We start from the raw sequence: 57,671 nt of genomic DNA, 5'->3' as shown, positions 1-57,671 counted from the left end.
CTGTACTGGCCCTTGTAGAAGTTGGCTTCCGCGCCGTCGAAGTCACGCTTGGTGATGATGTTCACCACGCCGGCGATGGCGTCGGAGCCGTAGATCGTCGAAGCGCCGTCCTTCAGCACGTCGATACGCTCGACCATGGCCACCGGGATGGTGTTCAGGTCGACGCTGCCGTCCAGGCCGGTGGTCCAGCGGCGGCCGTTGACCAGCACCAGGGTGCGCGAGCTGCCCAGGTTGCGCAGGCTGATGCCGGACGAACCGTCACCGCCGTTGTTGAAGGTACGGTTCAGTGCGGCGCCGTTGGCGGCGACGCGCTGCAGGATGTCGGCAACCGAGGTCACGCCCTGCTTTTCGATGTCTGCGCGGGTGAGGCTCAGAACCGGCTGGGAGGTCTCAACGTCGGTGCTCTTGATGCGCGAACCGGTGACCGAGATACGGTCCAGGTTGGTGGTGCCCGAGGCTTCCTGCGCGATGGCAGTACCCGTGCCGGCAGCGCTGGTGATCAGCGCCAGGACGACGGCGTCACGCAGTGTGTTGCTGTTGCGGTTCATTGGACTCTCTCTCCAAGTGGTCTTGGTAACTACGTGGTGTGGCCCGCGAAGGAGGCGAAAGGCGCTTCCAAGTTTCGCTGGGCTGGTCCCGATACTACTTCCGTCTTTTGCAAAATTAAAGCTTTGTTAATGATTCGCGTGATTTTGGTGAAATTCGGCAAACCCGTTCAGGTCGCGCACAAACGAAAACGCCCCGAAAGTCGGGGCGTTTTCAAAAAAAATGCTTTAATAACAAGGGCTTAAAGGTCCTGTTCGTACCGTACGTACGGAACCGTGCCATCATCGTTGCTCTCATTGCGCGGTGAGAACGGATTCTTGCCCCGGCTGACCACGTTTTCCGCGCCGACCGTCAACTGGCCCGACCACGGGGTCCGCCAGGTCAGTCCAACGCCCAGGCCTTCCCATTTGCCGGGCTGGCCGGGCACGTCGACCACGCGTCCAATGATGTTTCCGCTGAAATTACCGTAGCCGGCGCCGATGCTCAGGCTCTTGCTGTCCCAGCGGTCGACGATCGAAGGCGCGACATCCGCCAACGGAACCAGACGGGCCTTCGCATAGGTACCGCCGATCGAGACGAAGCCCTCGCGGCCGATGTTCTTCTGGCCGAAGACGGTCAGGTCGTTCTGCTCGGCGCGCAGCGACGTCGCCTTGTTCGGTCCTGACAACCAGCCGGGAAGGGTTTCACGTCCACTGCCGACGGTAAGGCCAACGCGCCCGCCCGGTCGGTTGAATGCGGCGGTGCCACTGAAGCGCCGTGACAAGGTGTCTTCGTCGTCGCCAAGGCTGGCCAGCATGCAATGGCTGGCCAATCCGCTGATGTTCGTGCCACGGCTGCTGTTGCACAGCAGGCCGAGGGAGTCACCGGAGGACAGACCGAAGGCCGCATCCAGCGAGCTGCGACCAAAATGCCAGCGTGCACCGGCTACCTGCTCACCGGTCGGCTCCAGATAGAGCAGGGCCTCTACTTTGCCGCTGCCCTTGTTCCACACCGGAATGACGGTGCGGGTGTCCTTGGCCTGCGCGTGCACGCCGGAGGCCGCCCCGAGGGCGATCAGCAGTGCAAGCGATTGGCGCAGGAATGTAGTCATGAGTCCAGTCAGACAGTCAGATGCATGGCAAGTTCCCGCCGGAGCGGGATCTGGAGCGTAGGCTGTTTATGATTCTTTAACAAGTCGTTGTCCTCCCCAGAACACGAGCTCGCCAGCGTCTGGCCTGCTTTACTGAAGTCGCTCAGGTGCCGGGATGGAAATACCGCCACCGTGGAACAGTATCCCGAATTCCGTCAAAGGAAAGTGATACTCCTTCCCGCAGAATTCGCAACGGACCTCCACCGCACCGGTGGGCTCGGCGGCGGCCCGGGCTTCGTCCTCACCCAGGGACTGCAGCATGCCCGCCACGCGTTCGCGCGAGCAGGTGCATTCGAAGCGCAGCGGCTTGTCGCCCATGTGCTCCGGCTGCTCCTCATGGAACAGCCGGTAGACCAGGTCCTCCGCCGAGGTGGCCAGCAGTTCGGCCTTGCCCAGCGTCTCGAACAGGGCGCTGATGCGGGTCCAGCTGTCCAGGTCGCCCTCTTCGCCAGGCAGCTTCTGGATAAGCAGGCCGGCTGCACGTTCGCCGTCGGTCGCCAGCAGCAGGCGCGTCGGCAACTGCTCGGACTGGCGGAAGTAGTCCTCGAATGCCTCGTCCAGGTTCGGCGCGCTGAGCGCGACCAGGCTCTGATAGCGCTGCGGTTCGCGCGGATCCAAGCCGGGGTTCTCGATGGTGATGGCCAGCACCGCGTCATCGCCCAGTCCATCCAGGCTGGCCGGCGCGTCCTCGCCTTCTTCCAGCTTGGCGATGCCGCGCAGCGTACCGGCGGCGGTGCATTCGGCGAAGAGGGTGCGCAGGGAGCTGCTGCTGCGCAACTGGATCGAAAGGCGGCCGTCCACCTTGGTATGGCCGGTGAACAGGGCGGCCGCCACGGTGGCGTCGCCCAGCATGCCGGCCGCGCGGGCGGGGTAGTCCGCATGCGACAGGATCTGTTTCCACGTCTCGTGCAGGCGTACATGTACACCGCGCACGCCGGCATCGGGAAGCAGGAAGCGGAACAGGGAGTCGTTCTGATCGGTCATGGTTGGGGCCGCACGTATATAAGAAGGTGAGGTTGCCGGATAATGCGCCGACAACCGATGAAGAAATGAGTGAGCCATCAATGGGGTCAGGGGACGACAACCTCAAGGCAGTGCAGGCCGCCGGCACCTCCCGCTGGCGCTGGCGGCGCCTGCTGTGGCTGCCGGTCGTGCTGGCCGCGTTCAGCGTGCTGCAGGTGCTGGTGCTGCGCTTCGTGGACCCTCCTGTGTCCACGGTGATGCTGTGGCGGTATGGCGAGGCGCTGGGGCAGGGCGATCGTGCTTACCGCCTGCACTATGAATGGCGCGATCTGCAGAAGATGGCACCCAGCCTGCCGATCTCGCTGGTCGCTGCGGAGGATCAGCGCTTTCCGCAGCACAATGGGTTTGATCTGCAGGCCATCGAGAAAGCCCGCGATCACAATGCGCGGGGTGGACGCGTGCGCGGTGCAAGCACGATCAGCCAGCAGGTGGCCAAGAACCTGTTCCTGTGGCAGGGCCGCAGCTGGCTGCGGAAAGGGCTGGAGGTCTGGTACACGCTGCTGATAGAGACCTTCTGGTCCAAGCAGCGCATCCTGGAGGTGTACGCCAACATCGCCGAGTTCGGTGACGGTATCTATGGTGCCCAGGCCGCGTCACGGCAGTTCTGGAACAAGGATGCGTCGCGTCTGACCCCTGCGGAAAGCGCTCGGTTGGCCGCCGTGCTGCCGGCACCCCGGCGTTACGACGCTGCGCAGCCGGGCCCTTACGTGCAGCGGCGCGCCACGTGGATCCAACGGCAGGCGCGGCAGCTGGGTGGCGGCGCGTACCTGCAGGATGACTGAGTACAATCCGACGATGAACCCAGAACCGTTGACCGTCGTCGTCGCTGCCTTCAATGAAGAGGCCGCGCTGCCGCAGCTGCACGCGCGCGTATCGGCGGTGTTCGCCGACATGCCGGATGTGACCGGCCGCATTCTGTATGTCGACGACGGCAGCAGCGACGCGACTTGGGCGTGCATTGAAACGCTGGCCCGTCAGGACCCCCGCGTGTCGGCATTGCGTCTGTCGCGCAACTTCGGCAAGGAGGCCGCGCTGACCGCCGGGCTGGACCAGGTGTCTGTCGGCGCCGCCATGATCCTGGATGCGGACTGCCAGGACCCGCCCGAATTGATTCCTGCCTTCGTGGCACGTTGGCGCGAAGGCTATGACAACGTGTACGGGACACGCCTGGCGCGCGAGGGCGAGAGCTGGACCAAGCGAGCCACCGCCGGCATGTTCTATCGCGTCATCGGCCGCATGTCGCCGACGCCGATTCCTGCCGACACCGGGGATTTCCGCTTGTTGTCGCCTCGCGCGCTGCAGGCGCTGCGGGAACTGCGCGAGCGCCATCGCTTCATGAAAGGCCTTTTCAGCTGGGTAGGCTACAACCGTATCGCGGTGCCCTATCATCGGCATGCGCGGGTGGCCGGCACCAGCAAGTTCAGCCTCTGGCGCCTGTGGAACTTCGCGCTGGAAGGCATCACCAGTTTCACCACGGTGCCGCTGCGGGCGGCGACCTATCTGGGGATGCTGACCGCGGCCGGTGCCTTCCTGTTCGCTGTGGGCGTGGTGGTGAAAGCGGCGTTGTATGGCGACCGTGTCGCCGGCTGGCCGACGATGATGGCAGTCATCCTGTTTCTTGGCGGGGTCCAGCTGATCGCGCTCGGACTGATCGGGGAATACCTGGGGCGGCTGTACGAAGAGTCCAAGCAGCGGCCGCTGTACCTGCTTGACACCTGCATAGGCCCGTCCGTGGCAGACTCGAACCTGCAACCCACCCTCGGAGGGCAGGCAGATGACCACGGTTCGGCAGGTATTGGACGGCAAGTCTCCTGAAGTGCACGCCGTCGCGCCACAGGCGGCGGTATTCGATGCGATCCAGTTGATGGCGGAAAAGGGCGTAGGCGCGGTCCTGGTGATGGAGGGGCCGCAGCTGGCGGGCATCCTTTCCGAGCGCGATTACGCGCGCAAGATCGTGCTGCGTGACCGCTCCTCGCGGGACACGCGCGTGGCGGACATCATGACCTCGCAGGTGGTGACGGTATCGCCCGATTCGCAGGTCGCGCATTGCCTGCAACTGGTGACCGACCATCGCATCCGCCATCTACCGGTGGTGGAGGAAGGCCGCGTGCTGGGCGTGATCTCCATCGGCGATCTGGTGAAGGCGGTGATTGATGCGCAGGCGCGGGAGCTGGAGCAGTTGCAGCAGTACATCGTCGCCGGCTGAACGACGTCGGGGGGGGCGGCCAGCGGCCGCCGCTACCCGTGTCCCTCAGCGGGCGTATTTCCCGCCGCAGTCACTGTCCTTGCCCGGACCGGGCTCGAACGTGGCCAGCAACGCGGCCGGCGGTGCGATGCTGCCCAGCGCCAGGGCGATCGCGCCGCGCAGGCCCAGTGCCTTGAAATCGGGACGGAATGACGGGTCCTTGAACGTACCGTCGATGCGCAGTGGCGAACGCAGCGCCAGGATGCTGATGTCCTTCGGACGCGGTTTCAGCAGCAGGTCCATCTGCTCGTTCTTCAGGTTGATGCTGCCTTCGCCGACGATCAGCGTATCGGTGGTGTCTACCGCCAGGGCACGGCTGTCCATGCGCCCATCCTTCACGCCGAAGTCGGCGAAGGCACAGCGCAACGGGATCTGTCGGTCGCCGGTGAACAGGAATTTCAACGATTCGGCGACGTCCAGGCCGGCCAGTTCCATGATCAGGTTGCCCACGTGGCCCTTGCCCATGCCGATGGCAACGGTGCCGTCGCTGCTGCCCAGCATGGCGGCGATTGAATTGCCGTTGCCGCTCAGGTCGATCTCACCGCCGATGCCACCCGAGGCCTGCTCGGCCAACTTCGCATCCGGGAACAACTGGCCGAGCTGTACCCGACGTACGCTGGCTTTCAACGACGTGGCGATCTGGGGCCGACGCGCATCCATGCGGATCGTGCTGCGGATGTCGCCGCCTGCCACGCCGAAGTTGAGCGGCTCCAGGCGCAACAGGCCATCGTCGAGCTTCAGGTGGGCATCCATGTCATCCAGCGGCAGGCTGGGGGCATTGATGCGCTGCGCCTTCAGCCGAACGTCGGCATCCATCGCGCGCAGTTTGCCGAGGTCATACGGCGTGTCGGGCAGGATCGTCGGCTTTGCGGCCAAGCGCGCGGCCTCCGCTTTCTGCTCGGCATTCGCGGTTTCGTCGCCACCGGTCTTCGGCGGCGCACCGATGAAGCCGGCGAGGTCATCGAAATCCAGGCGTTTGGAGACCAGGTTTGCGGTCAGTCGCGGGCGCTCGCCGCCAACCTCCACCTTTACATCACCGCCGAGATCACTGTCGCCGACACGGCCGTTGAACTTCTGGTACTGCCAGACCTGGTGGTCGCGCGTCAGCTGCCCCTCCAGGCGATAAGGCGGGGTAGAGGGCAAGGCGATGCCGACCAGCGGATACAGGTCTTCCAGGTCCTGGCCGCTGAGGCGGAACTGCAGGCTGAAGGTCTGGAACTGGAAGGGATTGATCAGCGTGCCGCTGGCCACCGCATGTGTGCCACCGGCTCGCCCGTCCAGATGGATGCGGAAGGGATGGCCGCTGTCGGTCAGCTCGAGCGGTGATTCCGTATTGCCGTTGAGGGTGAAGGCATTGCCCTGCCATGAGCCCTTGCCGCCTACCAGCAACGGCGGTGCGGCATCGGCCTGCTTCGGCTTGCCACTGCGGACCGCCACCTGGATGTCGGTACGGCCCCGCTCATCAAGAAACTGCAATCGGCCGTCATCGATGTACAGCCGTTGCAGTTGCAACGGCTCGCCGCCACTGCTTTCGCCCATGAAATCCCAGTTGCCCGCCTGGTCCGCGCGCGGCGCGGTCTGCAACAACGCGTCCGGACGGGTAAGACGTACTTCCGGCAGCTGTACGCTGCCGCGCAGCAGCGGCCAGACGCGCACGTCGATTTCCACGCGGTCGGCGCTGACCATCTGCGGCCGTTTGGCCCACTCTGCGTTGGCAAAGGTGACGGAATCACCGCGGATGGTGGTCACGCGGCCAAGGTCGACATCCAGGTTGCCGATATGCAGTGCGCGCCCGGTTTTTGCCTGCACGGCACGCTCCACCGGGCCTTTGAACCAGTTCCAGTCCCACAGGGCGATCAGCAGCAGTACGGCGGCGATCAGGAACACCAGCACCGCCAGCCAGCGCTGGCCCCGCTTGCCGGGGCGACGGAAACGCCGGCGAACCGGGCGGCTGGTTTCAGGGGGCAGGGTGGCATTCACAGCCGCATGGTTGCCCGTTCATCGTGCACATAGCGCGAATGGGGCATTCGGATTACGTGCAGGTGCGGGTTGTCGAACGGGTGAGACCCCCTCGCGGAGGGCTCTCAAGCCTGAGCTGAGCTTGGGCCGGGCGGTGGGGCTGCGCGGGGGCCGGCAAGGGCCGCATCCATGCGGGCCTCGTTTCGCGCCATCCATGGCGGGGGTCCACGTCATCGCATTCGCGCTGCCGCTCCCACGCTTTGCTTCGCAAACCGCGGGCCCCGTCTCACCAGCACCCACACCCCGCCGCTTCGCGGCCGCCCCTGACTCAGAGGCTCCCTCCACCCGACGGGCTAACGAGGCCTGCGGTAGCGCCGACCCATGGTCGGCGGAAACCATCAAACCCCATTTCCCCAGAATCCGCCGACCATGGGTCGGCGCTACCGATTCGAGGGCCACCACGGACCTGTCGAAGGTGGGGCGGGGTGGGTTGGCGGGGGTGTTGAGCGCCATGGATGGCGCGAAACAAGGCCCGCAGGATGCGGTCTTTGCCGTCCCCCGCGAACCCACCCCGCCCCGCCAACAAGCAGCCCTGCAGCTTTTGACGTTGGCTCTCGAAGTTGACTTCGCTGTTGCTTCAAAACTGCGCGCAAGCGCAGAAAATCACAGCACCTGCGCGGTGACGGCGACGAAGTGGCAGACGCTGCCGCCGATCACGAACAGATGCCAGATCGCATGCGAGTAGCGGATCGATTCACGATGATAGAAGTACGTACCCAAGGTGTACGACAGGCCGCCCGCCAGCAGCCAGCCCAGCGTCCACATGTCGATCGCCGCCAGCATCGGCTTGATTGCCACGACGATCAGCCAGCCCATCGCAATGTAGATGCCGGTGGACAAGGCCTTGAACCGACCGGTGAAGAACAGCTTGAACACCACCCCGGCGAACGCGAGGATCCAGATCGCCGTGAACATGCCCCAGCCCCACGGACCGCGCAGGCCGATCAGCATGAAGGGCGTATAGGTGCCGGCAATCAGCAGGTAGATCGCGCAGTGGTCGAATACTTTCAACCGCCCTTTCGCCACCGGGTGCTGGATCGCGTGATACAGCGTCGAGGCCGTGTACAGCAGCAACAGCGCCACCCCGAACACGATCGAGCTGAACAACTGCCAGCCGTCGCCATGGATGGCAGCCAGGGTGATCAACACGGCGCTGCCAGCCAACGCCGCTACCGCGCCCAGTCCGTGGGTCAGTGCGCTCGCGATTTCCTCGCGGATTGATTCAACAGAGGTCATGGACAGTGAGAAGGGTCGCAGGGAGGGGGTCCTGCATCCCCCCTATCATCGCCGCGATGGCCGGTGCGTGCACGCCCGGCCAGACGCGGGTTCAGGACGTAGCGGTATACGCCGCTTCGCGGGTAGCAGAGAAGCGAACGTCCGGCGCACGTTCCTGCGCCAACTGCAGGTTGACGCGGGTCGGGGCCAGATACACCAGCTGACCAGCCGCATCCACCGCCAGATTCAGCGCGTTCTTCTCGCGGAACTCTTCCAGCTTCTTTTCGTTGCTGCAGGTAACCCAGCGCGCGGTGACCACACCGACCGGTTCGAAGGCCGCTTCCACGCCGTATTCGTCCTTGAGGCGATAGGCCGCCACGTCGAACTGCAGCACGCCCACCGCACCCAGTATCAGGTCGTTGCTCATCAGCGGACGGAAGAACTGGGTGGCGCCTTCTTCGGACAGCTGCGCCAGGCCCTTCTGCAGCTGCTTGAGCTTCAGCGGATCGCGCAGGCGGGCCCGACGGAACAGCTCCGGAGCGAAGTTGGGGATGCCGGTGAAGGTGATCGCCTCGCCCTCGGTGAACGTGTCGCCGATGGAGATGGTGCCGTGGTTGTGAATGCCGATCACATCGCCCGGCCACGCCTCGGCGGCGATCTCGCGGTCGCTGGCCATGAAGGTCAGCGCGTTGGCCAGCTTCATGTCCTTGCCCGTGCGCACATGCAGGGTCTTCATGCCAGCGGCGAAACGTCCCGAACACACGCGCATGAAGGCCACGCGGTCGCGGTGCTGCGGGTCCATGTTGGCCTGGATCTTGAATACGAAGCCGGTGAGCTTGTTTTCCTGCGGCGCGACGTCCCGGCCGGTGCTGGCGCGCGCCTGCGGCGGCGGCGCGTGTTCGACGAAGAAATCCAGCAGCGGCTGCACGCCGAAGTTGTTCACGCCCGAGCCGAAGAACACCGGCGTCTGTTTGCCGGCGCGGTAAGCATCCAGGTCGAAGGGATGGCTGGCGCCCTGTACGAGTTCCAGTTCATCGCGCAGTTCGGCCAGCATCTGCGCGCCGATCTTCTCGGCCAGTCCCGGTGCGTCGATGGAGGGGAAGATGGTCGAGTCCTGGCGGGTGAAGTTGCGCCCCTGCTCGTAAAGATGCACTTCGCCGCTGATCAGGTGCACGACGCCCTTCAGGCGCTGGCCCATGCCGATCGGCCAGGTCACCGGCGCACACTGGATGCCCAGCACGCTTTCGACCTCGTCCAGCAGGTCGATCGGTTCCTTGCCTTCGCGGTCCAGCTTGTTGATGAAGGTCATGATCGGCGTGTCGCGAAGCCGGCAGACCTCCATCAGCTTGATGGTGCGCTCTTCCACGCCCTTGGCGACGTCGATCACCATCAGCGCCGAATCGACTGCGGTCAGCACGCGATAGGTGTCCTCGCCGAAGTCGGCGTGGCCCGGCGTGTCGAGCAGGTTGACGATCTTGCCTTCGTAGGGGAACTGCATCACCGACGAGGTGACCGAGATACCGCGCTCCTTTTCCAGCGCCATCCAGTCGGACGTCGCATGGCGCGCGGCCTTGCGGCCCTTGACCGAGCCGGCCATCTGGATCGCGCCGCCGAACAGCAGCAGCTTTTCGGTCAGCGTGGTCTTGCCCGCATCGGGGTGGGAAATGATGGCGAAGGTGCGGCGGCGCGCGGCTTCAGTGGCGACATCGGACATGGCAGGGGGCGCCCGCCCGGGGCGCAGATCAATGAAGTAAGCCGATGATTATCGCCGAAAAAGGGGACGGAGGGGATTAAGACGCATCTGGCCATGTCGGAGGCCAGATGCGTCTTAATCCCCTCCGTCCCCTTTTGGGAAGTGGAGTTCGCCGCGGGGGGTGACGATGCGCACCGGGATGGAGTGCAGTTGGGTGCCCTGCTGTACCTGGACGGCAAAGTGAAGGTGCGGAGCGGTGCTGTAGCCGGTGTTGCCGGTCAGGGCGATGCGCTGGCCGGCGTCCACGTACTGACCCTCGCGCACCGTGAAACCGTCCTGCAGCAGGTGGGCGTACACGGCCATGCTGCCGTCGTCGTGGGTGATGCGGACATAGTTCGCCCGTTCGCGGTCGCGCGGTGCCAGTCCGTTGCCGCTGAAGCCTGACTGCACGCGGGTGACGCGTCCGGCGCGGGCAGCAAGCACCGGCGTGCCTTCGGGCAGGGTGAAATCCACGGCGAAGCGGTTCTCCGCATCGCGGTGGCTGAATCGGCCCTCGGGCGCCTGACCGACACTGAAGCGTCGTTCATCGAACGGAAGCTGGTAGGCGACGGGTGCGTCGTGCCCGCCAGCCGTCAGTCCCCAGCCATTGCGCCAGTCAGAGGCAGGGCTGGACAGGGCCAACAATGGCAGCAGGACGGGGCAGAGCAGCAGGCGACGCATGAAGCGGCCGGGAAAGGGGGACGTCGGACTCTAGCAGGCCGCACCTTGCCGTACGGGCCCAGGGTCACGTCGCTTTTAGCCCATCTCTTCATCCGCATGAAAGGATTGACAGGCCGAAAATCTGCTGGCATCGTGGCTCCACCATCGAGACCGGCAGAGGGACAGGCCCTTTGAAGCCGGGGCAGCCCGCAGGCGCGCAAGCGTCGGCGTAGGTGCCAAATCCTGCGGGGACTGTCGTGTCTACCGGAAGATGGTTCGAGCGTGCACCCGTGGGTGCCGCTTGGACGCGAGCCCTGCGAAGGCTCGATGGCCACTCCTCGGGAATGTTTCCCTTATTGGATACCGCCATGAGCTTCGCCCCCGCCACTGCCCCCCGTTCCGAATCCTTTGTCCCCGTCAGCGTGCCGGTCGAAGACCGCGTGCATGCCGTGCGCGGCGAATTCGCCGCGGTGCTGGACATGCGCCACGCGGGACCACGCGCCATCCGCCTGCGCTATGAATGCGTCGGCCCCGCCGATGCGCCCGTCGTGGTGCTGGCCGGCGGCATCTCCGCCAACCGCCATGTCGCGGCCAATGCGCAGTTCAGCGAAAAAGGCTGGGCCGAGGGACTGGTCGGCTCTGGCCGCACCCTGGATCCGCAGGTGCTGCGCATTCTGGCGTTCGACTTCATCGGCGCCGACGGCGCGCAGGACGTACCGATCGATACCGCCGACCAGGCCGACGCGCTGGCGATCCTGCTGGATCACCTGGCCATCGCGCAGCTGCAGGCCTTTGTCGGCTATTCCTACGGCGCATTGGTGGCGCAGCAGTTCGGTGTGCGCCACCGCCAACGCGTGCAGCGTCTGGTCGTGGTCAGCGGCGCGCATCGGGCACATCCCTACGCTGCCGCCTGGCGCGCTCTACAGCGCCGTGCCGTCGCGCTGGGCCAGCTGCAGTGCAGCGACGAGAACGGCCTCGCACTTGCCCGCCAGTTCGCCATGCTGAGCTACCGCACACCGGAAGAGTTCAGTGAACGCTTCGACGCGGCCCCGGAAGTCATCAATGGGCGCGTGCGTGTCGCTGCCGAAGACTATCTGGATGCGGCTGCCGCGCAGTACGTCGCGCGCACACCGGTCATCGCGTGGCTGCGCCTGTCTGAATCCATCGACCTGCATCGCATCGATCCGGCGCAGCTGTTGCTGCCGACCGTAGTCGTCGCCGTGGAAGGTGATCGGCTGGTACCGCTGGCCGATCTTGTCAGCCTGGTTGAAGGCCTGGGTCCGCGCAGCAGTCTGCGCGTGCTGCGCTCGCCTTACGGCCACGATGCCTTCCTCAAAGAAACCGATCGCATCGACGCGATCCTCGCCAACGCCATCCGCATCCCGGGAGAAACCGCATGAGCCGCTCCGATAACGCTGCACTGCCCTGTAGTCGCACCACGGCCGCCGTCCGCGCCGGCATTGACCGCGATACGGCACACGGCGCGGTGACACCGCCGATCGTGCTGTCCTCGAACTTCAGCTTCGATGGCTTCAACAACAAGCGGCAATACGACTACACGCGCAGTGGCAACCCGACCCGCGACCTGCTGGGGGAGGCACTGGCCGAACTCGAAGGCGGTGCGGGTGGCGTGGTGACGGCGACCGGCATGGGCGCGATCAACCTGGTCCTGCAGGCACTGCTGGGACCGGACGACACGCTGGTGGTGCCGCATGACGCGTACGGCGGCAGTTGGCGCCTGTTCAACGCGTTGGCCGGCAAGGGCCAGTTCAAGCTGGTCACTGCCGACCTGACAGACCCGCGCTCGCTGGCACAGGCCCTGGCGACCTCGCCGAAACTCGTGCTGGTGGAAACGCCGTCCAACCCGCTGCTGCGCATCACCGACCTGCGCTTCGTGATCGATGCAGCGCACAAAGCCGGCGCGCGGGTCGTGGTCGACAACACGTTCCTGTCGCCGGCGCTGCAGCAGCCACTGGCGTTTGGCGCTGACCTGGTGCTGCACTCGACCACCAAGTACATCAATGGTCACAGTGATGTCGTCGGTGGAGCGGTCGTGGCGCGTGATCCCGAACTGGCACAGCAGTTGACCTGGTGGGCCAACGCGCTCGGCTTGACCGGCTCGCCATTCGACGCCTTCCTGACCCTGCGCGGGCTGCGCACGCTGGACGCCCGTCTGCGCGTGCACCAGGAGAACACGGCGGCCATCGTGTCACTGCTGGCGGACCATCCGGCCGTGGCGCAGGTGTACTACCCCGGCCTGGCGGACCATCCCGGCCATGCCATCGCGGCGCGGCAGCAGAGTGGATTCGGCGCGATGCTGTCGTTCGAGCTGGTCCAGTGCGAAGGCGACGACCCGCACGCGGCGGTGCGCGCCTTCGTCGACGGCCTGCGCTACTTCACGCTGGCCGAGTCGCTGGGGGGTGTCGAGAGCCTGGTGGCGCATCCGGCCACCATGACGCACGCGGCAATGAGCGTCGAGGCGCGCCAGGCTGCCGGCATCAGCGAGGGGCTGCTGCGCCTGTCGGTCGGCATCGAATCCGAGCGTGATCTGCTGGCCGACCTGACCTTGGCGCTGGCGCGTGCGGCGACGGTGGTCACTGCCGGCGCAGGCCAGAAGCAGGCTGTCGACGCATGAATGCGCTGCTCGCCAGATCCACCCCGCCGCAGACCGCGCGCCTGGCCCTGTTGGGTACGGGCACGGTAGGCGCTGCCTTCGTCACCCGGTATCAGACGCTACGGGCCGGTGGCGCCCACCTGCCTGCGCTGCAATGGCTGGCCAATTCGCGCGCCACGCTGGCCTGCACTGCCGATCCGGCGGAGTCGCTGCAGCAGGTGCGCAGTGCGCCGCAGCGGACCGTCGGCGCATCGCCGTGGTCGCACGCCGACACGCTGCGTGCCGGTGACGTGGTGGTTGATGCCACAGCCAGCGACCTTGTGGCTGCCGAGCACGCCCCGTGGGTGGCGCGGGGGGTGCACGTGGTCACCGCCAACAAGCTGGGGCAGGGCGCGCAGCTGGAGCGCGCGCAGCAGATCCACCGCGGCTGCACCGCCACCGGTGCGGTCTACGGCGACAGTGCCACTGTCGGTGCCGGGCTTCCGTTGCTGAGCAGCCTGCGCGCGCTGGTGGAAGGAGGCGACCGCATCCATCGCATTGAAGGCGTCCTGTCTGGATCGCTGGCGTGGTTGTTCAATCGTTACGATGGCCGTCAGCCGTTCTCCGCCGCCGTGCGTGAGGCGGTGGCAGCGGGCTACACCGAGCCGGATCCCCGTGAAGATCTTTCCGGGGAAGACGTTCGCCGCAAGCTGCTGATCCTGGCGCGCGCCTGCGGCCTGGCCATGGACGCCAGTCAGGTGCAGGTGACATCGCTGGTGCCCGCCGGCTTGGCCGCCCTGTCGTCGGGCGAGGCACTGGCACGGTTGCAGCTGCTGGATGCAGGCATCCACGCGCGCTGGCGGCAGGCCGAAGACGCAGGCCGGCGACTGCGTTTCATCGGCTGCATCGAGCGTGGTACGGCGCAGGTGGGCGTGCAGGCATTGCCTGTCGACCATCCGCTGGCGCTCGGCGCGGGAACCGACAACCGTGTCGCGATCCACAGCGACCGCTATCGTGAACAACCCCTTTTGATCCAAGGACCTGGTGCGGGCGCAGAGGTGACCGCCGCGGCATTGCTGGACGACGTGCTGCGCATCGCGCGGACGTCGATGGGCGGTGGCCGGGGAGACTGATCGCTGGGCTAGGATGCAGTGCGTTGATCTGTTGAAGGGCAGCACGTGCACCTATCTGATTCTTCCGCGTTGCGGCTGATCGTTGTCGAAGATGACGGCCTTCTGCGTGAGCGCATCCTGCTGCCGGGCCTGCGCGAGCATGGCTTCCAGGCCCACGGTGTCGGCACGGCGGCGGCGCTGCAGGAGGCACTGCGCGTGGCGGTTCCGGACCTCATCGTGCTGGATCCGGGTCTGCCAGACGCTGACGGCTTCGAGCTGGCGCCGTCGCTGCGATTACAGCTGCCCGGTGTCGGGATCGTCATGCTGACCGGCCGCCGCGCCTTGGCCGACCAGATGCGTGGTCTGGTCGACGGCGCCGATGCCTATCTGGTCAAGCCGGTGAAGATCGAGTTGCTGGCGGCCACGCTGCACAGCGTCGGTCGGCGCTTGGCCGATAGCCACGCAGGTGCCGCGCAGGCGCACGCGCTGACCGGAGGATGGCAGCTGGATGCGGACGGCTGGCGCCTGCTGGCTCCCTGCGGCCGCACGATGGCGCTCACCCGCAGTGAGCGCCCGCTGTTGCACTGCCTGATCGCACGCAGCGGTGAAGTGGTGGGCCGCGATGCACTGATTGCCCTGCTGACAGGTGATGTACATACGTTTGATCCGCATCGGCTCGACTCGCTGATCCATCGTCTGCGGCGCAAAATATCGACCGCCAGTGGCCATCGCTTTCCCTTGCTCGCCGTGCACGGACAGGGCTACGTGTTCGCGCCCTAGGCCGCAGGCAGCCGCAGTCGCACGTCGGTGCCTTCGCCCAACACGCTGTGCACGCTGATCGTGCCGCCGTATGCGGTCACGCGCTCCTGCACCAGCATCAGCCCAAGCCCGTGGCCGCGAGCAGTCGTCCGGCCGGTGTAAAGGGGATCGAACAGCCGTTGCCGTTGCAGCGCGTGCATGCCGCGACCGCTGTCGCGGACCGAGATTTCCACCTGATCGCCGTGCCGGTCCAGCTCGATGCGCACATGGTCGGCCGAAGCGGGTCGCAGCGCATCACGTGCATTGATTACCAGGTTCAGGATCATCAGCGCGAACTCGCTGCGGTCCATGTACAGGCTTGCCTTAGTGCTGATTTCCGGCGGACGCAGTTGGCTGCGGTTGATGAAAAGCGGCTCCAGCAGCGGCCGCAGCTGCAGCAGCGCGCAGCCTGCGTCAAACCGCTCGGGGCGCGTGTCATCCAGGCGACTGACGCGCAGCAACGCACCACTCAGATGTTCGCCGAGCTGCACCGCATGGGTCATTCCCTGCAGGGCATTGTCCAGTTCCTCGTCCGGCGGCAGCTGTCTCGACCGGCGCTGCGCCTGGTCGCGGAAGCCCTGCAAAAGCGCCAGGACGTGATTGAAATCGTGGGCGATTCCGCAGTTCAAGTTGCCCATTACCGCCAGCTTTTCGGCGCGATGCAGGCGTGCTCGCAGATCCGTACAACGTGCCACTTCCTGCTGCAGCCGCGCGGCGTCGTGGCGCCGGCGTGCCTGCTCTACGGTGCGCATCCGTAGCGCGCCATCGATGCCCAGCGTCAGCAGGGTGTATCCCGCCGCCCACCACAGCGGCGTGGTTTCTCTGTTCAGTGCCAGCAGGCAGAGCAGGGCGCACCAGACGGACCAGAGCGCGGCCCTTCCTGCCGCAAGGCCCGCCAGCAGCGGCAGAAGAAGCAAGGTGACGGGATGCAGCACAGCGGTCGCAAAGCCCATCCAATGCGCGGTCGGCGGGCTGCTGACAAGGCTGACGACCACCAGCGTGCCCACGCCCGAGCGCACGCGTCCAGCCGCAACCCACGTCGCGCACAGCACGGCATTGGTCGTGGCGAGCAAGGCCATCAACAGAATCGACATCCAGTGCGGGGGCAACGGGCTCATGGACAGCATCGATCCCCCATCCAGCAGCTGCACGCCTGCATGCAGCAACAGCAGCAGATGCAACTGCACGACCAGCGTGCCGGAGCATGCGCTGGACAGCGCCGCCCAAGGGCGCTTCGTTGTCTCGGCTGGGGAAAGGTAGCGCGATGCGTACTGACTCGTCATGGCATGCGTCGTCGCGGTGACGGTGAGAAATGGCGAGTATTTGGTGAGGTTGCGTGCGTGACAACGATTGTGGCTGAACAGTACGTTCATCCGCGCCGTTGCAGCGCGCTTTCAGTTTTCGCGCATTCAAGTTGCTGGGACGTGCACACCTTCTGCTTCTGGACCTGCGATCCAGTGCAGCGCCTTGCGCTGCCTGCCTGCGGGACGGGAGTGCCTTGCCCTTCAACTCATCAGGTGATGAATGAACAGGATTTTCAGCCGTGTGTGGAGTCGCTCGCTACAGCAACTGGTCGTGGCCTCGGAGCTGGCCTCGCCGGGCCGCGGGACAGGTCAGAGACGACGCGTGGTGCGTTGCCTGGTAGCCGGTGCGTTGTTGGTGCCGGCGTGGGCGTCGATGGCATCGGACGCCTCAACACTGCCCACCACATCCACTGCTTCGGGTTATGTGGATGTCGATGGCAAGGACGATGGGAGCGACGATGCGAGCGCAAGCGGTGACGGTGCGTTGGCAGTGGGTGTGATGGCCCAGGCACAGGCGACCAATGCGATCGCGCTGGGTACCGGGGCAGCCGCTTCGGCGCAGTCAGCCATCGCGGTCGGCGATGGCAGCGCGGCATCCGGTGCCGGTGCGGTCGCGGTGGGCTCGCAGTCGTCATCCAGCGGGTATGCCAGCGTGGCCGCCGGTGGGCTGGCCAACGCCGAGGGCAACAGCTCGGTGGCGCTGGGTACGCAGTCGCACGCGAAAGGCGCCGCAGGCATTGCCGTGGGATTGCAGTCCGCGGCAGAGGGGGATTTCTCCACCGCCATCGGCATGGACAGCCAGGCCGCCGGCGACGGGGCAGTCGCGCTGGGTACCAGCGCCAGCGCATCGGGTTTCCGTGGCGTCGCCACGGGGTACCTGGCCACCGCCAGCGGCGATGGCGCGATCGCCATCGGCGGTCAGTACGTGTGTGATCTGTGCGTGGCGGAAAACACCCAAGCGAGCGGCAGCAACAGCATGGCCGTAGGCCAGTCTGCGCGCGCGTTGGGCAGCGATGCGGTTGCCCTGGGGGCGCTGAGCGCCGCCTTCGGCGACCGTGCGGTAGGCATCGGTGCGGACAGCAGGGCCCAAGGCAACAACAGCACGGCCATCGGCCAGCAGGCCGTCACCACGGGGGCCAACAGCATCGCGCTGGGCAGCAACGCGCGTGCGATGGGTACGGAGAATCCCGCGACGTTGAGCAACAACATCGCCATCGGTGCCGACAGCCTGGCCGATTATGCCAATGCCACGGCGCTGGGGCCCCAGGCACGGGCCACCGGCCTGTCATCGATGGCGCTGGGCTCGAGGGCACAGGCGTCGGAATGGAGCGCGCTGGCGGTCGGTACTGGCGCGGCGGCGGGCGGGGCGTTTGGCGTGGCCCTGGGTGACAGCAGCCAGGCCGGAGCGTTCCAGGCCGTCGCGCTGGGTGCCGGCGCCAAAGCCACTGGCAGCGCGGCACTGGCAGTGGGCGGCTCCAGCGTGTCCGATGGCCTGGGCAGTGTGGCCGTGGGCAAGCTGTCTTACACGCATGGGGAGTACGCGACCGGAATAGGCACCATGGCGATTGCGTATGCAGATCGCAGTGTCGCCATCGGCAACGCCTGGACCCAGGAGCAGGCCACCGGCAGCGTGGCCCTCGGCTACGGATCGCTGGCAACGCGCCCCAATGCGGTATCGGTGGGCGCATCGCAGGAGTGGTTCGACATCCTGGGCGACGCCCACGGAGTGATGCAGCGGCAGATCACCGATGTAGCGGCCGGTATGGAAGATTACGATGCAGTGAACGTGGCCCAGCTGAAGGCGGTCGAAGCAAAGGCGGGAACCACGCGATTCCTGGCGGTGGATTCGGCAGTTGATGGCAGTGAGGATCCGCTGGCCAGCGGTGACGGTGCTACTGCGGTGGGGCCGCAGGCTGTCGCGGACGGGCAAGGTGCGGTCGCAGTGGGTCAGCAGAGCAACGCTCTGGGAACCGGTGCGCTGTCCATGGGATCACAAGCATTGGCTTACGGCGACGGGGCGATTGGCATAGGAAGCAGCGCGTCGAGCATTGGCCATGATGCGTTGGCCATCGGCAGCGGTGCCGCGGGGACCGCCGACTCCAGCACCGCCGTTGGCGGTACGTTCCGGGGGTCGATCAACGACGGACCCGTTGACATCAACACGGTGGCCAGCGGTCCCTTTTCTTCAGCATTCGGTGCGGGCGCGCAGGCAACGGGCCGTGCCGGTGTCGCAATCGGTTCAGCATCCTCGGCCTCCGGTGGTCAGAGCACGGCGCTGGGTTTCAATGCGCACGCCGATGGTGACACGGGTCTGGCTTTCGGCGCCCACTCCAATGCAAGTGGCAGCGGTGGGGCGGCAATCGGTTACGGTGCTGTAGCCAGTGGAATTTCCTCACAGGCAGTAGGCCGCTACAGCGAAGCAAGCGCGTTGTATTCCTCAGCGCTGGGTGTCTTCAGCGCGGCATCGGGTGTGTCGTCCATCGGTATCGGGACATTTTCCAACGCATCCGGCAGCGGCAGCATAGCGATGGGTGAATCTGCGTCGAGCAGTAACTACAACACCATTGCGATCGGACCCAGCGCCAAAGCCTCAGCGTGGCAGTCGGTTGCCTTGGGTGATTCTGCCCAGGCCAGTGCTGACCGTTCGGTCGCACTCGGTGCGGGTAGCAAGGCCGATCGGGTAAACACAGTATCGGTAGGCAGTGCAGGCGCCGAACGACAGATCACCAATGTCGCCGATGGGACTGAGGCGACCGATGCGGTCAACAAGCGTCAGCTCGATTCAGCCATGGCCGATGTCGGCGAGGTCACCGCCACGGCAGTGCGCTACGACGATGAAGGCAAGGCGCGCATCGGCCTGGCTGGCGAGCAGGGCACCACCATCAGCAACCTCAAGGCGGGTATCGCTGACCGGGACGCCGTCAATGTCTCGCAGTTGCAAGGTGTTGCGCATGCATTGGGCGGTGGCGCGCAACTTGGCACCGACGGCATGCTGGTGAGGCCGGTTTATACGATAGGCGGGGCGGGCTACGACAATGTCGGGGGCGCCTTTGGAGCGCTCGACAACGCACTGGGCAAGCTGGACACGCGAGTGGGCGCGCTTGAAACCGGTGTTACGCCTCCTCCCGTCGGTGGCGGTGGCGGCGGTGTTGATCCAGACAACGGCCTGATCGCTGCTGGCAGTGCGCCAGATTCGGTGGCCATCGGTAAAGGGTCCGTCGCCGAGGAGACCGGAACGGTGTCGGTCGGCACCGACGCTCAGCCACGTCGGGTCACCCACGTAGGCACGGGCACGGCAGACACCGATGCAGCCAATGTCGGGCAGGTCAAGACGGGCGACGCACAGACTCTCGCATCGGCCCGTAGTTACACCGACTCGCGTTACAAGGAGTTGGACGACCGTTTCCTCGACCTGTCACAGGGTGTGGATCAGCGTCTGCGCCAGCAGGATCGTCGGATCGACCGCCAAGGCGCGATGAGCACCGCGATGATGAACATGGCGATCAACGCCTCGGGCAGTCGTAGCCCCCGTGGACGCGTGGCGGTAGGTGCCGGTTGGCAGAACGGGCAGCAAGCCCTTTCCGTTGGGTACGGCAAGCAGGTAGGGGAGCGGGCCAGCATCAGCCTCGGCGGTGCGTTCAGTGGCAGTGACCGTTCTGCCGGCGTGGGTTTCGGCATCGACCTGTGATCTCTGGGCCGCTCTGCAAGGGCGGCCTTCACTCAAGCAGGCGATTCAGTGGCCTGTTACGGATAGAACATGATGAATAAAAAAGTGTCTCTCTGCTCCTGCGCGCTTGCCGCAGGTATTGCCCTGGGTACGCTGGCCGGCCCCGCGATGGCCGCCGATCTCACGATCGGCCGCAAGGTCCAGCCACTGCGACAACTGCCGGCAAGGCAGGCATCCACCCAGCTGATCGTCAAATACAAACCCGGCAGTGCCCCCGCACGCGATCGCAGCCGCGTACAGGCGAGCCTGATGGCCGCTGCAAGTCGTGGGCTTGGTGCATCCAGTGCACGGTCGATGTCCACGCTGCGCAGTCTGCGCCGAAGCGCCACTGGTGCGGACATCATCAGCGCTGGGCGCGTCCTTCGCTCTGAACAGACCCAGGCGTTGCTTGAACAACTGCGCAAGGATCCCGACGTTCTGTACGCGCAGCTGGATACGCGGAAGTACGCCCTGGATTTGATGCCCAACGATCCACAGCTGCCCATCTACCAATGGGACCTGCTCAATACGGTAGGGGGTATCTACGGACCCAAGGCGTGGGGAGACAGCACCGGCGAAGGCGTGGTGGTTGCCGTGATCGATACGGGCTCGACGCCGCATGTCGACCTGAAAGACAACCTGATTCCCGGTTACGACTTCGTTTCTTCGTATGGTCAATCACCCGACGACCCCGATGTTGCAGGTGACGGTGACGGCCGCGATCCCGATGCGACCGACCCGGGTGACTGGATCGATGAGACCATGCAGTGGTGTGGCGATCCCTCGCCCAGCAGCTGGCACGGTACGCATGTCGCCGGCACTGTAGCTGCCATGACCAATAATGGCCGGGGTGTGGCAGGCACGGCATGGGGCGCGAAAGTGCAACCCGTCCGCGCGTTGGGGCACTGCGGTGGCTTGACGTCGGATATCGCCGACGCCATCGTCTGGGCGGCAGGTGGCCATGTCGAAGGGATTCCCGACAATCCCACGCCGGCCGATGTGATCAACATGAGTCTGGGTGGCAGCGGCAGCTGCGCTGATGATTCCGCAACGCAGGAAGCGATTGATCTGGCCGTCAAGCGCGGCACCACGGTGGTGGTAGCCGCCGGAAACCAAGCAGCAAACGCGGCGCTGTACAGTCCGGCCAGTTGCCGCAATGTGATCACCGTAGGTGCGACCGGCATCGACGGCGCCATGGCCAGCTATTCCAACTACGGGCCGCTGGTGGATGTGGCCGCGCCAGGCGGAGATACCAGCTCCTCAGGCGACATCTCGCAGGGGGCGATCTGGTCCACCGGCAATGACGGCGACACGGTGGCAGGAAAAGACATCCTTGTCGGCATGATGGGTACGTCCATGGCATCCCCCCATGTTGCCGGCATCGTCGCCCTCATGCAGTCCGCTGCAGTCGGGGCGGGTCGGGGAGCGTTGACACCGGATCAGGTAAGGCAACTGCTGGTCCAATCAGTGCGTCCATTCCCCTTGCAACCCCCTGCTGACCGTCCCATCGGTGCAGGGTTGGTCGACGCCGGGCGTGCGGTGCAGTTGGCACTGGGTAACCCATTGCCGGAACTGCCGATCCCGGAGTTGTCCAGTGGTGTCGTGCTGAGTGGGGTCAACGGAGCTGCCGGACAGTCCAGCCTTTACATGCTGGACGTGCCGGAGGGCACGAAGAGTCTGAACCTGCGCACCGTCGGCGGCCGCGGCGATGTCAGCCTGTACGCCTCGGAAGGTGTCAAGCCGGACGCCGACACTGCACAGTACCGTTCCACGCGTCCAGGCAATGCGGAGGTCATCATCGTGAACAATCCGCGTCCCGGAACATGGTATCTGCGCGTAGTGGGCGAGACGGCTTTCAACGAGGTGGGTGTGCTGGCAATCAAGCGCTGAACCAACCTGCCGGTATGGGGCCCACGGTATGTGCGCCCCGTATCCCTGCTACTGCTGGTCGTCCAGTGCACGCATAAGCGCAGCATTGAACCGCGCCGGATCCTGCACCTGTGGCGAATGCCCCAGGTCGGCGAATTCCACCAGCTGTGCACCGGGTATGGCCGCTGCGGCGGCCTTGCCCAACAGCGGGTAATTGCCCAGCTTCGCCTTGAGCGCGGGTGGCGCCTGGTCGCGACCGATCGCGGTCCGATCCTTCTGGCCGATGTACAGCGTGGTCGGCACGCGGATGTTCTTCAGTTCGTACACCACCGGCTGGTTGAACACCATGTCCGAGGTCAGCGCCTGGCTCCAGGCCACCGCCTCTTTGCCTGCGCCGGCGTACATGCCGGCCTGCATGCGCGCCCAGTGCTCGAACGAGGGTTGCCAGTCGCCGCTGTAGTAAACGTCCAGCTGGTACTTCTTTATCGAATCGAAGGTTGTCTTCAACTCGTTGGAATACCACGCATCGACACTGCGCCACGGCACGCCGAGGGCTTTCCAGTCTTCCAGTCCGATCGGATTGACCAGTGACAGCGACTGGGTGGCCTGCGGATACAGCAACGCATAGCGCGCGGCCAGCATGCCGCCCATCGAATGGCCGACGATATGCGCCCGCTGCACGCCCAGCTGCTCAAGCAGGGCGTGGGTGTTGGCGGCCAATTGGCCGAACGAGTACTGGTAGCCGGCAGGCTTGCTGGATCGGCAGAAGCCGATCTGGTCCGGTGCGATGACCCGGTATCCGGCATCAAGCAACGGCTTGATGGTCTCCTGCCACGTGGCGGCGCAGAAGTTCTTCCCATGCAGCAGCACCACGGTGCCAATCGGTGACCGCGCTGGAGCGACGTCCAGGTAAGCCATCTCCAGCGGCTGGCGCTGGGATTCCAATGCGAACGTCTTTACCGGATAGGGGTAATCAAACCCCTCCAGGCGGGGGCCGTAGACATCCGCGGCAGTAGCAGCGACAGGACAGCAAGCGATCAGGGCGGCGGCCAGCAGGCGCATGGCGGTCTCCATGGAAGGGGAGGCCGAGCATACCGCAGCGCCAAACATCACCCTGTCGAACCCTCGCATCCATCCGGTAGCGCCGAGCCACGCTCGGCACCACCCGCCGTCAGCACTCGATGACGTTGACCGCCAAGCCGCCGCGGCTGGTTTCCTTGTACTTGTCCTGCATGTCGCGGCCGGTATCGCGCATGGTCTTGATGACCTTGTCCAACGACACCTTGTGCTTGCCGTCGCCGCGCATCGCCATGCGTGAGGCGTTGATCGCCTTCACCGCTCCCATCGCATTGCGTTCGATGCAGGGGATCTGAACCAGTCCGCCAATAGGGTCACAGGTCAATCCAAGGTTGTGCTCCATGCCGATTTCCGCGGCATTTTCGATCTGGCTGGGACTGCCGCCCAACGCCGCGACCAGCCCGCCGGCCGCCATCGAGCACGCCACCCCGACTTCCCCTTGGCAACCCACTTCGGCGCCGGAGATCGAGGCGTTTTCCTTGTAAAGGATGCCGATCGCCGCCGACGTCAGCAGGAAATCGAAGATGCGCTGTTCATTGGCGCCCGGGCAGAAGCGATCGAAGTAATGCAGCACCGATGGCAGAACGCCCGCCGCGCCATTGGTCGGTGCGGTGACCACGCGACCGCCCGCGGCGTTCTCTTCGTTCACCGCCAAGGCATACAGATTCACCCAGTCCAGCGTCGTCAGCGGGTCACGCATCGCCGCTTCGGGTTTCGATGACAGCTCGCGATACAGCGCCGGTGCACGACGGCCCACCTTCAGTCCCCCCGGCAGGACGCCCTCCTGGCGGATGCCACGTGCCACGCATGCCTGCATGGCCGTCCAGATCTCGCGCAGCAGTTCGCGGATCTCGTCCTCGCTGCGCCAGGATTTCTCATTCTCGAACATCAACTGGGCGATGCTCAGCCCACTGCGCGCAGTCTGCGCCAACAGTTCGTCGCCGCTCTTGAAGGGGTAGGGCAGCGGGGTCTCATCGGGCACGATGCGATCATCGGCGGCATCGTCCTGGTTGACCACGAAGCCGCCGCCGACGGAATAATAATCGCGCGTGGCGATCACCTCGTCGTTCGCATCGAAGGCGGTGAAGCGCATGCCGTTGGTGTGATAGGGCAGCTTCTGCCGCTTGTTCAGTCCCAGATCGCGTTTTTCATCGAACACGATCTCGTGCTGACCCATCAGGTTGAGCCGCTTGCTGGTGCGGATACGCTCCAGCGTCGCCGGGATGATGTCCGGATCGATCAGGTTGGGGCGCTGTCCTTCCAGTCCCAGCAGCACGGCTTTGTCCGTGCCGTGGCCGCGCCCGGTCAGCGCGAGTGATCCGTAGACGTCCGCACGGATGCGCACCACATCCTGCAGTCTGCCCGGATCCAGCAGCCAGCGATGCACGAACCGTTCGGCCGCCTTCATGGGCCCTACGGTGTGCGAAGAGCTCGGGCCAATGCCGATCTTGAATACGTCGAACGTGCTGACTGCCATGGATGCCGTGCTGCAGGTACCGGGAAAGCCGCTATTCTAGCGGTTGACGCGGCGGTTCCTTGGCTGCGGCGCAGCAAACCCATACGGAGCGGGCCCGGTGTTCATCCTGTACCAGCGCGACGACTGCCATCTGTGTGATCTGGCGCTGGCCGTGCTGGCGCAGGCAAGGGTGCCCCGGCTCGAGTCGGTATTCATCGAGGCAGATCCCGAACTTGAAACACGCTATGGCGCGCGGGTGCCTGTGCTGCGGGACAGCGCCGGCAGACGCGAGCTGGACTGGCCGTTCGATGCGGCCACACTCGCTGGATGGCTGCGGGCCGGGTAGCTAGTGCCGCGCCATGCGCGGCGGACGCCGGATGTCCGGACGCCCGCAGCCTGATGGCAGGGTGTCACTTGGCCTTGAAGTTGACCACGGTGCTGATCGCGGTCTCATCCGGGATGGTCTTGGTATCGGCCCAGTCACCGCCGCCGACGCCGAATTCCAGTCGCTTGACGCTCGCCTGACCCTTCAGGACCGGCTGTGTGCCCGGCGTCCAGGTGAACGTCAGGGTGACCGGCTTGCTGACGCCGCGCAGTTCCAGCGTGCCGTCCGCAGCGTATTTGTCGTTGCCCAGTGCGCGGAATCCACTGGCACGGTAATGCGCGGTGGCGAACTTGCCCACATCGAAGAAATCCGCTCCCTGCAGCGTGGAGTCGCGGTCGGCGTTGCCGCTCTTCGCGCCTGCCAGCGGGATCGTCACGTCCAGCTTGCCGGCAGCCAGATTGGCCGGGTCGAAACTGAGCTGCGTGGTGAAGCCCGGGAAGGTGCCGACGAAGACTTCGCCGTCGTACTTGGTCGCGAAGGCAAGGGTGGAACCCGGTGCCTGCACGTAGTCGGCGGCGATGGCCGGGGAGGCGGCAAGCAGGCACGCCAGGGCGGCAGCAACGACTGTCGGGGAGGTCAGTTTGATGGTCATCGTTCAATCCTTCTGGGGAGAGGAGATCCAGCCGCGCGGAAGCATCCGCACCAAGGTGGCATCACGCTGGAAAACATGGTGGTAGAGCGCGGCACCGGCATGCGCGGCGACGACGGCCACCAGCAGCCAGAAGCCGTATTCGTGGATCGCATGGGAAATGGCCACGGTCTGCGGATCCGGCGCGACCAGCTTGGGTACGTCGACCAGACCAAACCAGCGGAACGGCCGCAGGCCACTGGCCGAGTCGTAGATCCAGCCGGACAGCGGGATGCCGAACATCAGCACGTAGAGCAAGGCGTGGGTCACGCTCGCGATGCGCTCCTGCCAGGTCGGCGTGCCAGGCACCGCGGGCGGCGCACCGGCATACAGACGCCAGGCCAAGCGCAGCACGACCAGCGTCAGCACGGTGATGCCCAGCGACTTGTGGGCGGTGTACACCCAGAAGTACTTCGGCGTCTTCGGCAGTTCGCCCATGGTCAGGCCGACGATGCCCAGGGTGAGGATCAGCAGTGCGATCAGCCAGTGCAGGGTCTGGCTGACGCCACCCCAGCGCTGGGTATTGGGACGGCTCATGGCAGGCTCCTGGGCGCCGGCGTGGCGTCGATCGGGGGTTTGGACCCGGACGGCGGTGCCGTGTCGGGGGCGTCATCGTCCCCCTTGCGGTCGCGCACGGCTTCCACTTCCAGGCGGAGCTGCACGTCATCGCCGATCACGCTCGACCACGCGGTGATGCCGAAGTCACGGCGGCTCAGCGTGGCGGTGGCGGAAAAGCCGGCAGTGCGGCGGAAGGGCGGCAGCGGGTGGCGCTTGAGCGCGTTGAGGGTGACGTCCAGCGTAACGGGACGCGTCACGCCGCGCAGGGTCAGATCCCCCAACACGCGGGCGTGCGTTTCGTCGATGGGCTGTACGGAGGTCGACACGAAGCGGGCTTCCGGGAAACGCTCGCCATCAAGCAGGTTGCGCGCCAGGGCGGCCTGGTTCCACTTGCTGTCGCCCAGGTCCAGGTGCGCGATGGGAACGCGCACGTCCAACCGCGCGGCGGCCCAGTCGTCCGGGCTGAAATACAGTTCGCCCTCGCTGCCGGACACGGTACCCAAGGCATTCGAAAAGCCTGCGTGCTTGATGGCGAACAGCACCCGGGTGTGGACCGGATCGAGGCGATAGAGCGTATCGGCTGCCACAGCCAGGCCGGGCAGGGCGGACAACAACAGGCTGAGGGTAAGACGTAGCAGCACGCGTGCAGCTCCTGCAGGGGACGCAGCGATCATACCCACCCCGCTGGCTTCGCGAGCAGCCACATGGCCGCAACAGTTCATGGTGCGGATGGCACCGTGCCTGCCAGCGCGTGTCGTCGCTGGCCTGCGGAGCAGCCTGCCGCACGCCGCTTCGTCAAGGCTGTGTGACAATCGTTGTATCCAGGGAAGTGGAATGGCGAAGGGCATGCGTCAAGGACAGAGGGTGGTGCTGTTGCTGCTGGTGCTGCTCACCAGCCTGCTGCTGCCAGCAGCGCAGGCGGCGCCCGCCGGCGCGGAGACGCCCCGCCTGCGTCGCATCGGTACGGCCGAAGGGCTCCCGTCGCGGATGGTGACGGCGCTGGCCGAGGATGCGCAGGGTTATCTGTGGGCCGCGACCGACGGTGGGCTGGCCCGCTATGACGGGGTTTCCTTGCAGACCTGGCGGAACGACCCGCTGCAGGAAGGGTCGTTGCCCGGCAATGAGATCGAGACGATGCTGGTCGACGGCCGTGATCGCCTGTGGCTGGGGATCAACGGGGTGGGCCTGGTCCGCATGGGGCCGGAGCGGCAAGCCTTCGAGGTCATCAACGACATCAGTGCGGCCTGCGAAGGTCAGTTCTGGACGCTGGCCGATGCCGAGAATGCGCTGTGGGTGGGTACCAGTGCCTTCGGCCTGTGCCGCCGCGACGAAACGGGGCAGCTGCGCCGGTTCCGGCATGATCCGGCCGACCCGCACAGTCTGCCGAGCGACACGATCTTTTCCAGCGTGGTCGACGAGCGCGGACGTCTGTGGTTGGGGACCGAGCAGGGCGTAGCGCGTTGGAATGGCAGCGGGTTTGATCGTATCGGCGCGGATGTGCTGGGCGATGTGTCGGTGGTACGGCTCAGCCGTGGTGAAGCCGGCAGCGTCCTGGTGGGTACCCAGGGCGATGGTGCGTTCGTGATCGGCGCCGACGACCGGGCGCAGCGACCAGGCTGGTCACAGGCCGCCACGCTGCGCGCGGCGCTGATGCTGCACGATCGCCAGGGCGGTTACTGGGTCGGCAGCTCCGAAGGGCTGCTGCGCGGTGATGACCGGCAGCTGCGGCGGCTCGAGCACGACAGTGGCAGCGGCTTCCTGACCGCGCACAGCGGCGTGCTGGACATGCTGCAGGATCATGAAGGCGGCATCTGGGTGGGATTGCTGACGCAGGGCCTGGCCTATCTTCCGCCGGACTGGAAGCGCTTCTCGACCTGGTTCCAGCTGGACGGCAAGCCGCTGGACAGCCAGTACCTGCTCAGTGTGGCCAGCGACGGCACCGACTTCTTCGTGGGCGCCGCGCACGGGGTGTATCGGCTCGATGCCGGGGGTACGCTGTCGTTGCTGGTGAGCGATGAGCAGATCGGCAGTGGCGCGATATGGTCACTGCTGCCGCGACCGGACGGATCGTTGTGGCTGGGGCGGGCTGGCCGGATCACCGTGTTCGATCCCAAGCGCCGGACGCATCGCGATTGGCTGATCCAGGGCGGTGCCGATCTGCGCCAGCGGATTGACCTGATGCGGCAGGCACCGGATGGCACGGTGTGGTTGTCGGTGATGAATCACGGCCTGCAGCAGCGCGACGCGCAGGGACGCGTGCTGCGCGATTTCCCTCGCGCGACGTTGCCCGGCCGCAGTCAGGCTCCGGTGGAGCAGTTGCGTTTCGACCCGCAGGGTCAGCTGTGGGTGGTGGGCGACATGGGCGTGCTGCGCTTCCAGAACGACCGCTTCATCGCCATCCCGGGCGTCTCGCGCGGCACCATCTTCGACTTGGCCTGGGCCGGCCCGCGTAGCCTGTGGCTGGCGCGCCAGGGGGCGTTTGAACGCTACGAGTGGGATGGAAAGAGCCTGACGTTGCGTGAGCAGGTCGGCGCAGCAGAAGGCGTGCTGCCGGTGTCCATCGGCGGCCTGGTGATCGGTGCGGCGGGGCAGCTGTGGGCGACCAGCCCGCGCGGACTGATGCGCTGGGATACCGGCAAGCGCCAGCTGCGCATCTACAGTGAGCGCGATGGCCTGCCGGACGCGGAGTTCACCGGCCGCCCGCCGGCACAGGACGCTGCCGGCCGTGTGCTGGCGGTGTCGCAGACCGGTCTGGTCGGGTTTGATCCGGATAGGGCCGACGCGCCGCTGCCATCTTCGCAGCTGGTCATCGCCTCGGTGCACGTGCGCCGCGACGATGGCGAGGGCTGGCAGGACGTCACCGCCCGCTCGCCCATCACGCTGGGGCCGGACGACCGTGATCTGCAGATCAACGCGCGGCTGCTGTCCTTCGCAAATCCACGCAGCAATGCCTATCGATTCCGCGTGCAGGGCTATGACCTCAACTGGGTCACCGCCGCCGATGGCGAGCGCACGCTCTCGCGGCTACCGTCCGGCGCGTTCCAGATCGAGATCCAGGCGCGACACGCGGGCGGCGACTGGACGCCTGTGCAGGCACTGCAGGTGCAGGTGCTGCCGCCCTGGTGGCGCAGCGGGGTCGCACTGCTGGCCTACGGCGTGGGTGGGACCCTGCTGGTCGCTGGCGTGGCGTGGTACGTCCGCCTGCGCCTGCGCCGGCGACAGCAATGGCAGTTGAGCCTGCACAAGCAGCATCTGGCCGAGCAGGCCTCGCAGGCGAAGAGCCATTTCCTGGCAACGCTGGGGCACGAGGTCCGCACGCCGATGACCGGCGTGCTGGGCATGAGCGAGCTGTTGCTGGACACCGGGCTGGATGACCAGCAGCGCAGCTACGCCGGCGCCATCCACCAGGCCGGCACCCATCTGCTGCGGCTGGTCAACGATGCGCTGGACATGGCGCGGATCGAGGCCGGTCGGCTGGAACTGGACATCCGCCCGTTCGCGCTGGATGCCTTGTTCGACCAGGTGCAGGCCTTGATGGAGCCCATCGCGCGCCAGCGTGGGCTGGCCTTCCGCCGCGAGATGGCGTTTACCGGTCCGATATCGGTCAGCGGCGATGAGATGCGGGTGCGGCAGGTGCTGATGAACCTGCTCGGCAATGCGATCAAGTTCACCGAGCGCGGCCACGTCGGGGTATCCGTCGGTCCCGGCGGCGACGGCGTGGGCCTTCGGTTCGAGGTGGAGGACTCCGGCCCGGGCATTGCCGTCGAGCAACAGGCGCGCTTGTTCCAGCGATTCGAACAGGCCGACGGTCCGCGGACGGCGTCGCGCTACGGGGGATCCGGCCTGGGTCTGGCGATCAGCCAGGAGCTTGCCGTGGCGATGGGCGGCACCATCGACGTGGACAGCCTGCCGGGACACGGGGCGCGTTTCAGCGTGCTGCTGCCGCTGCCGTGGCATGCCGAAGACGTGGCGCCCGTGCCCGAGGCGCAGCCCTCGCCCGACGTGCTGCCGTCCCTGCGGATCCTGCTGGTCGAAGACGACCCGACGGTCGCTAGTGTGATCCAGGGTCTGCTGAGCGCACGTGGGCATGAGGTCGAACACGCGCTGCACGGACTGGCGGCGCTGTCGGCGGCGGCGACCTCGTCCTTCGAAGTCGGGTTGCTCGACCTGGACCTGCCGGCCCTTGACGGGCTGGGGCTGGCACGTCAGCTGCGGGCGATGGGTCATCGGTTCCCGTTGATCGCGGTGACCGCCCGTTCGGACAGTTACGCCGAAGCAGAGGTGCTGGACGCCGGATTCGATGGCTTCCTGCGCAAGCCGGTGACGGGCGACCTGCTGGTCGGGGCGATTGCCCGTGCGCGCCTGCGTCGCGCCTTCCCATGACGCAGGTGACACGGAGTTCACGCTTCGGCGGTTCCACGTCGTGAAGACCGTCACCTTCGGTTTACCATGCCATCCAAGCCATCAGCCGTCGCGGGCACCGCAGGCATGAGGTGTCCATCCCTGCTGCGCAGGGGGCAGTGGCAACGGGGAGCAGGCAGGGGCAATGCGTTTGCGTAGGACGTTGGCACTATTGCTGTCGGCATGGCTGGCCCTGTTGCCGGCCATCGCGCAGCCGGTTCCGCCGACGCCGCGGCAGCTGACCGTGTTCGATGGCCTGCCGTCCAACACCGTCAACCGGATGGCGGAAGACCGTCTGGGCTATCTGTGGATCGCCACGAATGACGGGCTCGCCCGCTTCGATGGCCGCAGCTACCGGATCTGGCGGGCCGAAGACGGGCTGCGCGACAACCGCATCTGGACGGTACTTGCCGATGCGCGCAACCAGCTCTGGATAGGGACTGAAAACGCAGGTCTGGTGCGGCTGTCCGCTGATCGGCGGGTCATGCGTTTCTATGACCGTGACAGCCAGCCGCTGCTGGCCAGCAACACCGTGTGGAGCGTGGCGTCCACGCCGGACGGGGCGATCTGGTTCGGCACCTACGAAGGCGGCCTGTACCGTATTGATGCTGACGACACCCTGCAGCGCTTCCTGCCGGAAGAGGGCAACGACCGCAGCCTGCCGTCCAACAGCGTGCCTTTCCTGGCGACACTGCCTGACGGCAGTCTGTGGGTGGGCACCAAGCGCGGCCTGGCGAGATGGACGGGACACGATTTCGAACGCGCGCCGGACAGCGTGCTGGGCGATGCGATGATCAACGGCATGACCGCTGATGCCGATGGCAGTCTGTGGATCAACACGCTGGGCAGCGTGATCGTGCGTCACGCAGATGGCCGCTTCGAGCCGGCGCCGTGGCCGGTGCCCGCTGGCGACCAGGTGCTGGGCATGATGCTGCACGATGAGCAGGGCGGCTATTGGCTGGATACCCGGTCGGGTCTCGGACGGGGGGTGGCAGGGCGCTTCCAGCAGGTTCCGTTGTATAGCGCGCTGGCACGGGGACGGGTGCGTCCGAACTGGAGCGGCGCCTTCCAGGACCGCGAAGGCGGCATCTGGCTGGCCAGCCTCAACGCCGGCTTGTGGCACCTGCTGCCGCGCTGGTGGCAGTTCTCGGTGCTGTCCCGCCTTGAAGATGATCCGGCCTCGTTGCGCAACGCCTTCGTGCTTGGCACCGCCGCTGCCGCGGACGGCGGTGTCTGGACCGTGGGTGGCCACGGTGCACTGGACAAGCTGGACCCGGCCACGGGCAAGGTGGAACAGCACCTGACCTGGGTGAATGGCAACCACTGGCTGATGTCTGTCGCCGAGGATGATCAGGGCAACGTGTGGACAGGTTCCATGGACGCACTGGCGCGCTATGAACCTGGCAGCCGACGCGTGCGTCGCTGGGGCCGCGATGACGGAGCCGACGCGGTGATGGAAGGCAATGTCCAGGATATCGCGGTATGTGGCGGGCTGGTGTGGACGATGTCGCCGACCGGTGTGCAGGCACGTGATCTGCAGGGGCGCGTGCAGGTGGGCGTGCCGCTGGGTGAGGGTGGCCTGCGCGCGGGGCAGCTGAACATCAGCCTGGAGTGTGGGCCGCGCGGGCAACCCTGGCTGGCCGGCAGCCAAGGGCTGCAGGAATGGGATCCGCACCTGCATGTGTTCGCCCTGGTCGACGGTGGTCCTGCCGGGGCGGTCCATGCGATGGCCTTTGCCAGTGGCGACCAGGTCTGGCTTTCGCAGGATGGGCGCCTGGTCCAGCACCGATGGACCGGCAGCGCGCTGCAGCGGCACCGGGTGATCGGCGCGGTGCAGGGGTATCCGGCGCTCGCCGCCAACGGGTTGGCCGTGGACGAAACGGGCATCGTCTGGGCGAGCAGCCCACGCGGCATGCTGCGGGTAGATCCGCGCGTGCCCAGCGTGCGCCTGTATGGCGTGCATGATGGATTGCCCAGCCAGGAGTTCCGCGAGAACACCCTGGTGGCCAGCCGCAGTGGCCAGTTGCTGGCAGGCACGCCGGCAGGCGTGGTGCTGTTCGATCCACTCAAAGTGGGGCCGCCGACCCGGCAGGCACCGCTGGTGATCGAGCGTGTCGAAGTCAGCCGTGGCGACCGGAAGGTCGAGCTGACCCACGCCACGCCGATGGTCATCGAAGATGGTGACCGCGACCTGCACATCGTCGCGCGCCTGCTGTCGTTCAGCGATGCGGCGTCCAACGTGTACCGATATCGGTTGGGCGGCTACGATCCGGACTGGGTGGATGCCGGTGCGGGTGGCGAGCGTGTTTTTTCACGCCTGCCCCCCGGTCATTACGCGCTCGAGGTGCAGGCGCGCTCGGCCGACCACGTATGGTCCAAGGTGCAGACGCTGGAGTTCGACGTCTTGCCGCCGTGGTGGCGCAGCGTGACCGGTGTGTTGATGCTGATGGCACTGGGCCTGCTGTTGCTGAGCGGATTCGCCTGGCTGTACCGGCGACGTCTGCAACGCCGGCATGCCTACCAGATGGCGGTGCACAAGCAGGAGGTTGCCGAGCAGGCCTCGGCGGCCAAGACGCGCTTCCTGGCGAACCTGGGCCATGAAGTCCGCACGCCGATGACGGGTGTGCTTGGCATGACCGAACTGCTGCTGTCCTCGCCGCTGGACACGCGCCAGCGCAACCATGCCGAGTCCATCCGCAGTGCGGGCGAGCACCTGCTGTTGCTGGTGAACGATGCGCTGGACCTGGCGCGGATCGAGTCGGGGCGGTTGGAGCTGCAGTCGCAGGTATTCGATCTGAACCTGCTGCTTGCCGATGTCCAGGCGCTCACCGCACCGCTGGCTCGGCAGAAGGGCGTGCAGTTCACGCTGCAGAATGAGCTGGCCATCGGGCTGTGCGCGCAGGGCGATCCGCTGCGGGTGCGGCAGATCCTGCTCAACCTGCTCGGCAACGCGGTCAAGTTCACCCAGCGCGGCAGCATCACCCTGCGCGCACGCAGCGACACCGACGGGCAGGGCCTGCACTTCGACGTCAGCGATACCGGGCCGGGCATCAGCAGCGAACTGCAGAAACGGTTGTTCCGCCGCTATGAGCAGGCCGACGGTGCACGCACCGCAGCGCAGTACGGCGGCAGCGGCCTGGGGCTGGCGATCAGTCGCGAGCTTGCGGTGGCGATGGGCGGTGACATTGCCGTATGCAGCCAGCTGGGCAACGGGACGTGCTTCAGCGTGGTGCTGCCCCTGCCGCTTCAGGATGGCAGCGGGCACGCCGATGGCGAGGGGCCGCACACGGTGGCCGTACCGGCCGCGCCGCTGCGCATCCTGCTGGTGGAAGACGATCCCACCGTGGCCGAGGTCATCGCCGGCCTGCTGGCGGCCCGCGGGCACCAGGTGGTGCATGCCGAACATGCGCTCGCGGCCTTGCGCGAAATGGCCGGCGACCGCTTCGACATCGGTCTGCTGGACCTCGATCTGCCCGGCCTGAGTGGCTTCGACCTGGCGTTGCACCTGCGCAACCAGGCCCACGACCTGCCCCTGCTGGCGGTCACCGCGCGCACCGATCCCGATCTCGCCGAGCAGGTAGCGGCGGCGGACATGCAGGGGTTCCTGCGCAAGCCGGTGACCGGCGAGCTGCTGGCCGAAGCCATCGCCCGCGCGCTGACCGCCCGCTAGCGCCGCCGACCGCTCCCGCCTCCCGGTAGAGCCGACTTCAGTCGGCTGCATTGGTGGAGCAGCCGACTGAAGTCGGCTCTACCAAGAGGCCCAATCGGTCAGACCAATCGGTCGGCCCAACCCGTTAGCCCAACCCGTTAGCCCAACCCGTTAGCCCAACCCGCCCCCAACCCGCCCCCAACCCCCGAATCGTCACTCCGCGACTTCCTCGATCTGCTTCGGGTCCGGGCCTGTATCCGGCAGCTGCCAGAAAATCAGCGTGGATGTCAGCGTGATCGCGCCGACACACAGGAAGGTCGCGTGCAGGGCGGCCGTGGCGCCGTGCGATTCCAGCGGTGCGAATGCCGCCAGCAGGCTGCCCGCCGCTGCGGCGCCGAACCCCGCCGCCAGCATCATCACCATCGACAACAGGCTGTTGCCGGAACTGGCGAACTCCCGATCCAGGTCGCGCAGCGTCACCGTGTTCATTACCGTGAACTGCAGTGAGTTCACCGCTCCGAACAACGCCAGTTGCAGCAGCCGCCAGCCCAAGTGCTGGCCCGGCCCCATCAGCGCGAAGCTGGCCATGGCGATGCCCACCAGCACGGTGTTGACCATCAGCACGCGGCGGTAGCCGAAGCGCTCCACCAGTTTCACTGCCAGCCGCTTGGACACCATGCCGGCGGCAGCGACGGGGATCATCATCAGGCCGGCATTCATCGGGCTCATGCCCATGCCCACCTGCAGCAGAAGGGGAATCAGCAGCGGCATGGCACTGCTGCCGATGCGTGAGAACAGGTTGCCGAGGATGCCGATGCGGTAGCTCGGCACCCGGAACAACGCGAGCGAAAACAGCGGCGCGGTCGAATTGGCGGCGTGCAGCCAGTAGCCCGCCAGCGCGGCCAGCCCGGCGACGGTCATCAGCATCACCAGCGCGTGGGGCGTGCCCATTCCCGAGATGCCGTCCAATGCCAGCGACAGCACCACCATGCCGAAGGCCAGCATCGCGTAACCGCGCAGATCGAAGCGGCTTAGATGGGCAGCATAGTGGTCAGGCATGACCTTCATCGCGACCAGATAACCGATCACGCCGATCGGCAGATTGATCAGGAACACCCAGTGCCACGACGCGACTTCGACCAGCCAGCCACCCAGCGTCGGGCCGATCAGCGGGCCGATCAATGCCGGGATGGCGATGAAGCTCATCGCGCGCAGGAAGTCTTCGCGCGGTACCGAGCGCATCACGGCCAAGCGACCGACGGGCAGCAGCATCGCGCCACCGATGCCCTGCAGCACGCGCGCTGCGACCAGCTGATGCAGGGTCTGCGCCAACGCGCAGGCCAGCGAGCCAAGGGTGAACAGGATGATGGCGACCAGGAAGGTACGCCGCGTGCCGAAGCGGTCGGCGATCCAGCCCGACGCCGGGATGAAGGTGGCTACGGCCAGTGCGTAGCTGAAAACGACAGACTGCATCTGCAGCGGACTTTCGCCCAGACTTCGCGCCATCGCCGGCAACGCCGTATTGACGATGGTGGAGTCCAGCATCTGCATGAAGATCGCCAGCGATACCAGCCACAACAAGGGGCGGATGGAGGCGTAGCTTGACGTCATCGGGCTTGGATCCGCGCGACCGGGAGGCGACATGATGGACCAACCGCGGTAACGGCGCGATCAGGAAGCGCCGTACCGCCATGCCGGGTAAAACATCAGCGTGCGCTGAGCCGGTGCACCGCCTCGACCAGAACCTGCACACTGGCCGGATCCATGTCAGGCGACATGCCGTGGCCCAGGTTGAACACATGGCCCTCGCGCGAGCCGCCGTTGCCGGCCGCATACGTATCGAGCACCCGGCCCGCCGCCGCGCTGATCGCCTCGGGACTGGCGTACAGGGTGGTGGGATCCAGGTTGCCCTGCAGCGCGACGCGCCCCCCTGTGCGGCGCACCGCTTCGTCCAGGTCCAGGGTCCAGTCCAGTCCCAGCGCATCGGCACCGGTATGGGACAGCGCCTCCAGATGCAGGCCCGTGCCCTTGCCGAACAGGATCAGCGGCGTGCGGGCGCTGCCTTCACCGCGCTCCAGCTCGGCGGAGATGCGCTGCAGGTAGCGCAGCGAGAACTCGCGGTACATCGCCGGCGACAGCACGCCGCCCCAGGTATCGAACACCTGCAGTGCCTGCGCGCCGGCCGCGCGCTGCGCACCGAGGTAGGCGACCACCGCATCGGTCACGACCTCCAGCAGGCGGTGCAGTTCCTGCGGGTGGTTCAGCGCCATCGCCTTGATGCGGGCGAAATCCTTGCTGCCGCCGCCTTCCACCATGTAGCAGGCCAGCGTCCACGGGCTGCCGGAAAAGCCGATCAGCGGCACCTGTCCATCCAGCTCGCGGCGGATCACCCGCACGGCATCCATCACATAGCGCAGTTCCTGTTCCATGTCCGGCACCGCCAGCTTGGCGATGGCGGCGGTATCGCGTATCGGGTGCCGGAACTTGGGGCCTTCACCTTCGACGAAATACAGCTCCAGGCCCATCGCATCGGGGATGGTCAGGATGTCCGAAAACAGGATGGCCGCATCCAGCGGGAAGCGGCGCAGCGGCTGCAGGGTGACTTCGCAGGCGAGATCCGGGTTCTTCGCCATCGCCAGGAAACTGCCTGCTTTCGCGCGGGTCGCACGGTACTCCGGCAGGTAACGACCGGCCTGGCGCATCAGCCAGATCGGGGTGTGATCCACCGGCTCGCGGCGCAGGGCGCGTAGCAGACGATCGTTGCGAAGAGGGCTGGTCACGGAAGGCGATCCTTGTGCGGGCGCTGCATGCAACGCCGTGTGGGAAGAAGGGGGTTGCATGCTCACTCGCCGTGCGAGGCCAGCTCGAAGCCGCGGTGAAGCTCGGCATCGCGTGCCTTCGCAAAGGCGGCGCGGGCGTCGGCTTCCTTCAGGTACAGTTCGCGCCGGAGCTGCGAGCGACCCCCGGCGCGGCCGGATTCGCGCAGCAGTTCCCAACCGCCGAACAGGTCGGCGGCCAGGGTCAGGCGCAGGAAGCGCGGCGTCTCGGTACCGATGGCCGGTTGTTGCAGGTGGGCATGCATGGGGCAATTGTAGCGCTGCCCCATGAACGGCGGAGACGCACGGTGCCTGCAGCGTCGAGCGGTCCTAGGCGGAGAAACCACCCCGTGCAGGGCGGACCCGCGACAGGATCAGCCAGCCAGCACCGCAAGCACGGCGGCTTCTTCCACATCGGCCACCACATCGGCCTGGCCGATGCCGCGCCACAGCACCAGGCGCAGCCGCCCGGCCACGTTCTTCTTGTCCAGCCGCATGCGTGCCAGCAGCGCGGCAGGCTGTAGTCCCGTGGGAATGGCGGTCGGCAAGTTCAGCGATGTCAGCAACGCAGAAAGACGCTGCTCGTCCGCCGCCGGTGCCCTGCCCATCGCGGTCGACAGACGGGCGGCCAGCACCATGCCGACCGCTACGGCTTCGCCATGGTTCAGGGCATCGCGTCCTGGCGCCGAATAGCCCTGTTCGGTTTCGATGGCATGGCCGAAGGTATGGCCCAGGTTGAGCAGGGCCCGCTCGCCCTTCTCCAAGGGGTCGCGTTCGACAATGGCCGCCTTGTGCCTGCAACTGCGCGCGATGGCTTCAGCGAGCAGCGTGGCATCGCCGGCAGAAAGGCCATCGGCATGCTGCTGCAGCCAGTCGAAGAAGTCCGGATCGCCCAGTGCACCGTACTTCACCACCTCCGCCAGCCCTGCGCGCAGCTCGCGCACCGGCAGGGTCGCCAGCACGTGGGTGTCGGCGATCACCGCCCGCGGCGGATGGAAGGCGCCCACCAGATTCTTGCCGGCCGGGATGTCCACCGCCGTCTTGCCACCGACCGACGAATCGACCATGGCCAACAGCGTGGTCGGCAGTTGAACGCAGTCCACCCCGCGCATCCAGCAGGCCGCGGCGAAACCGGACAGGTCGCCCACCACACCGCCGCCCAGCGCAAAGATGCAGGCATCCCGCGTGGCGCCCAGCGCGGCCAAAGCGTCGATGGCCCGGCCGAACTCGGCCAGCGTCTTGGACGCTTCACCGGCCGGCAACACGTGCTCGGCCACCAACAGGTCCGGGCGTGCCTGCATCAGCGCGGCACGCACGCCGGCGAGATAAAGCGGGGCCACATCGCTATCGCTGACCAGCAGCACGTGCCGGCCGCGGACATGCTGCGCCAGCGCGTGGCCATCGGACAGCTGGCCCGGGCCGATGGTGATCGAATAAGGATGGTCGCCAGCGACGGCGACGTGCAGGGGGGAGGGTGCGGTCATGCGATCGGGTCCTGTCGCTGCCAGTGCGCGGCCAGCTTGACCACAAGCTGGGACGTGGCTTCGGCAGCGGTGTAAAGGTCGGTATCCAGGGTGAGATCGGCCAGCTGCTGGTACAGCGGGTCGCGGTGATAGGCCAGGTCCTGCAGCACCTGCTCACGGTCCGGGCGCTGCAGCAGCGGCCGCGCCTTGTCCCGCGCCAGTCGTTCCAGTTGCGCCGCGACGCTGACCCGCAGGTAGACCACGAAACCATGGCCGGCGATGGCGGCACGGTTGTCGGCATGCAGCACGGCACCTCCGCCGGTAGACACCAACTGCCCGTGCCCGCCGAGCACGCGCTGCAGTGCCTGCTGCTCATGCCGGCGGAAACCGGCTTCGCCGACCAGATCGAACAGGGTCGGGATGCTGGCACCTGCCGCCTCCACGATGACCTGGTCCAGGTCAACGAATTCCAGCGTGAAACGCTCGGCGAGGCGGCGGCCGATGCAGGTTTTGCCGGCTCCCATCGGGCCGATCAGGATCAGGTTCGGAGCAGGATTCATCGCCGTGAATCCTACCACTTCACCCTCTACAGCCGGGTGCTGCGCAGCTGCGTGCCGCCCAGCGCGATGGGGTGGCACAGCGGAGACAAGCGCTGTGCTTCGGCCAGGGGCGGCAGCAGGGCATCGAACAAGGCATGCAGTCCGGTCAGCCCGGGCTCCAGCGTGCCGGCCGTGGTGATCAGGCCATCGGTGTCGTGACCCGCGGCCAGAGGAGGAAGCGGCAGCCAGTGATGCGCCTCCGCCCTGGCACTGGACGTCTTGTCCGCCATCCTGCGGGCAAGGCGGGTCAGACTGCTGCCATGGGCATCGAGCATCTTCTTCCATGCCTGCGCCGGTGCCATCCGCTGGCCGATCAGGCACTGATAGCGCAACAGCGAGGCGGTCAAGGTGGCGCTGCAGAACACGTCCGCATGCAGCGCTGTGTGGCGTGCATGCTGAAGGCGCGCCCCCAGCCCGAGCGAGGCCAGCGGGACACCGGTAATGGGGAGTCGGCCGTCCACGCTGAAGGTGGATGCCCCGCGCACGGTGATCTGCTGCAGGTGCAGGCCACGGGCGGCAGCGGGAAAGCGCACATCGTCCTGGAACGATGGCCTGAAGAACCTGACGCCCACGGTCACCGCGGTCGTGCCTGCCAGGCTCAGCGCGCCTGCATCACCCAGTACGCGCTTGAGTTCATGGCGGGCGTCCGCCGCCAGACTGGCATCGGGCAGCCGCTGCTGCAGCAACGTCAGGATGGTGTCGGTGCTGGTCGCCCCGGTCAGCGTGATCCTGGCCTCGACATAGCGGCCATCGCGCAGGGCGTTGTAGTTGCGCTGATGGCTCCGGCTGACGCTGATGGTGACGTCCGTCGTGCCCGCGCCCGCCATGGGCTGTGCCGCGCCGCCATGGACCGCCATGGTGTCTGTGCGGATGAACTGTTGCAGGGCCTGGTGCGCGTAAAGGGGGCGCAGCGAGGCGGCGTCCTGTCGCAGGACAGGCGAATCACGCACTGTGGCGGCCAGTGCCTGCGCGGCGCTGCGCTGATCGGCGGGCATCACCAGCCAGAGCCAGTTCACCAGCTCCAGCATGCGCGCCAGTGCCTGCTGCGGCGTGCGGCAGTTCCAGTCCGCGCAGGTTCGTGCCAACACGTGCTTGAGCTGTCGTTTGTCGATGCCACGCTGCTGCTCCAGCAGCAGGGCCTGCAGGCACTGGAACTCCGTCTGTACGCGTTGCAGCGCCTCTTCCCGAGCCGCGCCCGCGTGCGCATCATCGACCTGCAAGGCGCTGAAGCGTTTGGCGTGTGAGCCGAGACCGGCGGTGATCCGCTCCCGAAGCTGCCAGGCCAGCGCTCCGCGCTGCACAGGGTCCAGATCCAGGTCGCACAACCACAGGGGCACATCGATATCCACGCGCAGCCGGCTGCGCGCAGCGGAGATGCCCGCGTTGGCGACGGTCGCGTCGGCGGCGGCCTGCATCGAGATCGTGCGTGTGCGGATGCCGACGTCGAGCAAGGGGGCAGGGGAGGGCACCAGTGCATCCTGCGTCAGCGCAGCAAAGGGCGGGCTGTTGTCGCCGCCGCAGGACACCAGGGTGGGCATCAAGGGGGCCCAGCGCAGCGCGGCACGCGCGGCGTGGGCCACGCGGTCGTGGGGCGTGGCGCGGCCCAGCGAGACGACGCTGAGCAGGCGCTGGGCCGCTCGGCTGCGCCGTGGCGTGGCGACGGAGCGTCGCGCCCGGAAAGCGGCATAGTCGTGGATCGATGCCGCGCCGTCGTAGCGGGTGTACTCCACGCTTGCCGTCAGGCCGGCGCCGGCCGCGGTACCGGGTGCCAACTGCGCATCGGCCGATACCTCGGCACTGATGACGTGGTGCCGACCGCGCGCGTACTCCAGCGTCTCGAAACAACTGCTCTTGCTGCCGGACTGTGCGCCAACCGAGAGTCCGGCGGTGGCCCCTGTACCGGCCATGGTCAGGCCTACGCCGGCGCGCGCCGAACACCCGAAGGAAGTGGTGCGTTGTGCCCCTGGCGCGCTCATGGGCTTGAGGCGCACACACCAGCGCCGGTGAGACTGCGCTATCCGCACCGGCTGCAGACCAAGTCGTGCGTGGTCATGCAGTGCCTGCAGGCGCATGCGCTGGATCTCTGGCATTCGCCCGCCGTTCTGCGCTTCGATTTCAACCTTGCACGCCTTGCGTAATGCCACCAGCGCAGCGGCGTCCAGCACGGGCGCGCGTGCACGGTGGGCGATGAGCGCCAGCGACGTCGCGCGATGTGCGTCGGCGCGTTCGAGCGCCGCACCCAGGTCGCGGATCATCCCGCCGATCGTGTCCGGACATACGGCATCGGCGTCCGGGAAAGGCGTGGGCCTCCGCAGGGAAGGCGTCGACCACGAGGGGGCGTTGCGCACGCAGGAAAGCACGCTGCGCGTCAGGATGTGTGCGCCCTTCGTAACAGCGTTGAAGGTCTGCAGCATGGAGGCACTACCAGCAGCAAGGAGCACGGTGGCGATCCGGTCAGGTCGGGATGCGGTAAGCCGAAACCCTAGCCAACCGACCCTGTCGGTGTGCGCGCATTTCTGCGCATATGCAGATGCCCTCGCGGCATGAGGGTGTGCAGGCAGGGTTTCTGCAAGCAGGTAATGCGCGTGCGAATCGCACGTCCCCATGGAGAGGGGGGACGGGGGGCGCCGGGTGCGTCACGGCGCCGCCGCAATGGTCGTCAGCCCGTCAGCGTACGCTGACGATGGCGCGCTCGGCATCCAGTGCGATCGTGCGGTCGGCGATGCCGGGCAGCGTACGCAGGGCATGGCGACTCACCCGCTCGTAATACTGCACGAAACGTTCCAGCTGCGGTCGCGTCATCCCGCTGCGCCCGGGCTGCGCGGCCTGCAGATGCTGCTCCTGCTGCCAACGCCAGCGCGGTATGACGGAGAAATCAGGCGGCTGCAGGAACCACAGGCGATCGCAGCGTTGCCATAGTGCGGGGTACTTGGTTTCCAGTGCCGTGTTGCACCAGTGCCGCCAGCGTCCGTCCGCATCCGCCTCGCGCTCCAATGCGTTGAGGGGGGCGTCCAGCGTGTCGGCCGCTTCAGCGGGCGTGCCGAGGAACCAGCCCTCGAACACCAGCAGATCCAGAGGCGCCGCCAGATGAGGCCACTCCGCCTGCGGCAGGCGCTCATCGGCAAGTTTGTCGAATCGTGGCAGTGCGCGCAGCGTTCCCGCCGCAGCGTCATCCAGCACGCTGTGCGCCAAGGCGAGGTCATGGGTTCCGGGTGGCCCCCGGGTCAACAACAACGGATGCACATCGCGCGCCAGCCGTTGGCGTTGGGTACGGGTGAGGTAGACATCGTCGATGGAGAGCGCGGCGGCTCGCAGGCCCCGCGCCTGTGCGCGCGCCACGACCTGCGCGGCCAGCGTCGATTTGCCACTGCCCTGCAGGCCGCTGATGGCCAATACCTGAACCCGGGTGGCGCTCGCCATCGCATCATCGAGCGCCTGCTCTACCAGGGCATCGGGGAAACCTTTCGACGGGGGCGTGTACGCAGCAGCCTTCATGCCGCCACAATAGCCCAATCCAAGTAGGGAACCCGTTGTCATGAGCAATCTGCACGCCGAAGCGCTTTCCACGTTTGCCACGTTGTTTGACGAGGCACGCAAGAGCAGCGAGCTGGAGCCCAACGCGATGACGGTGGCGACCGCCGATCGCAGCGGCCGTCCGTCGGCACGTACCGTGCTGCTGAAGGCGTTCGACGCGCGCGGTTTCGTGTTCTATACGCATCTGGACAGCCACAAGGGCCAGGAGCTCCAGTCCAATCCGCAGGCTGCGCTCTTGTTCCTGTGGCGCAGCCTGCGCGAGGCGGGCATCCAGGTGCGCATCGAAGGGCGCGTCGAGCAGGTGGACGATGCCGAGGCAGATGCCTATTTCGCATCACGGCCGCGGTTGAGCCAGATCGGGGCATGGGCATCGAGTCAATCGCGCACCTTGGCCTCGCGGGACGAGTTCGACGCGCGGGTCGCCGAGGTCGAGGCGCGCTTCGAAGGCCAGGACGTGCCACGGCCGGCGGGCTGGAGCGGCCTGCGCGTGGTGCCTGACCGGTTCGAGTTCTGGTACGGCGCGCAGTTCCGGCTGCACGAGCGCTGGTGCTACGAGCGCGCAGCCGATGACACGTGGAGCAAGCGACAGCTGTATCCCTGATTGCCCCACGTTGCCCCGCATCCGCGCGTGGGTAAAGCCGACTGCAGTCGGCTGGGCATTACGCGAAGGGCAGCCGACTGAAGTCGGCTCTACCTGAGGCTGGGCGTTACGCGACGGGCAGCCGACTGAAGTCGGCTCTATCGGAGGCGGGGGGTTACGCCAGTCCTGCCGCCCGCAGCCAGCGCCACAGGGTGGTGCGTGAGATGCCCAGTGCTTGGGCCATGCCTTCGCGATCATGGCGATGGGTGGCAAGCAACTGCTGCAGGTGGGCCGGCGAGGGGCGTCCCGGCACGATGGCGCCGGCGGCCGCTGCGTCGCCCAGTTCGGGGGCGAGCTCCAGCAGCCGTGCACGGCTGACGGGACCGTCGCTGGGCTGCCAGTGAATCCGCAGGCGGTCCATCAGATTGCGTAGTTCGCGCACGTTGCCGGGCCAGTCGGCGGCCGCGAGCGCCACCATGGCATCCTCATCCAGGGGAGCGTCCAGGCCTCGCAGTTGCTGGAAGAACGCGCGTGCCAGCAGGGGGATATCGTCGCGCCGCACGCGCAGGGCGGGTAGGGCGATGCGCAGTGTCGCCAGCCGGTAATAGAGATCGCGACGGAACAGGCCCATCTGCACCCGCTGCTCCAGCGATTGCAGCGTCGCCGCAACCACCCGCAGGTTGACCGGCGTCGGTTCGGTCGAGCCCACCCGCAACACCTCGCGCTCTTCCAGGACCCGCAACAGCCGCGTCTGCAGTGGCAGCGGCAGTTCGCCGATTTCATCCAGGAACAAGGTGCCGCCATCCGCGGCTTCCACCAGGCCGATACGTCCGCCGCGGCGGGCGCCGGTGAAGGCACCGTCGCTGTAGCCGAACAGTTCTGATTCCAGCAGCGACTCGCTGATGGCGCCGCAGTTGAGTGCAACGAAACGTCCGCGACGACCGCTGTCCGCATGCAACTGACGGGCTACCAGTTCCTTGCCGGTGCCGGTCTCGCCGCTGACCAGTACCGTGCTGTCGTGTGGGGCATACAGGGCGATCTGCTTGCGAACGTCCTGCATCACCCGGCTGTCGCCGAGCAGCACCTGCCCGTGGCCCGGCGGGCTGCTGCGCCGGGGAATGCGCGCGGTGCGGGTGACGGAGCGCGCCAGGGTATGCGTCAGTTCCAGGGCATGCTCGAACGCTTGTCGCACCGAATCAGCCGAATACAGCAGTACGCCCTGCAGACCGGCGGCTTCGGCGTGATCGATTGCCATGCCGGTGCCGACGATGACCTCGATCCCGTTGGCGCGCAGGTCCGCGATGCAATCGCGCGCATCTTCCCGGGTCACGAAGCGGCGGTGTTCGATCTGCAGGCCGAAGCTGTCCTGGAAGCTGCCGAACGTGGGCACGTCACTGGCATGGGTGACCAGCCCGATGCGAGGTGCGATGCGCCGTGCCCGTGCGAGCGCCTCCATCAGGTCGAAGCCGTTGGCCTGGATCGGCACCAGCGGCACATCCAGCCGGCTGCGCAGCCAAGCGGCGTTGGAGCCGCCGGCGATCACTACATCGCAGTGTTCCTGGCGCAGGCGCTGGTTGATCACGGCCACGGCTTCTTCGAAGCCGAGGTTGATCTGTTCGATGCGCGCGCGGCGGTCGAACTCCGGGATCACATCGCCGAGCAATCCCGTCAGCCGAGACACGCTCACGGTCCAGATGACCGGCCGGGACGGATCGGCCTCGGCGGCAACGAAGGGGAGGCGGGGCAGATGCATCACGACCGGCTCATCAAGAGAGATGTTTCATGATACATGCGTTTCAGTGTTTCATATGTTCCACTGTGTAGCAGGTATGTTGTCATTCAAATCAATGACTTGGAGGTTGGCACGGAGCTTGCGCCTGTTACCCTGACCACTGAAAGGATCGCTTCATGACTGCCTCTCCCGTATCCGCTGGCACCCGATTCCGCGACGCGCTCGCGGCCGAATCTCCGCTGCAGGTGATTGGCGCGATCAACGCCAACCACGCGCTGCTGGCCAAGCGCGCCGGCTACCGTGCCATCTACCTGTCCGGCGGCGGCGTCGCGGCCGGATCGTTGGGCCTGCCGGACCTGGGCATCAATACGCTTGAAGACGTGCTGATCGATGTCCGCCGCATCACCGATGTCTGTGACCTGCCGTTGATGGTGGACATCGATACGGGCTTCGGGCCAAGCGCGTTCAACATCGCGCGCACGGTCAAGTCGCTGATCAAGGCCGGCGCCGCCGCCTGCCATATCGAGGACCAGGTCGGCGCAAAGCGCTGCGGTCATCGTCCCGGCAAGGAGATCGTGTCGCAGGAGGAAATAGTGGACCGCGTGAAAGCCGCAGCCGATGCCAAGACGGATCCGGCGTTCTTCCTGATCGCGCGCACCGATGCGATCCAGGTGGATGGCGTGGACGCCGCGATCGAGCGCGCCATCGCCTGTGTCGAAGCGGGTGCCGACGGCATCTTCGCCGAGGCGGCCTATGATCTGGAGACCTATCGTCGTTTCGTCGATGCGGTGAAGGTGCCGGTGCTTGCCAACATCACCGAGTTCGGCGCTACGCCGTTGTTCAGTCGCGATGAGCTGGCATCTGCGGGTGTGGCCATCCAGCTGTTCCCGTTGTCCGCCTTCCGCGCCGCCAACAAGGCCGCCGAGAACGTGTACGAAGCGGTGCGCCGCGACGGCCACCAGCGCAGCGTGGTCGACGCCATGCAGACGCGCAATGAACTCTATGACCGCATTGGCTACCACGCGTTCGAGCAGCAGCTCGATGCGCTGTTCGCCGCCAGGAAGTAACCTGCTCTCACGATTTCCGGGAGGAAAACCATGAACGAAACCACCGCTACCCCGACCTTCAAGCCGAAGAAGTCCGTCGCGCTGTCCGGCACCGCCGCCGGCAACACCGCCCTGTGCACTGTAGGCCGCAGTGGCAATGATCTGCACTACCGGGGCTACGACATCCTGGACCTGGCCACGACCAGCGAGTTCGAGGAAATCGCCCACCTGCTGGTGCACGGCAAGCTGCCCACCCGGGCCGAGCTGGTCGCTTACAAGGCCAAGCTGAAGGCACTGCGCGGCATCCCGGCGTCGGTCAAGGCCGCGCTTGAAGAGCTGCCGCCATCGGCCCACCCGATGGACGTGATGCGCACGGGCGTGTCCGTGCTCGGCTGCGTATCGCCGGAGAAGGACGACCATAATCATCCGGGCGCGCGTGACATCGCCGACAAGCTGATGGCCTGCCTCGGTTCGATGCTGCTGTACTGGTACCACTGGAGCCACAACGGTCGCGCCATCGATGTGGAAACCGACGATGACTCCATCGGTGGCCATTTCCTGCACCTGCTGCACGGCGAGAAGCCGCAGGATTCGTGGGTGAAGGCAATGCATACGTCGCTCATTCTTTACGCCGAGCACGAGTTCAATGCGTCCACGTTCGCGTGCCGCGTTATCGCCGGCACGGGCAGCGACATGTTCAGCGCCATCGCGGGCGGCATCGGCGCATTGCGCGGCCCGAAGCACGGCGGCGCCAATGAAGTGGCGTTCGAAGTGCAGAAGCGCTATGACACGGCCGATGAGGCGGAGGCCGACATCAAGGCACGCGTGGAGCGCAAGGAAGTAGTGATCGGTTTCGGCCATCCGGTGTATACGGTGTCCGATCCACGCAACAAGGTGATCAAGGACGTGGCCCGCGAGCTGTCCGAAGAACAGTCCAGCACGAAGATGTACGACATCGCCGAACGTCTTGAGACGGTGATGTGGGACATCAAGAAGATGTTCCCCAACCTGGACTGGTTCAGTGCGGTCAGTTACCACATGATGGGCGTGCCGACGGCGATGTTCACCCCGTTGTTCGTCATCGCACGCACCTCCGGTTGGAGTGCGCATGTCATCGAGCAACGCATCGATGGAAAGATCATCCGTCCGAGTGCCAACTACACCGGTCCGGAAGACCAGGCGTTCGTGCCGATCGACAAGCGCGCCTGATGCATGATGTGCACCCGCGTAAAGGGTGCACTGCGGAGCGGGACGGCCTGGCCGTCCCGGCTTCGTTCTGGCGTCGCAGCGCCCTGTTTGCCGGCGATGCGACACCCGGCCCGCCAACGATCAAGAGCCAGCCATGAACAGCCCCGTTTTGAACACCGAATACCGCAAGCCCCTCGCCGGCACGACGCTGGACTATTTCGATACCCGTGCTGCGATCGACGCGATCCAGCCCGGTGCCTATGCCACGCTGCCTTATACGTCGCGCGTGCTGGCTGAAAACCTGGTGCGCCGTTGTGACCCGGCCATGTTGGAGCCGTCCCTGCGGCAGCTGATCGAGCGCCGCCAGGACCTCGACTTCCCGTGGTTCCCCGCGCGCGTGGTGTGCCATGACATCCTCGGCCAGACCGCCCTGGTGGACCTGGCCGGGCTGCGTGATGCCATCGCCGATGCGGGCGGTGACCCGGCCCGGATCAATCCGGTGGTGCCCACCCAGCTGATCGTCGACCACTCGCTGGCCGTGGAGTATCCCGGCTTCGACAAGGCCGCGTTCGCGCGTAATCGCGCCGTCGAGGACCGCCGCAACGAAGACCGATTCCACTTCATCAACTGGACCAAGAAGGCCTTCGAGAACGTTGACGTGATTCCGCCGGGCAACGGGATCATGCATCAGATCAACCTGGAAAAGATGTCGCCGGTGATCCAGATACGCGATGGCGTCGCGTTCCCGGATACCTGCGTCGGCACCGACAGCCACACCCCGCACGTGGACGCACTGGGGGTGATCGCCATCGGTGTCGGTGGCCTGGAAGCAGAGAGTGTGATGCTCGGTCGTGCTTCGTGGATGCGCCTGCCGGATATCATCGGGGTGGAATTGACGGGTCGACCGCAGCCGGGCATCACCTGCACCGACATCGTGCTGGCGCTGACCGAGTTCCTGCGCGCGTCGCGCGTGGTGGGTGCATGGATCGAGTTCTTCGGCGCGGGTGCGAGCGCGCTCAGCATTGGCGACCGCGCGACGATATCCAACATGACGCCGGAGTTCGGCGCGACCGCTGCGATGTTCTCCATCGACCAGCAGACGCTGGACTACCTGCGCCTGACCGGACGCGAAGAGGCCCAGATCGAATTGGTGGAGACCTATGCGAAGGCGACCGGCCTCTGGGCCGACGACCTGGGGCAGGTGCGGTACGAGCGTGTGCTGCAGTTCGACCTGTCCAGCGTGGTGCGCAACATGGCGGGACCGTCCAACCCGCACAAGCGCGTCGCCACCAGCGAGCTGGCCGCACGCGGTATTTCCGACGAGGCCAAGCTGGCGTCCGGCAGGGTCGAGCAGGCCGACGGCCTGATGCCTGACGGCGCGGTGATCATCGCCGCGATCACCAGCTGCACCAATACCAGCAATCCGCGCAATGTGATCGGCGCGGCGCTGCTTGCGCGCAACGCGAACCGTGCCGGCCTGACGCGCAAGCCCTGGGTGAAGAGCTCGCTGGCCCCCGGTTCCAAGGCCGTGCAACTGTACCTGGAAGAGGCCGATCTGCTGGTCGAGCTGGAGCAGTTGGGTTTTGGCATCGTGGGATTCGCCTGCACCACCTGCAACGGCATGAGCGGCGCGCTGGATCCGGTGATCCAGCAGGAAATCATCGACCGCGACCTGTATGCCACGGCGGTGCTGTCGGGCAACCGGAACTTCGATGGCCGCATCCATCCTTACGCCAAGCAGGCCTTCCTTGCGTCGCCGGCGCTGGTGGTGGCCTACGCCATCGCCGGTACGGTGCGCTTTGACATCGAGAAAGATGCACTGGGCACGGATGCGTTGGGCAACCCGATCACCTTGAAGGACCTTTGGCCGAGCGACGAAGAGATCGATGCGGTGGTCAAGGCCAGCGTCAAGCCGGAACAGTTCCGCAAGGTGTACGAGCCGATGTTCACCTTCAAGGTGGAGCACGGTGCGCCGATCAGTCCGTTGTACGACTGGCGGCCGCAGAGCACCTACATCCGCCGACCGCCGTACTGGGAAGGTGCGCTGGCGGGCGAGCGCAGCCTGACGGGCATGCGGCCGCTGGCGGTGCTCGGTGACAACATCACCACCGATCATCTTTCGCCGTCCAATGCGATTTTGGCCAGCAGCGCGGCCGGTGAGTACCTGGCGAAGATGGGCCTGCCCGAGGAGGACTTCAATTCCTATGCGACCCATCGCGGCGATCACCTGACCGCCCAGCGTGCCACCTTTGCCAACCCGAAGCTGATCAACGAGATGGCGGTGGTGGACGGCGTGGTGAAGCAGGGCTCGCTGGCGCGCGTGGAGCCGGAAGGCGAGGTACTGCGCATGTGGGAAGCAATCGAGACCTACATGCAGCGCAAGCAGCCGCTGATCATCATCGCGGGTGCCGATTATGGGCAGGGCAGTTCGCGTGACTGGGCGGCAAAGGGCGTACGACTCGCCGGCGTGGAGGCGATCGCGGCAGAGGGCTTCGAGCGCATCCACCGCACCAACCTGATCGGCATGGGCGTGCTGCCGCTCGAGTTCAAGCCGGGTGTTACCCGCCTGACCCTGGGCATCGATGGCACCGAGACGTTCGATGTGGTCGGCGAGCGCGTGCCACGGGCCGAGCTGACGCTGGTGATCCATCGCCGCGACGGGGGCCAGGTGATGGTGCCGGTGACCTGCCGCCTGGATACCGCCGAAGAGGTGTCCATCTACGAGGCCGGTGGGGTGCTGCAGCGCTTTGCGCAGGATTTCCTCGAGGCGACCCAGGTCGCCTGATGCCTTCATTCCTCCAGGATCCTGTCTCATGAATGATCTCCCGCAGCGCCGCATTCCCGCCACGTACCTGCGCGGCGGCACCAGCAAGGGGGTGTTCTTCCGCCTGCAGGACCTGCCGTTCGCCGCGCAGCTTCCCGGCCCGGGGCGCGATGCGCTGCTGATGCGCGTGATCGGCTCGCCGGATCCGTATGGCAAGCACACCGACGGCATGGGCGGGGCGACGTCCAGCACCAGCAAGTGCGTGATCATCTCCAGCGCCAGCGTGCCGGACCATGATGTCGACTACCTTTACGGCCAGGTCTCCATCGACACCGCATTCGTGGATTGGAGTGGCAACTGCGGCAACCTGAGCACCGCCGTCGGTCCTTTCGCCATCAGCAATGGCTTCATCGATCCGTCGCGCGTGCCGCGTGACGGCGTGTGCACGGTGCGCATCTGGCAGGCCAACATCGGCAGGACGATCATCGCCCATGTGCCGATGCGCAATGGCGAGGTGCAGGAAATGGGCGACTTCGAGCTGGACGGCGTGACCTTCCCGGCGGCGGAGATCCAGCTGGAGTTCCTGGACCCGTCCGATGGTGACGAAGGCGCGGCCCTGTTCCCGACCGGTAATGTGGTGGATGACCTGGAGGTGCCCGGTGTCGGCACGTTCAAGGTCACGATGATCACGGCGGGCATCCCCACCATCTTCCTCAACGCGGCAGACCTGGGCTACACGGGGACGGAACTGCAGCCGGCAATCAACGAGGACCGCGCAGCGCTGGAGAAATTCGAGGCGATCCGCGCCCAGGGTGCGGTGCGCATGGGCCTGATCGGAGACGTGTCACAGGCCGCAACGCGACAGCACACGCCCAAGGTGGCGTTCGTGGCCCCGGCGCAGGACTTCGTTTCGTCCAGCGGCAAGACCATTGCGGCCACCGCCATCGACCTGCATGCGCGCGCGCTGTCGATGGGCAAGCTGCACCACGCGATGATGGGAACGGCCGCAGTGGCGATCGGCACGGCCGCGGCCATTCCTGGCACGCTGGTCAACCTGGCGGCAGGCGGCGGCACGCGCGAGGCCATCACCTTCGGCCATCCCTCCGGCACGTTGCGGGTGGGGGCCCAGGCGTCGCAGGTCGACGGCCAGTGGGTAGTGACCAAGGCCATCATGAGCCGCACCGCACGGGTGTTGATGGAAGGCACGGTGCGGGTGCCGGCCGACACGCTTTGAAGCGGTAGTGCCGGCCAGCGGCTCTCACTACCCTGTCGGATGACGGATGACGGATGACGGCCAGCAGCCGTCACTACCGGTGCAGGGAGGGGCATAATGCCCTCCTTGTTCAAGGAGTGACGACATGACCGGTCCTGCGCGGCTTCGGAAATGGGGGTGGGCGACGGCCCTGCTGGCAGGAAGCCTGCTGGCGGGACTGGTCGGCTGCAACCGCAATGAAAGCGGTCAGCTGCCTGCCGCCAGCGGCGAGGCGATCACCGCCAAGGCCGAGCAGGTGACCGAGTTCGTCCTGCTGCGCGCTTACCCCGACCAGAAGAACGACGGTCTGTCGCTGGCGCTGGAGTTTTCGCGGCCGCTGGTCGGTACGCAGGATTTCGACGCGCTGGTGCGCTTCGAAGAAAAGGTCGGCACCGAAGACAGCAGCTGGACCCTGTCCGACGACGGCAGGACGCTGCGCTATCCGTTCGTCGAAGCGGCGAAGGAATATTCGCTGGTGGTATCCGAGGACCTGCTGGCTGCCGATGGCAGCCGGCTTGGCAAGGAGCTGCGGCAGAAGGTCTTCAGCGGTGAGCTGAAGGCGGTCGCCGGCTTCGCTTCGCAGGGCAGTGTTCTGCCGGCCCGTGACAGCCGCGGCTTGCCCGTGGTGTCGGTCAACGTGCCGGAAGTGGACGTGGAGTTCCTGCGGGTCCGCGAAAAGGAGCTGCCCACCTTCTTCAGCCAGTACCAGCGCGGCGGCCGCCGTGGCAGCTGGGAGCTGGACAGTGATTACAGCGAGCGCACCCCGATCAGCCGTCTGGCCGAGCCGGTGTACGTCAACCGTTTCATCCTGGGTGGCAAGCAGAACGAACGTGTGCTGACCTACCTGCCGACGCAGGACATCAAAGAGCTGCAGGAGCCAGGGCTGTATTTCGCCGTGCTCAAGCGCACCGGTGCCTTCGATGGCGAGTTCGACACGGCGTTCTTCAGCGTCAGTGACATCGGCCTGCATACGCGGGCCTACAAGGACAAGCTGTTCGTCCATACCGCCTCGTTGAAGGACGGTTCGCCGCTGAAGAAGGTCGACGTGCGCGTGCTCGATGGCAAGGGCGAGGTCGTTCTGCGCGGCAGCACCGACGGCAACGGCAATGCGCTGCTGGATTACACGCTGGATGCCAGCCACGTCCTGGTGGCAGGCAGCGGCAAGGACACCAGTTTCATCCCGTTCAACCAGCCCGCGCTGGACCTGAGCGAGTTCGCTGTCGCCGGCCGCGACAATGCCTGGTTCGATGTATTTGCCTGGTCCGGGCGTGACCTGTATCGCCCGGGAGAAACGATCAGGCTGTCGGCGCTGCTGCGCGACAACGACGGCAAGCCGGTCGCAGCCGGCAAGGATGCAAAGGATGCCAAGGCCCGCCAACCCGTGTTCCTGCGCCTGAAGCAGCCCGACGGCAAGATTTTCCGCGAGACCCAGCTGCAGCCGGGCGCGCAGGGATACTTCAATTTCGAACAACTGATCCCCGCCGACGCGCCGACAGGCCGCTGGCAGGTGGAGTTCCGTACCGACCCGGCCAGCAAGGAAGCGATCCAGGGCATGACCCTGCGGATCGAAGAGTTCCTGCCGGAGCGCATGAAGCTGGACCTGGACAGCCCGCAGAAAAGCCTCAAGCCGGGCGATGCGCTGCGCCTGCAGGCAGACGGCGCGTATCTGTACGGCGCGCCGGCCGATGGCAATCGGCTGACCGCGCGCCTGGCCGTGGCGGTGGAGCAACAGCCGGTGGAGGGTCTGCCAGGCTATTTCTTCGGCGACCCGACCGTGGCATTGCCGCGCGAAGCAAAGGATGTGCTGGATACCGAGCTGCCGGCCAACGGCTCGCTGAAGCAGGACATCGACCTGCCGGAAGAGGCAGCCAAGGCGAAGACGCCTGTGGCGGTAGTGCTGTCGGGCAGCCTGTATGAAACCGGTGGCCGCACCGTCAACCGCTCCTTGAAGCGGGTGATGTGGCCGGCTGCGGCGCTGGTCGGCGTGCGCCCGTTGTTCAACCCTGACGACGGTGCAGATGCCAACGGCACCGCGCGCTTCGAGCTGATGCGCGTGGATGCGGCAGGCAAGCCGCAGCCCGCGAAGGGCCTGAAAGTCACCCTGGTACGCGAGTTGCGTGACTACCACTGGGCATTCAACGACAACCGCTGGGACTACGATTTCACCCGTCGCTTCGAGAACAAAGACACGCGCACCGTCGATGCGGGTACCAGCGCGGTGGCCTTCGACGTGCCCGTGGAATGGGGTGAGTACCGCGTCGATGTATTCGACCCGGCGACCGGACTGACCAGCCGCTATCCGTTCCGGGCGGGCTGGAGCTGGGGCGATGACAACCGCGGCCTGGATGCGCGCCCGGACAAGGTCAAGCTGGCGTTGGACAAGACCGGCTACAAGGCCGGCGACACACTGGAAGTGACGGTGACGCCGCCGCATGCCGGACGTGGCGTGCTGATGGTGGAGACCGATCGCATGATCTACGAGCAGGACATCGACGCCAAGCCGGGCAGTACGTTCAAGATTCCGGTCACCGCAGACTGGGAGCGGCACGATGTCTACATCACCGCGCTGGTGTTCCGCGGCGGCAGTGCGCCCAGCAAGGTGACGCCGGCGCGGGCCGTGGGCGTGGTGCACGTACCGATGGACCGCAAGGCACGGACCGTGGCGGTCGGTCTGGTCGCACCGAAGCAGATGCGTCCGGAGCAGGACCTGCCGGTGACGGTGAGTGCGCCGCAGCTGGCGGGCAAGTCCGCCTACGTGACGGTGTCCGCCGTGGACGTCGGCATCCTCAACATCACCCGGTTCCCGGTGCCGGACGCGGCGGCGCATTTCTTCGCACAGCGTCGGCTGGGCATCGATGCGTATGACATCTACAGCCGGGTCATCGAGAGCTTCGACGGCAGCAGCGGCAAGCTGAAGTTCGGTGGCGACATGGCGCTGGCGGCGTTGCCGCAGGCCAAGCGGCCCACCGCACGGGTGCAGACCGTTGATCTGTTCACCGGCCCTGTGCAGCTTGATGCCAAGGGCAATGCGCGCATCCGTTTGAAAGTGCCCGACTTCAACGGCACGCTGCGGGTATCGGCGCTGGTCTATTCCGATGACCACTACGGCAAGCGTGACGTGGAGACGGTGGTGCGCGCCCCGATACTGGCCGAGGCCAGCATGCCGCGCGTGCTGGCGCCGGGTGACCGCAGTACGGTGACCCTGGATGTGCAGAACTTCACCGGAAAGCCCGGCCAGTTCAACGTGCGGGTGGACACCGACGGCCCGTTGAGCCTGGGCGAGGGTACCCGCAGCGTGCAGCTGGCTGCCGATGCCAAGAGCACCCTGAGCTTCCCGCTGAGTGCGCGTGACGGACACAGCGTGGCCAAGGTGCGCGTGCGCGTGGAGGGCAATGGCTTCAAGGCGGACCGCCGCTATGAACTGCCCGTGCGCGCGGCATGGCCGCAGGTGCTGCGCTCGCAGGTGCGTACGCTGGATCCGCTGGCCGCGGTGAACCTGGACAGCACCCTGCTGGACGGGCTGATGGCCGAGTCGGTGACCGCACGCCTGCTGGTCAGCCCGCTGCCGCCGATTCCGTTCGCCAGCGCGCTGCAGGGCGCATTGAACTATCCCTATGGCTGTGCCGAGCAGACCACCAGCAAGGGCTACGCCGCCCTGATCCTGGACCAGGCGACGTCGTCCATGCTGGGCGCCGATGGCCTGGATGCGAAGGTCCGGCGTGAGCGCATGGAAGGTGCCTTTGGTCGACTGGCGTCGATGCAGGTGGCCAACGGCAACTTCTCGATGTGGGGTGACGACGGTTACGTCAATCCGTGGCTGACGCCCTACATCACCGAGTTCCTGCTGGATGCGCGCGATGCTGGTTTCGCTGTGCCGGACAACGTACTGCAGAAAGCGCTCAACCGCCTCAGCGAGGATCTGCTGTCCGGGGGCAACCAGTTCTATGGACAGGATCGCCGCGACAACCTGAAGTTCGCCAACCAAGCGTATTCCGGTTATGTGCTGGCACGGGTCAACCGTGCGCCGCTGGGCACCCTTCGCACGCTGTATGACAACGAGCGGGCCAAGGCCATTGGCGGGCTGCCGCTGGTGCACCTGGGCGTTGCGCTGTCGCTGCAGGGCGACCGCAAGCGGGGTGAGGCCGCCATTGCCGCTGGCTTCGCCAAGCCGAGCAGCGAGCGGCCGTCCTACTTCGGTGACTACGGCAGCGCGATCCGCGACGATGCGTTGATGATCGCGCTCACGCACGAGCACGGCCTGGCCACGTCGGCCTGGGACGCCCGTTCGGTCGACCTGGGCCGCGAGCTGGATGCGCGCCGTAACAGCGGCTGGATGTGGCTGAGCACGCAGGAGCAGGTGGCGATCGCGCGATTGGGCAAGGCGCTGGCCGCCAACCAGAAGAAGCGGGTGGCCGGCGAGCTGGTCATCGGCGCGCAGTCCGAAGTCATCAGTGAGCGCCGTCTGTTCGGCCGCAGCTTCGATGCGGCCCAGCTGGCCAGCGGCGTACGGTTCAATCCCACGGGCGAGCCTCCGATGTTCGCCAGCATCGACGTGGCCGGCATTCCGCGCACCGCGCCGGCGCCGGACAACAGCGTGATAGGCGTGGAGCGCAGCTGGTTCGGTACCGACGGCAAGCCCTGGACGCCGCGTCCGTTGAAGGAAGGCGAAGCGCTGATCGTGCGGGTCACGGTCACCCCGGACGGCACGATGCCTGACGCGCTGCTCACTGACCTGCTGCCGGCCGGCCTGGAGATCGAGAACTTCAACCTGGGCGATGCCAAGCAGTGGGCCGACGTGGTGGTCGACGGCATCGGCATCAACGACCGCAGCGATGCGGCCCAGGTGCAGCATGAGGAGTTCCGCGACGACCGCTACGTCGCCGCGCTGAAGTTGTCGCGCGGCAGCAAGGCGACCGTGTTCTACCTCGTGCGTGCGGTGACGCCGGGTACCTACACCGTGCCGCCCTCGTTGGTGGAAGACATGTACCGGCCGCAGCTGCGGGGCGTAGGCCGGAGCAATCCGTCGACGATCACGGTGGTGCAGCCGTGATCGCGCGCCTGGTGGCAACGCCGGATGGGCTGCGCACGCAGCCTATCCAGGCGGCGGATCACGGCGCGGCCGGCTCGTCGATGAGCGTGCGCTTGTTGAATGACTGGATCGGTCGCGCGTTGTGCGGGAACACAGAGCGCAGCGCGTCCAACTGCTGCCGGGAAAGGGTCTGCGGTTCCATTTCGATGTTCCACAGCACGCCTTCGGTGCACGGCGGCGTGGTCAGTGAACCGGTGTAATGGACGACGCGGGAGTGGTCAGGCAGCAATCGTGCCGGATTGATGGGGGCGTACAGGCGGATACGCTCGCCCGGCTGGCTGAGCTCGGCCGTCGTGCGGTCGAACAGTTCGCCCAGTGCGTTGTTCGGCTTGCCCACATCGAAGAAGACGGCCACCACCGCGACCTTTCCGGAGGCGCTGGTGTGCACCAGATGCAGCTCCATGTCATGCGCCTTGCCGTCCACGTGATGCTCGCTGGGCGTGTGCACGTGGAACTGGGCCAGCGTGAACGTTTCACCGTCAAGCGTGATGGTCTTCGCGCCACCCGGCTGCGGCGTCGCCTGCAGGGTGTGACCGTTGTTGATCACCTCGAAGCGGGTGTCCTGGTAATCCGATTCAAGTGCGGACCTCGCGCCGTGCTTGATGTCGCTGCTCCACAGATCGATGGGCGACTGCTGGGGGCCGGCACAGGCAGGCGCGATGCCAGCCCACTGGGCCGGGCTGGCCAGGGTGTCGTAGCCCCAGTGGGGTGGGTCGCCGGAGGCCGACGCCAACGCGGCGGTCGCGCATACGGCTGCAGCCAGCAGGCCGGTGCGGAACAGGGAAGTATGAGCAAGGAAGGGCATCGAGGTGTCCGGGAAGCGGAGAAAATGCGCGGCGCCGCAGCCCAGGGTCGAAACCGTTGCGCAGCCGTGCCGGAATGGCTCGCCCGTGTTGCTGTTGCCGGCAGGTGCAGCGCGTGATCGCATGGTCCGCCCGCGTCCGCCGTCGCCTCCATCGGTCTGGTCCGATTCTGCGCTGGGTGCGCTGGGCGCTGGCTGCGCTGCTGGTGACGCTGCTGGTGATGGACCTCGTCTTCCCGCCGCCGCTGCCGACGCGGCGTGACACCAGTACGCTGGTGGTAGCGCAGGACGGCAGCCCGTTGCGCGCCTTTGCGGACGCAGAAGGGGTGTGGCGCTATCCGGCATCGGTGGACGCGGTGTCGCCGCTCTATCTGCAGGCCTTGTTGGGATATGAGGATCGCTGGTTCTGGCGCCACCCCGGCATCAATCCGGTCGCACTGCTGCGTGCAGGCAAGCAGATGGCAGGGCAGCGCCGCATCGTATCCGGCGGCTCGACCTTGACCATGCAGGTCGCGCGCATCCTGGATCCGCACACGCGTACGCCATGGGGCAAGCTCAAGCAGGTACTGCGGGCGCTGCAGCTGGAAGTACACCTCAGCAAGCGCGATATCCTGACCCTGTACCTGGAGCGCGCGCCGTACGGCGGCACCATCGAAGGGGTGGAGGCGGCGAGCTGGGCGTATCTGGGCAAATCCGCAGCG

The 57,671-nt window shown here is 66.4% G+C and carries 41 protein-coding genes and 1 riboswitch (2 of these 42 cut by a window edge); of the genes, 19 read left to right on the top strand and 22 right to left on the bottom strand.

Features of this window, described 5'->3' with window-relative positions:
- The 3 genes from ABRP17_RS03755 to ABRP17_RS03745 all read right to left on the bottom strand — a co-directional run.
- Positions 1–548, bottom strand: the start of a protein-coding gene (locus ABRP17_RS03755) for a TonB-dependent receptor (protein ID WP_349986056.1). The gene continues 2,209 nt to the left of window position 1, outside the view; only the first 548 of its 2,757 coding nucleotides appear in the window; its start codon is at positions 546–548; its stop codon lies beyond the left edge, outside the window.
- A gap of 239 nt (positions 549–787) precedes the next feature.
- The gene (locus ABRP17_RS03750; RefSeq protein ID WP_372486956.1) at positions 788–1,603 is read right to left on the bottom strand and encodes a hypothetical protein; all 816 of its coding nucleotides are present in this window, start codon (positions 1,601–1,603) and stop codon (positions 788–790) included.
- Between the two features lie 162 nt (positions 1,604–1,765).
- Positions 1,766–2,659, bottom strand: coding sequence for an Hsp33 family molecular chaperone HslO (locus ABRP17_RS03745; protein WP_349986055.1), 894 nt, complete (start codon positions 2,657–2,659; stop codon positions 1,766–1,768).
- A gap of 80 nt (positions 2,660–2,739) precedes the next feature.
- Between ABRP17_RS03745 and mtgA the strand changes: the two genes are divergently transcribed.
- The 3 genes from mtgA to ABRP17_RS03730 are packed head-to-tail and all read left to right on the top strand — an operon-like array spanning position 2,740 to position 4,904.
- Positions 2,740–3,480 (top strand): monofunctional biosynthetic peptidoglycan transglycosylase, encoded by a 741-nt coding sequence (gene mtgA / locus ABRP17_RS03740; protein ID WP_349986072.1) that lies wholly within the window; start codon positions 2,740–2,742, stop codon positions 3,478–3,480.
- Between the two features lie 13 nt (positions 3,481–3,493).
- The gene (locus ABRP17_RS03735) at positions 3,494–4,513 is read left to right on the top strand and encodes a glycosyltransferase family 2 protein (RefSeq protein WP_349986054.1); all 1,020 of its coding nucleotides are present in this window, start codon (positions 3,494–3,496) and stop codon (positions 4,511–4,513) included.
- Positions 4,473–4,904, top strand: a complete 432-nt coding sequence (locus ABRP17_RS03730; protein ID WP_188324672.1) for a CBS domain-containing protein — start codon at positions 4,473–4,475, stop codon at positions 4,902–4,904. The genes ABRP17_RS03735 and ABRP17_RS03730 overlap by 41 nt, the downstream gene beginning before the upstream one ends.
- Positions 4,905–4,949: 45 nt before the next feature.
- Here ABRP17_RS03730 and ABRP17_RS03725 read toward each other — a convergent pair whose 3' ends face one another.
- The 4 genes from ABRP17_RS03725 to ABRP17_RS03710 form a co-directional block, all read right to left on the bottom strand.
- The gene (locus ABRP17_RS03725) at positions 4,950–6,923 is read right to left on the bottom strand and encodes an AsmA family protein (RefSeq protein ID WP_372486885.1); all 1,974 of its coding nucleotides are present in this window, start codon (positions 6,921–6,923) and stop codon (positions 4,950–4,952) included.
- A gap of 642 nt (positions 6,924–7,565) precedes the next feature.
- Positions 7,566–8,204: a hemolysin III family protein gene (locus ABRP17_RS03720; RefSeq protein ID WP_188327334.1), complete on the bottom strand. Its 639-nt coding sequence runs from the start codon at positions 8,202–8,204 to the stop codon at positions 7,566–7,568.
- A gap of 85 nt (positions 8,205–8,289) precedes the next feature.
- Complete coding sequence (locus tag ABRP17_RS03715; RefSeq protein ID WP_349986053.1) at positions 8,290–9,891, bottom strand: peptide chain release factor 3; 1,602 nt, start codon at positions 9,889–9,891, stop codon at positions 8,290–8,292.
- 114 nt (positions 9,892–10,005) lie between these two features.
- Complete coding sequence (locus ABRP17_RS03710) at positions 10,006–10,590, bottom strand: M23 family metallopeptidase (protein ID WP_349986195.1); 585 nt, start codon at positions 10,588–10,590, stop codon at positions 10,006–10,008.
- Positions 10,591–10,728: 138 nt separating this feature from the next.
- A riboswitch (SAM riboswitch) is annotated at positions 10,729–10,847 on the top strand.
- Positions 10,848–10,937: 90 nt separating this feature from the next.
- Between ABRP17_RS03710 and ABRP17_RS03705 the strand changes: the two genes are divergently transcribed.
- Genes ABRP17_RS03705 through ABRP17_RS03690 form a run of 4 tightly spaced genes read left to right on the top strand, consistent with a single transcriptional unit; the run spans position 10,938 to position 15,054 of the window.
- On the top strand, positions 10,938–11,969 hold the full coding sequence (locus ABRP17_RS03705; protein WP_372486883.1) for a homoserine O-succinyltransferase: 1,032 nt from the start codon (positions 10,938–10,940) through the stop codon (positions 11,967–11,969).
- The gene (locus ABRP17_RS03700) at positions 11,966–13,204 is read left to right on the top strand and encodes an O-succinylhomoserine (thiol)-lyase (RefSeq protein WP_349986197.1); all 1,239 of its coding nucleotides are present in this window, start codon (positions 11,966–11,968) and stop codon (positions 13,202–13,204) included. The genes ABRP17_RS03705 and ABRP17_RS03700 overlap by 4 nt, the downstream gene beginning before the upstream one ends.
- Positions 13,201–14,295 carry a homoserine dehydrogenase gene (locus ABRP17_RS03695; RefSeq protein ID WP_349986198.1) on the top strand — a complete coding sequence of 365 codons (1,095 nt, stop codon included), beginning with the start codon at positions 13,201–13,203 and terminating at the stop codon, positions 14,293–14,295. The genes ABRP17_RS03700 and ABRP17_RS03695 overlap by 4 nt, the downstream gene beginning before the upstream one ends.
- Positions 14,296–14,340: 45 nt before the next feature.
- A complete protein-coding gene (locus ABRP17_RS03690) occupies positions 14,341–15,054 on the top strand; it encodes a response regulator transcription factor (RefSeq protein ID WP_349986199.1) in 714 nt (237 codons plus the stop codon).
- On the opposite strand, the gene ABRP17_RS03685 is transcribed toward ABRP17_RS03690, so the two are convergent.
- Positions 15,051–16,355 (bottom strand): HAMP domain-containing sensor histidine kinase, encoded by a 1,305-nt coding sequence (locus ABRP17_RS03685; protein ID WP_349986201.1) that lies wholly within the window; start codon positions 16,353–16,355, stop codon positions 15,051–15,053. The genes ABRP17_RS03690 and ABRP17_RS03685 overlap by 4 nt on opposite strands.
- A gap of 241 nt (positions 16,356–16,596) precedes the next feature.
- On the opposite strand from ABRP17_RS03685, the gene ABRP17_RS03680 reads away from it, so the two are divergent.
- Positions 16,597–20,064, top strand: a complete 3,468-nt coding sequence (locus ABRP17_RS03680) for an ESPR-type extended signal peptide-containing protein (RefSeq protein WP_349986203.1) — start codon at positions 16,597–16,599, stop codon at positions 20,062–20,064.
- A gap of 69 nt (positions 20,065–20,133) precedes the next feature.
- On the top strand, positions 20,134–21,972 hold the full coding sequence (locus tag ABRP17_RS03675) for a S8 family peptidase (protein ID WP_349986204.1): 1,839 nt from the start codon (positions 20,134–20,136) through the stop codon (positions 21,970–21,972).
- A gap of 48 nt (positions 21,973–22,020) precedes the next feature.
- Here ABRP17_RS03675 and ABRP17_RS03670 read toward each other — a convergent pair whose 3' ends face one another.
- Both ABRP17_RS03670 and ABRP17_RS03665 read right to left on the bottom strand, forming a co-directional pair.
- Positions 22,021–23,013: an alpha/beta hydrolase gene (locus tag ABRP17_RS03670; RefSeq protein ID WP_349986205.1), complete on the bottom strand. Its 993-nt coding sequence runs from the start codon at positions 23,011–23,013 to the stop codon at positions 22,021–22,023.
- A gap of 109 nt (positions 23,014–23,122) precedes the next feature.
- Entirely contained in the window at positions 23,123–24,505 is a 1,383-nt protein-coding gene (locus ABRP17_RS03665) for an L-serine ammonia-lyase (RefSeq protein WP_349986206.1), read from the bottom strand.
- Positions 24,506–24,602: 97 nt separating this feature from the next.
- Between ABRP17_RS03665 and ABRP17_RS03660 the strand changes: the two genes are divergently transcribed.
- The gene (locus tag ABRP17_RS03660) at positions 24,603–24,830 is read left to right on the top strand and encodes a glutaredoxin family protein (RefSeq protein ID WP_349986208.1); all 228 of its coding nucleotides are present in this window, start codon (positions 24,603–24,605) and stop codon (positions 24,828–24,830) included.
- A 64-nt stretch (positions 24,831–24,894) separates the two neighbouring features.
- On the opposite strand, the gene ABRP17_RS03655 is transcribed toward ABRP17_RS03660, so the two are convergent.
- Genes ABRP17_RS03655 through ABRP17_RS03645 form a run of 3 tightly spaced genes read right to left on the bottom strand, consistent with a single transcriptional unit; the run spans position 24,895 to position 26,729 of the window.
- The gene (locus tag ABRP17_RS03655) at positions 24,895–25,461 is read right to left on the bottom strand and encodes a YceI family protein (RefSeq protein ID WP_349986209.1); all 567 of its coding nucleotides are present in this window, start codon (positions 25,459–25,461) and stop codon (positions 24,895–24,897) included.
- A gap of 3 nt (positions 25,462–25,464) precedes the next feature.
- Complete coding sequence (locus ABRP17_RS03650) at positions 25,465–26,034, bottom strand: cytochrome b (RefSeq protein ID WP_349986211.1); 570 nt, start codon at positions 26,032–26,034, stop codon at positions 25,465–25,467.
- Positions 26,031–26,729, bottom strand: a complete 699-nt coding sequence (locus tag ABRP17_RS03645; RefSeq protein ID WP_372486882.1) for a YceI family protein — start codon at positions 26,727–26,729, stop codon at positions 26,031–26,033. Before ABRP17_RS03645 ends, ABRP17_RS03650 begins: the two co-directional genes overlap by 4 nt.
- Before the next feature lie 172 nt (positions 26,730–26,901).
- Between ABRP17_RS03645 and ABRP17_RS03640 the strand changes: the two genes are divergently transcribed.
- Entirely contained in the window at positions 26,902–30,438 is a 3,537-nt protein-coding gene (locus tag ABRP17_RS03640; RefSeq protein WP_349986212.1) for an ATP-binding protein, read from the top strand.
- A 163-nt stretch (positions 30,439–30,601) separates the two neighbouring features.
- Positions 30,602–34,126 carry an ATP-binding protein gene (locus ABRP17_RS03635; protein ID WP_349986214.1) on the top strand — a complete coding sequence of 1,175 codons (3,525 nt, stop codon included), beginning with the start codon at positions 30,602–30,604 and terminating at the stop codon, positions 34,124–34,126.
- A 192-nt stretch (positions 34,127–34,318) separates the two neighbouring features.
- Here ABRP17_RS03635 and mdtD read toward each other — a convergent pair whose 3' ends face one another.
- The 7 genes from mdtD to ABRP17_RS03600 form a co-directional block, all read right to left on the bottom strand.
- Positions 34,319–35,716, bottom strand: a complete 1,398-nt coding sequence (gene mdtD, locus ABRP17_RS03630; RefSeq protein WP_349986215.1) for a multidrug transporter subunit MdtD — start codon at positions 35,714–35,716, stop codon at positions 34,319–34,321.
- A gap of 95 nt (positions 35,717–35,811) precedes the next feature.
- Positions 35,812–36,885, bottom strand: a complete 1,074-nt coding sequence (hemE, locus tag ABRP17_RS03625) for a uroporphyrinogen decarboxylase (protein WP_192080225.1) — start codon at positions 36,883–36,885, stop codon at positions 35,812–35,814.
- Positions 36,886–36,947: 62 nt separating this feature from the next.
- Complete coding sequence (locus ABRP17_RS03620) at positions 36,948–37,187, bottom strand: WGR domain-containing protein (protein ID WP_192080227.1); 240 nt, start codon at positions 37,185–37,187, stop codon at positions 36,948–36,950.
- A 108-nt stretch (positions 37,188–37,295) separates the two neighbouring features.
- Entirely contained in the window at positions 37,296–38,405 is a 1,110-nt protein-coding gene (aroB, locus tag ABRP17_RS03615; protein ID WP_349986218.1) for a 3-dehydroquinate synthase, read from the bottom strand.
- Positions 38,402–38,944: a shikimate kinase gene (locus ABRP17_RS03610; protein WP_188324650.1), complete on the bottom strand. Its 543-nt coding sequence runs from the start codon at positions 38,942–38,944 to the stop codon at positions 38,402–38,404. Before ABRP17_RS03610 ends, aroB begins: the two co-directional genes overlap by 4 nt.
- Before the next feature lie 26 nt (positions 38,945–38,970).
- Positions 38,971–41,397, bottom strand: a complete 2,427-nt coding sequence (locus tag ABRP17_RS03605) for a hypothetical protein (protein WP_349986219.1) — start codon at positions 41,395–41,397, stop codon at positions 38,971–38,973.
- A 253-nt stretch (positions 41,398–41,650) separates the two neighbouring features.
- Positions 41,651–42,478 (bottom strand): kinase, encoded by an 828-nt coding sequence (locus tag ABRP17_RS03600; RefSeq protein WP_349986220.1) that lies wholly within the window; start codon positions 42,476–42,478, stop codon positions 41,651–41,653.
- Positions 42,479–42,518: 40 nt separating this feature from the next.
- Between ABRP17_RS03600 and pdxH the strand changes: the two genes are divergently transcribed.
- Positions 42,519–43,118, top strand: a complete 600-nt coding sequence (gene pdxH, locus ABRP17_RS03595; RefSeq protein WP_349986221.1) for a pyridoxamine 5'-phosphate oxidase — start codon at positions 42,519–42,521, stop codon at positions 43,116–43,118.
- A gap of 154 nt (positions 43,119–43,272) precedes the next feature.
- On the opposite strand, the gene prpR is transcribed toward pdxH, so the two are convergent.
- Positions 43,273–44,850 (bottom strand): propionate catabolism operon regulatory protein PrpR, encoded by a 1,578-nt coding sequence (gene prpR, locus ABRP17_RS03590; RefSeq protein WP_349986230.1) that lies wholly within the window; start codon positions 44,848–44,850, stop codon positions 43,273–43,275.
- 155 nt (positions 44,851–45,005) lie between these two features.
- On the opposite strand from prpR, the gene prpB reads away from it, so the two are divergent.
- From prpB to ABRP17_RS03565, 5 genes are all read left to right on the top strand, one after another.
- Positions 45,006–45,896, top strand: a complete 891-nt coding sequence (gene prpB / locus ABRP17_RS03585; RefSeq protein ID WP_349986222.1) for a methylisocitrate lyase — start codon at positions 45,006–45,008, stop codon at positions 45,894–45,896.
- 30 nt (positions 45,897–45,926) lie between these two features.
- Complete coding sequence (gene prpC, locus ABRP17_RS03580) at positions 45,927–47,084, top strand: 2-methylcitrate synthase (protein WP_188324645.1); 1,158 nt, start codon at positions 45,927–45,929, stop codon at positions 47,082–47,084.
- Between the two features lie 148 nt (positions 47,085–47,232).
- A complete protein-coding gene (gene acnD, locus ABRP17_RS03575) occupies positions 47,233–49,848 on the top strand; it encodes a Fe/S-dependent 2-methylisocitrate dehydratase AcnD (protein ID WP_349986231.1) in 2,616 nt (871 codons plus the stop codon).
- Positions 49,849–49,876: 28 nt separating this feature from the next.
- Positions 49,877–51,061, top strand: coding sequence for a 2-methylaconitate cis-trans isomerase PrpF (gene prpF, locus ABRP17_RS03570; protein ID WP_188324644.1), 1,185 nt, complete (start codon positions 49,877–49,879; stop codon positions 51,059–51,061).
- 124 nt (positions 51,062–51,185) lie between these two features.
- Positions 51,186–56,129 (top strand): alpha-2-macroglobulin, encoded by a 4,944-nt coding sequence (locus ABRP17_RS03565; protein WP_349986224.1) that lies wholly within the window; start codon positions 51,186–51,188, stop codon positions 56,127–56,129.
- Positions 56,130–56,187: 58 nt separating this feature from the next.
- Here the strand turns inward: ABRP17_RS03565 and ABRP17_RS03560 are convergent, their stop codons facing one another.
- Positions 56,188–56,973, bottom strand: a complete 786-nt coding sequence (locus tag ABRP17_RS03560) for a carbonic anhydrase family protein (protein WP_349986225.1) — start codon at positions 56,971–56,973, stop codon at positions 56,188–56,190.
- 74 nt (positions 56,974–57,047) lie between these two features.
- On the opposite strand from ABRP17_RS03560, the gene pbpC reads away from it, so the two are divergent.
- Positions 57,048–57,671 carry the beginning of a penicillin-binding protein 1C gene (gene pbpC / locus ABRP17_RS03555; protein ID WP_372486878.1) on the top strand. 1,794 nt of this gene lie beyond the right edge of the window, so 624 of the gene's 2,418 nt are visible here — the first part of the coding sequence; it begins with the start codon at positions 57,048–57,050; its stop codon lies off the right edge, out of view.

The organism is Stenotrophomonas sp. WHRI 8082, from assembly GCF_040223995.2.
In the GTDB taxonomy this organism is placed as follows: domain Bacteria; phylum Pseudomonadota; class Gammaproteobacteria; order Xanthomonadales; family Xanthomonadaceae; genus Stenotrophomonas.
The sequence above is the reverse complement of the archived record's forward strand: the minus strand, read 5'-3'. Positions and strand labels throughout refer to the sequence as shown.

Excerpts from the sequence above, each read along its gene's own strand:
- ABRP17_RS03745 (WP_349986055.1), bottom strand. The coding sequence starts at position 2,659 with ATGACCGATCAGAACGACTCCCTGTTCCGCTTCCTGCTTCCCGATGCC.
- mtgA (WP_349986072.1), top strand. The coding sequence starts at position 2,740 with ATGGGGTCAGGGGACGACAACCTCAAGGCAGTGCAGGCCGCCGGCACC.
- ABRP17_RS03735 (WP_349986054.1), top strand. The coding sequence starts at position 3,494 with ATGAACCCAGAACCGTTGACCGTCGTCGTCGCTGCCTTCAATGAAGAG.
- ABRP17_RS03730 (WP_188324672.1), top strand. The coding sequence starts at position 4,473 with ATGACCACGGTTCGGCAGGTATTGGACGGCAAGTCTCCTGAAGTGCAC.
- ABRP17_RS03715 (WP_349986053.1), bottom strand. The coding sequence starts at position 9,891 with ATGTCCGATGTCGCCACTGAAGCCGCGCGCCGCCGCACCTTCGCCATC.
- ABRP17_RS03710 (WP_349986195.1), bottom strand. The coding sequence starts at position 10,590 with ATGCGTCGCCTGCTGCTCTGCCCCGTCCTGCTGCCATTGTTGGCCCTG.
- ABRP17_RS03705 (WP_372486883.1), top strand. The coding sequence starts at position 10,938 with ATGAGCTTCGCCCCCGCCACTGCCCCCCGTTCCGAATCCTTTGTCCCC.
- ABRP17_RS03700 (WP_349986197.1), top strand. The coding sequence starts at position 11,966 with ATGAGCCGCTCCGATAACGCTGCACTGCCCTGTAGTCGCACCACGGCC.
- ABRP17_RS03695 (WP_349986198.1), top strand. The coding sequence starts at position 13,201 with ATGAATGCGCTGCTCGCCAGATCCACCCCGCCGCAGACCGCGCGCCTG.
- ABRP17_RS03685 (WP_349986201.1), bottom strand. The coding sequence starts at position 16,355 with ATGACGAGTCAGTACGCATCGCGCTACCTTTCCCCAGCCGAGACAACG.
- ABRP17_RS03680 (WP_349986203.1), top strand. The coding sequence starts at position 16,597 with ATGAACAGGATTTTCAGCCGTGTGTGGAGTCGCTCGCTACAGCAACTG.
- ABRP17_RS03675 (WP_349986204.1), top strand. The coding sequence starts at position 20,134 with ATGATGAATAAAAAAGTGTCTCTCTGCTCCTGCGCGCTTGCCGCAGGT.
- ABRP17_RS03670 (WP_349986205.1), bottom strand. The coding sequence starts at position 23,013 with ATGCGCCTGCTGGCCGCCGCCCTGATCGCTTGCTGTCCTGTCGCTGCT.
- ABRP17_RS03665 (WP_349986206.1), bottom strand. The coding sequence starts at position 24,505 with ATGGCAGTCAGCACGTTCGACGTATTCAAGATCGGCATTGGCCCGAGC.
- ABRP17_RS03655 (WP_349986209.1), bottom strand. The coding sequence starts at position 25,461 with ATGACCATCAAACTGACCTCCCCGACAGTCGTTGCTGCCGCCCTGGCG.
- ABRP17_RS03650 (WP_349986211.1), bottom strand. The coding sequence starts at position 26,034 with ATGAGCCGTCCCAATACCCAGCGCTGGGGTGGCGTCAGCCAGACCCTG.
- ABRP17_RS03645 (WP_372486882.1), bottom strand. The coding sequence starts at position 26,729 with ATGATCGCTGCGTCCCCTGCAGGAGCTGCACGCGTGCTGCTACGTCTT.
- ABRP17_RS03640 (WP_349986212.1), top strand. The coding sequence starts at position 26,902 with ATGCGTCAAGGACAGAGGGTGGTGCTGTTGCTGCTGGTGCTGCTCACC.
- ABRP17_RS03635 (WP_349986214.1), top strand. The coding sequence starts at position 30,602 with ATGCGTTTGCGTAGGACGTTGGCACTATTGCTGTCGGCATGGCTGGCC.
- mdtD (WP_349986215.1), bottom strand. The coding sequence starts at position 35,716 with ATGACGTCAAGCTACGCCTCCATCCGCCCCTTGTTGTGGCTGGTATCG.
- ABRP17_RS03620 (WP_192080227.1), bottom strand. The coding sequence starts at position 37,187 with ATGCATGCCCACCTGCAACAACCGGCCATCGGTACCGAGACGCCGCGC.
- aroB (WP_349986218.1), bottom strand. The coding sequence starts at position 38,405 with ATGACCGCACCCTCCCCCCTGCACGTCGCCGTCGCTGGCGACCATCCT.
- ABRP17_RS03610 (WP_188324650.1), bottom strand. The coding sequence starts at position 38,944 with ATGAATCCTGCTCCGAACCTGATCCTGATCGGCCCGATGGGAGCCGGC.
- ABRP17_RS03605 (WP_349986219.1), bottom strand. The coding sequence starts at position 41,397 with ATGCTGCAGACCTTCAACGCTGTTACGAAGGGCGCACACATCCTGACG.
- ABRP17_RS03600 (WP_349986220.1), bottom strand. The coding sequence starts at position 42,478 with ATGAAGGCTGCTGCGTACACGCCCCCGTCGAAAGGTTTCCCCGATGCC.
- pdxH (WP_349986221.1), top strand. The coding sequence starts at position 42,519 with ATGAGCAATCTGCACGCCGAAGCGCTTTCCACGTTTGCCACGTTGTTT.
- prpR (WP_349986230.1), bottom strand. The coding sequence starts at position 44,850 with ATGCATCTGCCCCGCCTCCCCTTCGTTGCCGCCGAGGCCGATCCGTCC.
- prpB (WP_349986222.1), top strand. The coding sequence starts at position 45,006 with ATGACTGCCTCTCCCGTATCCGCTGGCACCCGATTCCGCGACGCGCTC.
- prpC (WP_188324645.1), top strand. The coding sequence starts at position 45,927 with ATGAACGAAACCACCGCTACCCCGACCTTCAAGCCGAAGAAGTCCGTC.
- prpF (WP_188324644.1), top strand. The coding sequence starts at position 49,877 with ATGAATGATCTCCCGCAGCGCCGCATTCCCGCCACGTACCTGCGCGGC.
- ABRP17_RS03565 (WP_349986224.1), top strand. The coding sequence starts at position 51,186 with ATGACCGGTCCTGCGCGGCTTCGGAAATGGGGGTGGGCGACGGCCCTG.
- ABRP17_RS03560 (WP_349986225.1), bottom strand. The coding sequence starts at position 56,973 with ATGCCCTTCCTTGCTCATACTTCCCTGTTCCGCACCGGCCTGCTGGCT.